The sequence below is a fragment of the Halococcus sp. PRR34 genome, from assembly GCF_028617175.1.
Taxonomy (GTDB): Archaea; Halobacteriota; Halobacteria; order Halobacteriales; family Halococcaceae; genus Halococcus; species Halococcus salifodinae.
The window spans coordinates 1-57,671 of record NZ_JAQJDA010000020.1 but is presented as its reverse complement, the minus strand read 5'-3'; the positions used below and the strand labels follow the sequence as shown (position 1 = coordinate 57,671).

Here is a 57,671-nt window from a genome sequence, read left to right as displayed (position 1 = left end):
GGAGGGTCTCGATTCCCGGTGGGTCGACGTCTACGAGAACGTGGGCAAGCAGTCGGGGGCCTACTCTGGAGGGACGTACGACTCCCAGCCGTACATCCTGATGAACTATCAGGACGACATCGACTCGATGTACACCCTGGCCCACGAGCTCGGCCACTCGTTGCACACCCAGCTCGCGAGCGAGACCCAGCCCTACGTGTATGGCGGCTACGAGATCTTCGTCGCCGAAGTCGCCTCCACAGTCAACGAGGCGCTCCTGACGAACCACCTGCTCGATACCGTCGAGGACGAACGGTTCCGCCGCCACGTGCTGAACGAGTATCTCGAACGGTTCCGATCGACGCTCTTTCGCCAGACGATGTTCGCGGAGTTCGAGAAGAAAACCCACGAGCTGGTCGAGGCGGGCGAGGCGCTCACCCCGGATCGGCTCGACGATATCTATCGCGGCCTGAAGGAGGAGTACTACGCGACGAGCGTCGTCGACGACCGGATCGCCCGCGAGTGGATGCGGATTCCCCACTTCTACCGGGCGTTCTACGTCTACCAGTACTCCACCGGGATCTCGGCGGCGGTCGCGCTCGCCGAGAGCATCCAGGAGGACGGCGAGGCTGCCGCGAAACCCTACCGGAAGTTCCTCGAATCCGGCTCACACGGATACCCCATCGATCTCCTCCGAGAGGCCGGCGTCGACATGACGACCGCCGACCCGATCGAGGCGGCGCTTGCGGCCTACGACGACGCACTCAGCGAGTTCGCGGCGCTGTCCTGAGGCCCATAATTCTCCCGAACCCAAAGGGACTTTTAACGCACGGCCCCTACCTTCGGGTATCGAATGTCACACAGCCCGTCCCTCCCGGACCGTCCCCGGCTCGATCTCGACCCCGAACTCACGGACGCCGAGCAGGTGTCGGCGCTCGACGAGCATCTCGCGGAGATCGCGCAGGTCCACGACGAGCTGGCCGAGCGACTCGACGACGCCGAGGCGCGCCGCGAGGAGCTCGAGAGCGAGGCGGGGCGGCTCCAGCGCGAGAACGAGACGCTCAAAACCTCCTCGCTGTACGTCGCCACGGTCGAGGAGCTGACCGACGAGGGTGCGATCGTGCGCCAGCACGGCAACAACCAGGAGGTGCTGACCGAGATCTCTCCGACGCTCGAAGAGGAGATCGGCAACGGTGATCGGGTTGCGGTCAACGATTCGTTCAGTGTGCAGCAGACCCTGTCGAGCGAGACCGACGCGCGCGCCCAGGCGATGCAGGTCGATACCCGCCCGCAGGTCACCTACGGCGACATCGGCGGGATCGACGACCAGATCCGCGAGGTACGCGAGGCCGTCGAACTCCCCCTGAAGAGCCCCGAACGGTTCGATACCGTGGGGATCGAGCCGCCGACCGGCGTGTTGCTCCACGGCCCGCCGGGCACGGGCAAGACGATGCTCGCGAAGGCGGTCGCGAACGGCACCGACGCCACCTTCATCAAGATGGCGGGCTCGGAGCTCGTCCGAAAGTTCATCGGCGAGGGCGCACGCCTCGTCCGGGACCTGTTCGAGCTCGCGAACGAGCACGAACCTGCCGTGATCTTCATCGACGAGCTCGACGCGGTCGCCGCCAAACGCACCGACTCGAAGACCTCTGGCGACGCCGAGGTCCAGCGCACGATGATGCAGCTGCTGAACGAGATGGACGGGTTCGACGAGCGCGGTGACGTCTCGATCATCGCCGCGACGAACCGCTTCGACATGCTCGATCCTGCGATCCTCCGGCCCGGCCGGTTCGACCGGCTCATCGAGGTTCCCGAACCCGACGCCGAGGGTCGCGAACAGATCTTCCAGATCCACACCCGCGGGACGACCCTCGACGACGACGTCGACTTCGAAGCACTCGCCGAACTGACCGCGGGACGGAGCGGCGCGGAGATCGAGAGTCTCGCGACCGAGGCCGGGATGTTCGCGATCCGCGAGGAGCGCACCGAGGTCGAGATGGACGACTTCGAGGCGGCCCTGGAGAAAGTCACGGACGACGACACCGCGGCCGAGCCGATCGCGTTCCACTGACGGCAGGCCGGGAGGCTGCCGACGGATCGATCCGAGAACCTCGTCCCGAAATCACAACCCTTCTCGCCCGCGCACCACTCCGTCAGACCATGAGCACGATCAGAATCGTCGCCGGCACGGGTCGAGGCCCGACGGCGATGGCGTCGTACGACACGGCGCTCGCCGATGCAGGAGTTCACAACTACAACCTCGTGTCTGTCTCCTCGATGATCCCCGCCGGTAGCGATATCGAACGTCACGACACTGCGCCCGATCTCGGCCCGGTGGGCGAGCGTCTCACCGTGGTCGAGGCGCGCGCCACGGTCGAAGCGCGCGCAACCGATGGGGCGGCGAGCGTGACGGGCAGCGCCGCGACCGACGACGTGGAACCGGCGGACGCGACCGCGGCCACTGCCGGACTCGGCTGGTCGGTCGCGGACGCGGGTCGCGGGATCTTCTACGAAGCGTCGGGGGCCGATCCGGAGACCGTCCGCGAGACGGTCTCAACGGGGTTGGCGGCGGGTCGGGACCTCCGCGAGTGGTCGTTCGACGACGAGGCGATCGTGATCGAAACCGTCGACAGTACGGCCGATGAGAACGATTCCGGACGGTTCGTGACGGCGATCGTGCTCGCGGTCTACGGCGAGAGCGAGCCGATCCTGTAGCGGGAGGTTTTTGACTGGGGCGCTCCTACCGTTCCTGTCCTTCTTATGAACGGAAACACGCCCTACGCGGGCCGGCCGGACGCGACCGCCGCTGGGCAGCGCGCGAGCGCCGATATTCCAGAGCTCTCGGCCGACGAGCGTCGTGAGCTCCGCGCCGGGCTCGATACGGTGGCGGCCCGGACCCGCGAGTTCCTCCCCGACGAGTACGTCGTCGGCGCACAGATCGTCGCCGGCACCAACGGTCCCGAAGGAACGATCGCGGTCCAGCCGCCCGTCGGCCCGGCCGTGAGCGCCGGATTCACTCCGGACGCCGAAGAGCTCGTCGACGGCATCCCCGACGAGGACCGCGACGAGGTCGCCCACCAGCTCGCCGCGACCGCCGCGCTCCAGGTCAAACAGGCCGTCGAGGACGCGATCGCGCCGGTCGCGCAGTAATCGTAATCGCTGCGAGTTGGGTTATACGGTCACCCTCGGAGTGATCGTTGAGAGCTGATTTATTCGACCCGCTCAGGCCACCAACACGCCGAGTCGTGGGTCGATGACGACGACTGATTGCACATCGACACCGACGAAACCCGCCTGATTATCGATCCACGGTGAGTCCTCTTGCTGACACCCTGTCAGAAACTAAGTGGTTATTGACAAAGTTATGGTATCGGGTTGTCCTTGATACTGAGAGACTGAGCTAGTAGTCTCAGATTCGTTCTGTCTTGAAGGACTACGGAGCCGTTGTTCGGTCTGCTGAAGCGTCCTCTGGCCGGTCGTTATTCCTCGGTGTTTCGTGGACGACGACTGTGTTGCCAAGACGGTCACCGATCCGCTGTCGCTTGTCCGTGGCCGACATTGCAATGAATCCGATGAGAAAGTAGAAGAGAGAGTCAATTATGTAAAGTAGATTCCGCACCACTGAGGAACTCAGAGAACACGGGCTGCCGTCTTCTTCTACGACTTTGATGCCAAACAGTTTCTTTCCGATGGTGTATCCGTCCCAGAACCCCTCCAGTAAAAACCAGTAGAAAATGATGGCGGCGGAACCGATCAAAAATATAATGGCGCTGATTACGGCCCCTGCATTGCCACCCATTGCACCGCCAAGTCCGACTATTCCAAAGAACATGATTGCAAACATGATAGCCGTGATTATCTGGTCGACTATCTGGGCTCCGATTCTGGCACCGACAACGCTAGTGTCGTCCCGTGTCGGTGGGGTTGGATATCCTGCCATATCCGGACATCTGCAATAGGCCACTTAAACCTAGTGAACATACTGCTGTGCGAACGACACGCTCGGCGTTTGCCACTCGTGTCCCCGCCGCAGGTCTATCAAAATAAGTACGAACCGCGTCCACTACCGTCGACCGACAGCAAAACTCAGTTCGCGTACGCTCCACTTGGCGGATCGTAGAACAGCGCGTAGCCGAGCGTGGCGAGTGCAGGTACCATCGCGACCGCAAGCGCCGCCGGCAGCGACGCGCTCGACACGACGCCAACGGCCCAGCCCGCGACGAGCAGCACGGGCAGAACGAGGAGCACGAGGTCCGCTGGCGCGACCGTCGGCCGGCGCTCGCGGATGAGTTCGACGACCGACTCACCGTCGTCGCGCTGGCTGGAGCGAGTCATCGTTCACGTCGCACTGACTCGTGCCGGCTAATTAAATATTATTACTGCGTGTGCAACCCGGACTACTTCCCCCAGAAGGGGTCGCGCTGGCGGTGTTTGTCGAGATAGATGTGCAGCGCTTCGAGCTCGTCGGCCGGAATGTCGTCGGTGAGCTCCTGTTCGAGCACTTTCGCGTGTTTCTCGGGGATCTCCGACCACAGCTCGTCGCCCTCCTCGATCTGGCGACCCACCGTGGGGCCGTCGATGGCGACGCTGACGCGCTCTCCCGCGCGGGCCTGATCGACGTCCTCACCCTGCTCTTGGATCCCCTTGACCTGGCCGAGGCGCTCGGGCTGGTTGCCCTCGAAGTTCACCACCCGCGAGTTCTGCTTCAGCGTGCCCGTCAGGACTTCGACGCCGACCACAGCGGGATCGTTCTGGCGGAAGGTGTGATCCGGAAGGAGCTGGAATCGGGCGGGGCGGGCGATGTTGTCGAGGATCGCGTCCTGCTGGGCGCGCTCGCGCTCCTCGATGAACTCCTCGTACTCCTCGACCAACCGATAGATCACGTCGCTTTCGAAGATCCGGACATCCTCGACATCGGCCCGGTCGGCGGCATCGTCGAGCACATCGATCCCGAAGGCCATCACGGTCTCGTGGCGTTCCTCGTCGGCGGTGCTCGCCACCGTGACATCGCGCGGCGCGACGTCGCCGACCTCCGCGCGCACGATCGGGATTTCAGCCTCGTCGAGCGCGTCCGCAACTGCTTCCAAGCTGCCGAGCGTGTCGGCCTTGACCACGACGCCCTGCTCCTCGGTGGTGACACCGAGCGCGGCGAGTTCGGCCTCGACTTCCTCCACGATGTCCTCGCGCTGGCGGTTCCTGAGCACCCGGACCGGCGCGCCCGCCATCGCGCTATCGAGATCGGGTGCGGCGATCTTCAGCCCCGCCGCCGCGGTCACCGACTCGACCTCCTCGAATCGCTTTTCGGTGCGGATCTCGGCGAGCGGCCGGGGCTGGAGCAGCGCGCGCACGTCGGTCACGATCGGATCGCCCGTCCCGCCGACCACGATCGTGTCGTCCGCCGTCACCGTGCCGTCGTAGAGCACCACGTCGATCGCCGTCCCAAACCCTTTCTGCTCTTTGACCTCCAACACTGTGCCTGCGCCCGGCCCGTCGACATCGATCGCCATCGCGTCCTTGAGATAGCGCTGGGAGAGACCCATCAGCACGGTGAGAAGGTCGGGGACGCCCTCGCCGGTTTCGGCGCTGACGGGAACGACGCCGACGTTGTTGGCGAAGTTCTGGACGCGCCAGTACATGTCCGCCGAGAAGTCGTGATCGGAGAGGTCGCCGATGAGGTCGTAGAGGCGTTCGTCGAGCGTCGAGCGCGCACGGTCGGACTGGGCGTCGTAGCTCCCCTGGATCGGGGTGTTCTCCTGTGGGTTCCAACCCGGCGTCGTGTCGACCTTGTTCGCCGCCACGACGAACGGCGTCTCGGTCCGCTGGAGGATGTCGATCGCCTCGATGGTCTGGGGCTGGAACCCGTCGTTGACGTCGATCACGAGGATCGCGATATCCGCGAGCGCCCCACCCCGAGAGCGCAGCGTCGAGAAGGAGTGGTGGCCCGGCGTGTCGATGAACAGCAGGCCGGGAAGGTCGAAGTCGGTCGGATCGACCAGCGAGCCCGCGATCTCGGAGACGGTTTCGAGCGGGACGGCGGTCGCGCCGATGTGCTGGGTGATCGCGCCCGCCTCGCCATCGATCACCGTCGAGCCCCGGATCCGATCGAGCAGGCTGGTCTTGCCGTGGTCGACGTGACCGAGCACGGCGACGATCGGTGTTCGAAGCGTCTCACCAGTAGAATCGGCCGCGTCGGCGTCCGTGTGTGTCTCAGACATCTATCTCACCCGAGAGAAACTCGTTGTGTGATACAGCCGACGGCCGTAGTTAAGTTCGTCGTCACGCGGGTCGTGCCGATCGCGGCGATCCATCGCGTTCGCGACTCGGAGCCTCCGTGGTGTTTATAATGACAGCCCCCAGTAGACCGGGTATGCCGGACGTACTCGCACGGAGCCTGCTCGACAAGGCCGTCATGGGCTCGGATGGAACCGAACTCGGCACGCTCTCGACCGTAACGCTCGACTCCGAGACGGGACAGCTCCACGACCTCGTCATCACGCCCCGAAACGAGGCCGAGGGGCAGATCGACCTCGAACGCGACGACGAGGGCCGGTACACGGTCCCGATCGGCAGCGTCCAGGCGGTCAAAGACCACATCGTCGTCGGTCGGTGATGGAACTCTTAGACGCCTCGGCGTTCATCCACGAGTACGACGCCGACGGAGACATCGCGACGATCCCCGCGGTCGAAGCCGAACTCGACGGCGAGAGCGCCTACCGCTTCGACGCGCTCGAAGGCGGCGGAATGTACATCCACGTCCCCGAGGAGGCGGTCGTCGAACGGGTCGAACGCACCGCCCGCGAGAGCGGCGACGCGGCGGAGCTCTCGACCACCGACGTCCGACTCCTCGCGGCCGCATTCGAACTCGATGCACGACTCGTGACCGACGACTACGCGATGCAGAACGTCGCCAAGCGCCTCGACGTGCGGATCGAACTCATCGCGCGCGAGGGGATCACCGAGGAACGCGACTGGGAGTTCCAGTGTGCGGGCTGTGGCCGCGAGTTCGACGAGAACAAGGATCGGTGTCCGATCTGCGGCAGCGATCTCGCCCGGAAGAACCCCTCGTAGCCGCGACGAGCTGTTTTCGACCTACAGCAGCGCGGGCGCGCTCCCGGTCGCATCCACCCACTGGATCGCGAACAGGGTAGCGTTGTAGAGCCCGTGGACGACGATCGGCACGAGGAGGTTCTGTGTGCGTTCGTAGATCCCGCCGAGAACCACGCCGAGCAGCGCCGCGACGACGACGTACGCCAGCTGTCCGGTGCCGCCGCCGATGAGTGCGATCAGGTGGACCGCCCCGAACAGCGCGCTCGCGATCCCGACCGCGACCGCCGGGCCGAACGCCCGCCGGAGCAGCCCCTGGGCGGCCCCCCGGAAGACGAGCTCCTCGAAGGGCGCGACGAACAGCAACGTGACCGGGATCATGTAGAGGAACACGACCGGGTTCTCGCGGCCCATCGCGATGACCTGGTTCGTGGCGGGCACGATCCCGAACTGCGAGAGGACGGCACTGACGCCGGTCGAGAGAGTCAAGAGAGTGACGACACCGGCGACGATCCAGCCGACGCCCCGGAGATCGATCGCACGCGCCCGCAGCACCGACCACGCGTCGGCGAGTGTGAGATACGCGGCGACCGCGATCCCGAAGCCGACGAACTGAGCGATCGAGCGGACGATGTAGTTGAGCGTGGTATCGAACCCGGCGATCCCCGTCTCGATGAGCACGGTGGACGCAAGCGACGCGGCGACGCTCCCGAGGAGAACGGCGAGCGCGATGACGGTGACCGCCGACAGAAGATCGAGGAGCGCGCTTTGTCCATCGACACCCGCAGATTCGCGGTGATCCGACGCCATACGTTGCGCAGGCTTGGAACGCCGGGCGAATACGTCCTCCGATCTTTCGTCGATCGTAGCGGTCTCCGGTCGACGTCGGTCACGCGGTCACTCGACGACGAGTTCGGTCTTCTCGTCCACGGCGTCGGCCTCCGCGAACTCGCCGCCGCCGAGCAGCCCGCGCGCCGCGCGCTTGCCCCACTCGACCGCGGGTTGGTTGAACGTCTCGATCCCGTAGAGTTCGCCCGCGAGAACGCAGGCGGCCTCCATCGTGTAGAGCAGTTCCCCAACCGCGCGCTCGTCGAGCCGGTCGAGTTCGATGCGAACGGAGGGCCGGTCGGCGGCCGCGAGGCTGGCCTCGGTGGCGTCGAACTCCGCGTCGAGTAGATCGCCCAGACCTGTTCCGCCGAGGTAGGCGAGTTCCTCGCGGTCGGTGGCCGGGATCTCCCGATCGGGTCGCTCGCGCGGGCGGACCAGCGTCACGAGCGTGTTCGCCGGGCCCGCCCGGTAGCGCTGGAGCTGTGAGTGTTGGTCGGTCGCACCGAGCGCCCGGGTGGGGAGCTGGCCGAGACCGTCCTTCCCCAGACTTTCGGCCCAGAGCTGGGCGAACCACTCCGCGAACGGCTCCAAGGACTCGGCGTAGGGCATCATCGCGTTGACCGCCGCCCCCCGCACGTCGAGCGCGTACGCGATCGCGCCGTAGGCGTAGGCGGGTGTGTCGAACAGCGACCCCGAGAGGTCGGCCGCGCGCCGGCTGCCGTCGAGCACGGCTTCGATGTCGTGGCCGCGGATCGCTGCCGGGACGAGACCCACAGCGGAGAGTGCAGAGAAGCGACCCGGCACGCCGTCAGGAACGGTGAGTGCGGGCAGGTCGTGAGTCTCGGCGAGGTCGCGGAGCGGGCCCGATTCGCCGGTGGTCACCACCGTCCGATCGGTCCAGTCGACGCCCGCCGCGTCGTACGCTGCACGGGCCACGAGGAAGTTCGCCAGCGTCTCGGCGGTCGTTCCAGAGCGCGAAACGACGTTGATGACTGTGTCGTCGAGCGGAAGCGCGTCGAGGGTGCGCGAGACGTGTTCGGGATCGACGTTGTCCAGCGTGTGAACATTGGAATCGCCGAGCGCGCCAGCGATCGTGGCTGCACCGAGCGCGCTCCCCCCGATTCCGACCACGAGGACGTGTTCGGCCCCCTGAAGGGGAGCGACCGCCTCAGTGATCGCGTCGGGATCAGTAGTGTGCGGGAGGTTCAGCGCGGCGTAGCCGAACTCGTCGGCATCGCGGCCGCGTTCGATCCGGTCGTGGCAGATCGCGACTCGGTCGTCGAGCCGGGAGAGTGCGTCCCGCGAGATGCCCGGACTGGCCTCGGCGGCGAGCGCGTTGCCGATATCGATTTGCATAGGTGGGGTGGCTCACCCCGTGGTAAAGTCGTTGTCGACCGCGGCGCTTAATCGCCCGGCCGCCCGAGTTTCGGCATGGCCGACGGCTCCGGTACGGTAGAGGGCTCCGAGAGGACCGACGGGGTCGGCGAACACGGCGACGACGAGACGACGTACTCGGGACTGCTGACCGCGATCCCCTACGCGTTTCGCACGAGTCGCTCCCGGCTGTTCAGGGGATATGCGGCCGTCGGGACGCTCGCAACCATCCTGGTGACGGTGTTGATGACGCTCGCACTCGTCACGGTGTTCGGCGCGACCGCGACCGGGACGGGCGGCGGGTCGCTGACCCTCTCGCGGGCGTTTTACGTGGTCGTCGGGCTGTTCGTGGTCGGGCCGATGCTCGCACCGATCCTCCTGGTCGCGCGACGACACCGCCGCGAGGGGTCGACGGCGCGCTACGACGCGGCGCTCGGACTCGCCGGGTTCGTCTACTTCGGCTCGCTGTATCTGGGACTGCTGATCTCGGTGCCACCGGGCCAGCAGGAGTCCGTCAACGGGGCGTTCGCACCGCTCGTGGAGTGGTTCTACACGCTCCCCCAGCTCGCCGGCCTCGCGCCCCCGGTGCTCGCCGCGGTGCTGATCTGGGTGGCCCACCGACTCACACGCTGATACCAACTGCCACCCGCAACGCGACCGGAAAGCCTCAATCCATCGGCGGCCGAAGCGTCGGTATGGCAAAGCACGGAACCTTTCTCGTCACGCACGCCGACGACGATTCGGCGGTGTTGAAGGATACTGCGGACGGCCAGGTCCACACGCTCGCCACGAACCCCGATCCGGGTGGCGACGAACTGGTAGCAGGTGAGGCGATCGAGGCCACCATCGCGCCCGAACCGCCCATGGAAGTGGCGTGGGAACTCCGCGAGATCGACGACCGACGATCGCTGACCGTCGAACGGAGCCCCGAACCGCCGACGACCCAGGAGCGAGAGATCGGTGCCGATCAGGAGGCAGGCGATCTCACCCGACGCGATCGGGCTGGTGTCGGCGAGATTCACGTGCTCACCGTACCGCCTGAACGGACCGAAGCCGCAGTTGAGGACGTGGTGGATGACGAGGCGACGCTGGTGCGGGCGGCCGATCTCGGCGTCGTGCGCGTCGAAGTCCGATCTGACGATGAGGACGGTGTGGTGAGCGTGCGCTACATGCCCTGAGTGAGTGTCACGTCAACAGAAAGCTTATTCGAAGGGGATCGAAATCAGAGATCAGTCACGCATGGATCGAAGGAAAATCGTGGCGGGACTGCTCGTCACGGCGATCTGTCTGCTCGCGGTGGGCGCGTTCTCGACGGCGGCCACCGCACAGTACGACCCGGTGAACGAAACCGAACCGAACGACGACCGGGAGAGCGCGACAGCCATCGAAGAACGACGGTTCGTCGAGGGAGTTGCGAACGAGTCGGACGAGGACTGGTTCAGCTTCGATGCCCGAGCCGGCCATGCGATCAGAGTGACTGGTGGCATGGGGATGGGATCCGCCGATCTCACGCTGTACGGCCCGAACGGCAACCAGCTCGGCAGCGGCAACACCGGCGGAACGGAGGACAACGCCGTCATCGGCGTCACAGCACCAACGGATGGCACGTACTACGTTCGGGCCAGCGGAGTGGATGAGTACAAACAGGGATATAATTTCGCCGTCGCAACCACGCCCCCGGATAGGTTCGAGCCGAACGACGACCGGCAGGGAGCACCGTCAGTCGATCCGGACACGACGGTTTCGGGGACGATCGTCAATACGACGAACGCCCGTGACGAGGACTGGTTCGCGGTCGAGGCGGACGCGGGCGAGAACGTCTTCGCAACCGTCGGTTTGAACGACACCGGCGCTGAGTTCGGGCAGAACGTCCGCGTCGGAATCTACGACGCCGAAGGGAACCGGGTCGGCGAGTTCGGCAGCTCCTCCACCACGATAGACGGGCTCGACGTACGAGGGAACACGACCGAGCAGTTCTCGTCGTCGGCCGACGCCGGGGATCGATACGCCGTCTCCGAACCCGGAACGTACTACGTCCGTGTCTCCGCCGCCGAGACCCGCCTCACCGGCTTCACCGGGTACGACCTCACGATCAACGTGGGCGAGGGACGGTTGGGGGGAGCGCCGGTTCCCCCGGAGAACGAACTCCAGCAGGCGGCCGAGAAGCTGGCCCCGAACGCACAACAGGAGAGCGAACCGAACGGCGAGGCGACGGACGCAACACAGATCGCCCGCCCCACCGTCAGGGGCGTGGCCACCCTGAACGACACCGATTACTTCACACTCGATGTCGAAGAGGGCGAAGAGATTTCGCTCGAAGCAACCCTCGCAGACGGAGCGAACTACGGTGCGCTGTCGGTGGATCTACGCACGCCCGACGGAAACACGATAGTTAGCGGGAGTACGGTCGATCCCGGCACATCCGCCACCATCGCCGACGAAGCTGCCGAACGGAGCGGAAAATATCTGGTCACAGTGCGGCCGGCCGAAGGAGTCGGTCCGTATGGATTGACACGACCGAACGCATACGCGCTGAACGTCGAGCCGAGTCCCGAGAGTGAGTCGAGCGGCCCCACGTCACTCGTCATCATCGGCGGCAGTCCGGATGACAAGGTCACGTACAGAGTGGGCTTCGATGGCAGCGTCGAACGCAGCGGCGCAAGCCACGGCGCACCGATCGACGACGATGGCGTCACCGTCGACAGGGACGTCGACGAAATCGGTAACTCGCGAATCGACGGTCGGCTCGGCGGTGGCGGCGACGCCTATCTCGTCGACGGCTCGATTACGGGCCTCGAACTCGACGGCGACGCACAGGTGTTCATCGACGGCGAGGAGGTCGATCCGGACTCGCTTGGTAGCGTTCCCGATGAGGAAACCGCAACGCCGACCCCGACACCGACAGCCACGCCAACTCCCACACCCACCGCAACCGCCACGCCGACGCCAACCGCGACTGCCACCCCGACACAGACACCGACTGCGACCGCAACAGCGACAGAGACCACAACAGCCACCGAGACCGCAACACAACGCCCGACCACGGAACCGACGACGACCGAAACCACGCGAGCGGCGACCACGACCACGAACGCCAGCGGCGAGGTCGTCGGCAGTACTGCGACTGAGACGACCACATCGACCGGCCCTGGCTTCGGCTTCGTGGGCGCACTACTCGCGGCGATCGTGGCCACCGTGCTCGCGGTCCGGAAGCGCTGACCGGACGTCGATTAGGCGGTCGACGAACACCGCGGAACAGAAAACATATATCACGTTGCCATGAAGCCGAGCGGAAGCCATGAGTCGTACAACGATGTCGAGTCGGGTCGCGATCCTCGCGGTAGCGTTCGCAATCGTATCGAGTGTGCTCGCGCCAGCGGTAGTCGCACAGTCTAGCAACCAGATAGAAAGTGAGCCGAACGACACCCGCGAGAGCGCGACGTCGATCGAAAAGGGGCAGTTCGTCGAGGGCACGGTGAGCGCCAGCGACGAGGACTGGCTCGCGTTCGACGCCGAGGCCGGCCACGCCATCAGAGTGACCGGCGGTATCGGAGCGGAGTCGCCGTCGATCACGCTGTACGGGCCGAACGGCGAGCAACTCGGCAGCGGAACGACCGGCGGGACGGCGGATGCGGTCGAGATCAGTACGACGGCTCCCGAAACGGGGACGTACTACCTCCGGACGAGTTTCGATAGCGAGTACGACGCGCGATACGGCGTCACGGTCGCAACCGGAGCGCCTGATAGTTTCGAGACGAACGACGACCGCGGGAGTGCAGCGGCGATCGAACCCGGTAGCTCACACGACGCGACGCTCTTTGCGGGCGAAGACGACTGGTTCGCGGTCGAGGCCGACGCGGGCGAGAACGTCACCGCCAGCGCCGAGCTGACGAACACCGGTGGTGAGGTCTCCCAGAACGTCCGGATGGAGCTCTACGACTCCGACGGTAACCGTGTCGGCGAGGTCGGGGAGAACCCGACCCAGGTCGACAGCGCATCGAACCGCACCTACGGATCGCCGGTCGGCTACCAGCCGGTCGCGAGCCAGTATCACGTCGCCAGCGAGTCCGGCACGTACTACGTCCGTGTCAGTCCGGCCGAATCCGGGAGCGTCGCCGGGTTCGTCGGCTACGAACTGTCCGTCGGGACGGCCGGTGGCTCCGACGACGGATCGTCGGGCGACGCCAGATCGCTGGTGATCGTCGGTGGCAGCCCGGAGGACAAGGTCTCCTACGATGTCGGCTTCGAGGGGAGCACCGAGCGGAGCGGCGAGAGCCACGGCGCGCCGATCGAGGATCGTCACGTGACCGTCGATAGGGACGTCGACGAGATCGGTGACGGCAGGATCGACGGCCGGCTCGGCGGCGGCGGCGACGCGTATCTGATCGATGGTGAAGTGACGGGACTCGAACTCGACGGCGAGGCGCGGGTCTTCATCGACGGCGAGGAGGTCGATCCGGACTCGCTTGGCGGCGTTGCCGCGGAGGACACCGCAACGCCGACACCGACGCCGACCGCGACGCCTACTCCCACGCCAACCGAGACGGCAACCGCGACACCGACGCCGACTGCAACACAGACAGCGACTCCCACGCCGACCGCAACACCAACACCCACCTCGACGCAGACCGCAACGCCAACCACGACGGCGACCTCGACGACGACTGACACCGTAACGACGACCGATACACCGACCCACACCACGACCGGAACGGCCAACGTCACGACCGAAACGGCCAACGCCACGACCGGAACGGCCAACGTCACGACCGGGACGGCCAACGCCACGACCAACGACACCGGTGGACAGGTCGTCGGCGGAGCGGACGCCCAGAACGAAACCACGTCGTCAGGTGGTCCCGGGTTCGGTCTCGTTGGCGGTGCCGTCGCGGTGTTGGCGGCGATTGCGCTCGCCGTGCGGCGAGACTGACTGGATCGTTCGGACGACCGCAGCGGGGCGATTCGAGGCGATATACGAAGGCTTATTCGGGGGCGTTCCGCACCGCAGGACATGGTTGCGTTCGACGTGCCGGACGTGGAGTACACCCGGTACTCGAACCGTCAGCTCGCGGCGATCCCGCTGGCGGTGCTCGCGCTCGCGCTGGTTGTGCTCGCCGGCTGGTACGTCGTGACCGGCGCACCGGTGACGCCGGGGATCGCGTTCACTGGCGGCAGCGAGATCCAGATCGTGACAGACGACAGCCAGGCCGCGATCGAGGACGCCTTCGCCACCGAGCCCGAGTCGGTGCGGGCGGTCCGCGGCGAAGGCAGCTACATCGTCACGTTCCAGTCGACCGACACCGACGCGATCCGGGCGAGCGCCGATCAGGCCGGCTACGAGGTCGAGTCCATCCAGGGAACCTCGGCGACCTTTGGCTCGCGGACCCAGCAGCTCGGTCTGCTCGGCCTCGGCGCGGCGTTCGTCGGGATGGCACTGTTGGTGTTCGCGATGTTCCGGACGTTCATCCCCTCGGTCGCGGTGGTGCTGTCGGCGTTTTCGGACATGGTGATCCCGCTCGCGCTGATGAACGTCTTCGGGATCAAGCTCTCGCTCGGGACCGTCGCCGCACTCCTGATGCTGATCGGGTACAGCGTCGACTCCGACATCCTGCTCAACAACCACATCCTTCGGCGGCGTGGTGACTTCTACGAGAGCACCTACCGCGCGATGCGGACCGGAGTGACGATGACGCTGACGTCGCTCTCGGCGATGGCGGTGATGGCGATCGTCTCGACGTACTTCGACATTCCGCTCCTACCCGAGATCGGGACCGTGCTGGTGTTCGGGCTCGCGGCCGATCTGATGAACACCTATCTGATGAACGTGAGTCTGCTGCGGTGGTACAAGTACGAGGGCGTGGCGCGATGATCCGGGAGAACTGGCGGCTCGTCCTGCTCGTCGTGTTCGTGATCGCTGCCGGGGTCGCGCTGTTCGCGCCCCCACTCGGCGGTGGCGGGGCGAACGCGACCGCCGCCGCGCCGACCGCCGAGGGGCCGACCAACCTCCAGTTCGGACTCGAACTCTCCGGCGGGACGCGGATCCGCGCGCCGCTCGTCGGGCTGACCGCCGAGGGCGTCGATGTCGAACGGGGCAGTCAGGCGAACGTCACTGGGGAGGTCGCGAGCGCGCTGAACGTCTCCGGGGCGGACGTCCAGACCCGGGTCGGCAACGGTTCGGCCACCGTCGAGGTGTTCCCCGATCGGGTCACGAGCGACGGAGCCGCCGGTGCGCCCGGCAACGTCTCACAAGAGGAGTTCACACGGGCGCTCCAGTCCGCAGGCCTCGACGTTTCGAGGGGCGACGTCAGCCAGGGTGTGACCGACCAGACCTACGAGACGGCGGTCAACACCCTCGACAACAAGGTCAGCGAGTCAGGACTTGCGGGCGGGTCGGTACAAACCGTCCAATCGGGGGGCGAGCAGTACATCCAGATCGAGGTACCGAACCAGAACCGCTCGGAGGTTCAGGACCTCGTCGCCGATCAGGGCCGAGTGACGACGGTGGCGTACTTCCCGGTCGAAGGGAACGAGACACCGGCCTACTGCGAGCCGGGGAGCTGGGAGAACACCACGTCGAACGGCACAGTACCGGAGGGGTACTGTAGCGTGACGGTGCTCGACAGCCAGGAGGGGTTTCAGAACATCGAACCCGTCACGCGCGATCGGGATGGACAGCCGGTCGTTCCAGTGACACTGTCTGACGAGGCTGCCGGACCGTTTGCGACGGACATGCGCCAGTACGGATTCGACAACCCGGCGAACGGGACGTGCCGGTTCGAGGAGAGCCGGACCGGTCACTGCCTGCTCACCGTGGTCGACGGACAAGTGGTCTACGCCGCAGGTGTCAATCCGAACCTCGCCCGATCGTTCGCCGGCGACGACTTCGAGAACCGGCCGGCGTATCAGACCTCCGCACCGAACATCTCGGAGGCACAAGAACTCCAGGTCGACCTCCAGGCCGGCGCGCTGCCCGCCCGACTCGACCTCGATGCGGGAACGAGTCAGTTCATCCTGCCGGATCTCGCCGAGAAGTTCAAGCGCTTCTCGCTCATCACGGGACTGATCGCGGTGCTCGCGGTGGCGGTCACGGTGTTCATCCGGTATCGTGACCCGCGGGTGGCGATTCCGATGGTGTTGACCGCGCTCGCGGAGGTGTTCATCCTGCTCGGGTTCGCGTCGGCGGTCGGGCTCGCGCTCGATCTCTCGTACATCGCCGGGTTCGTCGCGGTGATCGGCACCGGGGTCGACGACCTCGTGATCATCGCCGACGAGATCCTCCAGAGCGACGTCAAGACCGGCCGGGTGTTCCAGAGCCGGTTCCGGCGGGCGCTGTGGGTCATCGGCGCGGCCGCCGCCACCACCATCGTCGCGATGAGCCCGCTCGCCATCCTCAGCCTCGGCGATCTCCGTGGGTTCGCCATCATCACCATCGTCGGCGTGCTCATCGGGGTCCTGATCACCCGCCCGGCCTACGGTAACATCCTCCGGAACCTCGTGACCGGGGACTGACGGCGGGAGATCTGACGATCCGTCTCGATCGAGCCGGCGAAGCGTCATTGGACCATTTGTTGTCGGCGCGCGGCTGCACGGCGCTCCGACGGAGCGCCGTGCAACCCCCGTGCGAGGGATGACTGAGTGAAGCGAGCAACGCGAGCGAGCGAGGGAGTCGGCTGGGGAGGTGTGTGGGCGGTAGGTGTCTGTGATCGAACCGTGAACGAGCAACGCGAGTGAGCGGGTGTTTTTAGCCCACCGGAAGACGCTTCGCGTCTTCCGAGCCTTGCTTCGCTACGCTCAGCAAGACAGGTTTTTGCGACGAGTGGTGGGCGAGCGGTGCGAGGTGCGAACGGAGTGAGCGTGGTTCGAAAGACGCTCCGCGTCTTTCGTCATCACGAGAGAACTTCGCTCTCTCGGACGACCTCGATAGCGAACGGGGAGCGAATGCGACCCGTGAGCGACCACAGGGAGCGAGCGCACCCGAGGAGTGAAAAAGTGGGTGCGGGAGGCGTGTGGGCTGTGCGGGGCGGTGCGAACGGTTCGGTCGAAAAGGGATCAGGTTCGTGTTCGACACCGCTGCCGTGCTTCACTCGGGGCCACAGTCCGTATCGCCGGATTCACAGACAAGGTCGGGATCGACCGCATAGATCGTCACTGCCCGATTCTCGAACGCGACCGAGACGTTCGGCTGGCGCGCGTAGTTCTGGACGTCGCCGTAGCGGTCGCGCTCCGGTGGCCCGACGTAGATGTAACGGACGTCGTATCTGTCGAGCACCGGCGCGCCCGCCGACCAGGGTTCGGTATAGATCGTGTTCACGGCCGCGACGCGCTCCTCGAACGCCGCCGCGCCGCGGTAGCCGCGCTCGTGTCGCCACCCGATCACGGTCGGGACGCCGGTGAGGGTCGCGGGCGCGCTCGTCCACGTGTACATCTGGGTTCCCGGCTCGGTAACGATGTTCGGCTGGCCGGAGCGGTTGTCGAGCCACGCGATCGATTCAGCCTGGGCCGGCCAGGATTGTTCGACGAACCGCGTTCCGTCGAGGGTCGGATCGAGACCGGCAGACTCGGCGGGCGGGTCGTCGAAGTGTGCCGATAGCGCGAGGCCGGCGAACGTGCCGGTGGCCGGCACCACGAGCGCCGTGACGGCGAGGACGGCGAGCCCGGCAGCGAGCGCAGTGCGGGGGACCGATCGACCGGCGAGTGCGCGACCGAACGCGTCGCGGGCGGCCGCGAGCAGCCACGCGAGTGCGACGCCGGCGGCGGTGCCCCAGAGCACCCAGACCTGGAGGTACACCTTGAAGACGGTCTTCCAGCGCACGTTCTGGGTGATCGAGCCCGCGCTCACGTACGCGAACTCCACCGCGAGCACGAGCCCCGCGCCCGCGACGATCAACACCGTCTCGTAGCCGATGGGCGATCCAGCATCGAACAGCGTTGCCGCCGCGTCGGACGAACGGCGACGCTCCGGAGGGCGACTTCCGTCCACCGGTTCCTCCGTCGGCTCCCGTGAGGTGTCGGCACGTGTGCGACACAGCACCCAGCCGACGACGACGAACGGGCCGGCGAGCGCGACCGCCGCGAGGTCGACGGCCAATCCGAGCACGGCGAGCACCGCGACGCTTGCGACGCCCGCGACGGCGAGCGCTCTCGGCGGCGCGCGCGCGAGTCGAGCTCGCAGCCATCGCGGCCGGCGCGCGACGAGGTAGAGCGCGAAGAGCGTGAGGAAGGCTCCATGGACGAGAAACAGCTCGCCGAGGCCGCTGCGCGGTGGGAGGAACCTGACCCCGCGGACTTCCGGGCTGTGAAAGAGGAGGAACGGCGACGCGAGTACCGCACCCGCGAGGCCGCCGGCGCACGCGACCCCGGTCGCGACGAGCGTTCGCGAGAGTTCGTGTCGGAGCCGGGCGAGACTGGCCGTGGCGTCCGGCGGGGCGGGGAGACGCCGGGCGATCGCATCGGGCAGCAGCGTCGCCGGTCGAGCGTCACCAAGGGCGAGCGAGAGCCAGAGCACGCCGACCGCGCTCGGCACGCTCCACGTGCTGATCAGCGCACACAGGCCCACTGCCGGCGGGAACGCGACGAAGACGAGCGCGCGCCGGCGGGTGAGAGCGGTCCCGGGGGTTCGGTAGTACGCAAAAGAGAGCGCCACGCAGCCGAGCAGGAACGTCATCGCGATCATGAACGCGCTCAGGTCGCCGTTGAGGAACGACCAGAGCGGGAAGACGTTGAGCGTCCCGTCGATCACGTACCGGCCGTACCAGTACGAGAAGTTTTTCGGGACAGTGAGGTTCGCGAGCGCCTCCTCGTAGGGGACGCCGCGGACGCCCGCGAACAGGACACGGCCGTACTGTGCGGCGAGATCGTCGGGGAGCAAACCGAGGAGCATTCTTCCGGGCGTCGCGAGATTACCCCCAACTCCGACGAAGAGGGCCGCGAGCGCGCCCGCGAGACGGTGCGAGCGGCCGTGAGAGTCCGCGATCGCACCCGCGAGCCCGTAGGCGGCGGTCACGAGCGAGGCAAAGAATCCCGCGAGCGCGAGGTTGTACGCGTAGCGCGCGGGCGTGTCGGTGAGCATCGAGAGCAGCGCGGTCATCACGAACCCACCGTAGTAGTACCGGAGACGCTCGCCCGCGAACCAGAAGTCCTCCGGCGGTAGTCGATCCGCGCGCAGCACCGTCTGAATCAGCCCGAAATCGAGAAACTTCTCGCCGCCACCGGGATGCACCGCCGGATCGATCGCTCGGATCGCGAGCATGAACCCGAAGGCGAGCCCGAACACCGCCATCGCGGCAGCGAGGCCTCGAAGGTGGATCGACCCGCCGGCGCGGATCGCGAGACCCGACGCGACGAGGAGGACCACGACGGCGATCCCGACCGCGACCGGCCCGAACGTGACGTGGCCGACCCAGTAGGCGACCAGCGTGAGGACCGTGAGCGAGATCGGGAGCGCGAACGTCGCGCCGCGGTCGGGGAAGCGCTCGAACAGCAGGGACGCGATCGGGAGTCCGGCGAGCGCGAGGAGGGCGTAGGCCACGAACCACAGGGCGACGAGACCGTACTCCATTCGACCGACCAACCGGCGCGGGACGCCAAAGGGATTCCGTTCGTAGCGTCGCTATCGGTCCGCGAACAACCGCCGGACAGCCGGTGTGTGGTGGGATGCAGTCAACAGCGGTCGGCGCGCGGCTGCGCCGAGCGGGACGGCACTGCCGTCCCGCTGGCCGTGCGAACGGCGCGAAGCGCCGTGAGCAGACGCCGTTTATCGGCGCGCAACTCCCGCGCGAGAGGTGAGCGGCGCGAGCGAAGCGAGGGCCGCCAAGCGAACGGGGAGCAAAGCGACCCGTGAGCGAAACGAGCGGAGCGAATCGGTTGGGGAGGCGTGTGGACGGTTGTAGTGCTGTGCGGTGGGACCAGTAGTCGGGCCGCGAGTGACCGAAGGGAGCGAGCGGGTGTTTTTAGTCCAGGTTTTTGCGAGGAGTGGTTGGCGAACGAAGTGAGCCAACCCGACGACAGCGTGTCATAGAAAGAGTCGCATGGTGTTCGGTCATGGTCCGAGAAGCCTGCTACCGCTGGTTCTGAATAGCGGAAATATTGTTCCCGCATCAGACACTGATTCTCGGCCTGCTGTTGACGTGTGTGACGAATTCTATGACACGCTGCGACGAAGTAAAAAAGTGGATGCGGGAGGCGTGTGGGCGTTGCGGTGCTGTGCGGACAATCATTTGTATCGGCACTCACGGTTCGTGTTCTCGCACTCACTGACGATTCATAATCGCTCAGAACTCCGCGAGCGCCGACTGTTCGGCGGCCGCGAGCGCCTCACGACTCGTCTTCCACGACCGGCGCGCGAACGGCGGGAGGTCGCCGTGTTCGCGAACGTACTCGGCGAGGAACTCGCGAGTGGTCGGGTCGCTCGGGTAGCCGCTGCCGATGGGGCCGTGTTCGTCCGCGAGGTCGGCGATATGCGCGTCGCGGGCGACCTTGGCGACGACGCTTGCCGCACCGACGAGGGCGTGCTCCTCGTCAGCACCGTGCTCGGCCGTGATTTCGACGTCGGCGGTCGCGGCCTCGTGGACGCGCCGCCCAAACCGCTCGGTGTCGGTGTCACAGGCGTCGACCACACCGGCTAGCCCGTCGGCTGTCGCTTTGGCGTCGGCTCCAATGCTCGCCACGCTGTCGATCGTGGCTCCGGCCGCTTCGATCGTGAGTGCGTTCAGGTCGGTGTCGGGTGCGTCGATCGTAGACGGCGTGACCTCGCGAGTCGCGACCGCGATCCGGTCGTCGGCGCGGAGTTCGTCAGCAAGGGTCTCTCGGCGGGCGGGCGAGAGCCGCTTCGAGTCGTCGATACCCGCGGGGAGCACGGCGGGATCGGCGCGGACGCACGCCACGAACAGCGAGCCGAGCACAGGGCCGCGGCCGGCCTCGTCGACGCCGAACGAACGCTCCATGCACCCGTCCCGAGCGGCGACGAAAAGCGTCTTTCGTCCGGGCGATCAGGCCCGTTCGAGGAGTTCGATCCGGTTACCGAACGGATCGCGAAACGTGAACCGGTCGCGGCCGGGGATCGGCGGTTCGTCGATCGTCTCGACGCCGTGGGCTTCGAGCCGTTCGCGCGCGGCGGCGACATCCTCTACCTCGAAGGCGGGATGTCGTCGGGACTGCTCGTCGGAATCCTCGACCCCGAGATGGATCTCGACGTCGCCCGCGCGATACCACATGGTGTCGGTGTCGCCGAACGAGTCGGGCTGGTCGATCGGGGTCAACCCGAGCACGTCGCCGTAGAACTCGCGGGCCGCGTCGACTTCCTCAGGAGGGATCGTGATCTGGACGTGGTCGATCCGTCGCCACTGAATCATGGCCGAGCGAGGCGAGCCAGGGTGATAAACGTCGGCCATCCCCGATCGTCAGCGCCTATCGAACGCTCGACGGCCGAAAAATGCGGAGTGTCGGTGTGGTGGGTTCAGTCGGCTGCGCCCGGCGCGAGCGGCTCGTCCTCGATCTCTTCGTCGGGTTCGTCGGCCCACTCGGGCGTCGTCTCGTCCTCGCGTTCTTCGGTGTCCTCGTACAGCCGTACGTACTCCGTACTCCTGTGATGACACATAGGTTGACACCCCACACGCGCCACGGTACGAGCGCGCTTAACCTTAACGCGGGCGCTAATTCCTCTTCCTCATGAGCACCGCAGTCCGCCGTTCGGTGGACAAAGAGCGGAAGAGGGGGGGGGGATACAGCGTCATCAGAACGCTTCGCGTTCTGATTAACAGTCAGAAATCTTTGATTTCTGACGACGCCCGTCATCATCTGTTCTTTCGTTCTATTCGTGTTCTGTCGGAATATTCATGTGGTGGGGTGACGTACATATGAACGAACCCAATGGCTTCCGACCTCGATTCAGGTTCACACTCGGTCTATTCGCTTCATTATCACCTGATACTCGTCACGAAGTATCAGCATGGAGTGCTCACCGAGGAACGAACCAACTTCATTCACGGGGTCATCGACGGGTTCGCGGAGAAATACGACGTCGAGGTCTCGCACCTCGACGGCGAAGACGACCACATACACATCCTGTTCAAAACGAAACCCACCACGAACCTCGTGAAGTTCGTCAATACACTCAAAGGCGCAACTGCGCGGAGGGTTCGCAATGAGTTCCCCGAACTCAAGGACGAACAGGTAGATTCGTTCTGGAACGACTCATACTGTCTCATCTCGACGGGACAGGTCTCACTCGACGTGCTCACCGAGTACGTCGAGAACCAACGCCGGTGAACTGCACCTATCGGTTCCGGCTCAATCCCACGCCCGAGCAACGAGAGCGGTTGGCGTGGACGCTGGATACCTGCCGACAGGTTCGCAACCACTTCCTGCACCGGATGAATCAGTTGGAAGACTCGTCGTACACACCAGAACAGAACCGTCTCCCGAAGCTCAAAGAGTGGTGGACCGACCTGAAGTCGGTCCATTCGAAGGTGCTTCAGATGGTCGTTCGTCGTCTCTACAAAGACCGTTCGAATCTTTCGAAGAAGGCGAAGAAGGGCTACAACGTCGGCAAACTCAAGTGGAAAGGTGTGGGCGACTACTTTTCGTTCACCTACAACCAGACCGGTTTCGAACTCAAGAAAACGAGTGGCCGCGACAGGTTGCACCTTTCGAAGATTGGCGACGTTCCCGTAGTAGCTCACAGAGATCTTCCCGACGACGCCACCGTGACCGGTGTCGTCGTGAAACGCGAAGCCACCGGACGCTGGTACGCTTCGCTCCAACTCGACACCGATACCGAAGCACCTCCGAAGCCGGACGAACCGGAACGGTGCGTCGGTATCGACGTGGGGATACTAAAATACACCCACGACACCGACGGCACCGCCGTCGGGTCATTGGACCTCTCCGACGAACAGGAGCGACTGAAACACGAACAGCGTGTTCTCTCCCGCAAAGAGCATGGGTCGAACAACTACCGCGAACAGCAACGGAAGGTCGCCCGTCGTCACGCCGACATCAAGCGAAAGCGCCGCGACTTCCTCCACAAACTCTCGACGTGGTACGCCGAAAGCTACGACCTCGTGGCGGTCGAAAAGTTGGATACAAAGGGGTTGCTGGAACTACCGTCGAACTCACACAGCCGTGCGAGTGCGGCATGGGCCACGTTCCGAAAACTCATGAAATGGAAGTGCAAACGCGAAGGAACGCACTTCGCGGAAGTGCGTCCCGAAGGCACTACCAAAGAGTGTGCTCGGTGTGGTGTCGAGACCGACAAGCCACTCTGGATACGCGAACATTCCTGTCCCGCCTGCGGGTTCGAAGCGGATAGGGACGAAAACGCCGCATGGAACGTCCTTCAGCGCGGTCTCGACAAACTAGGCATGGGCTGTGCCGAATCAACGCCCCCGGAGACTGCGGTACCTACGGATACCTCCTTTCAGCAGGTGTCTGCAAACCGCGTCGTGGAACGGGGAAGCCCCACCCTCAACGAGCGCGTCAGCGCGAAGTAGGTTGGGGAGCAGTCACCCGTTCCGCCGAGCCTCGTTTTCGCCGTCGTTCGTGTGTTCGTGTTCGCCGTCCGTGTCGTCCCCACCGCCGCCATCGACCACGTACTCGGCCGTCACGAACGGGTCGTCCTCGCCCTCGACCGCGAGGACGTCGAGCGCCGTGACCGTGGCGTCGATCCCGAGTAGCCCCGCGAGGCTCGGGTCCGTCCGGTCGCCATCGCCGCTCACGAGCTCCTTGACGTAGAGGCCGCCCTCGCCCCGGAGTTCGACCGTCGCGTGGCGCGCGCCGTCCTCGCCATCCGTGTTGGCGTCGGTGGGTTCGGCGTCGCGGTCGGCGTCGGTTCCGGCGTCGCCGTCGCGGTCGGGTTCGAGTTCGCCGTCGATTTCGTACACCGTACGCTCGCGGGTGCGACTCGCGCGGCGGTGGTCGACACGTTCGGGAGTGTCCTGGGCGATCGTCGTTCCGTCGAGGGTGGCGAGTGCGTCCGCGAACGCCCGTTTCTCGATGGGGTCGGCGAACTCCACACTCATGGAATAGGTCTTGTGGGCGTCGAGCTCCTTCACGCGCTCGACCATCTCATGGGTCGCGCGGCGGAGTCCCTCGACTTCGACCGTTCCGTCGGCGAAGTCGTTGACCGCGGCTTCGAGATCGGCTGCGTCGATTTCTCGGTGATATGGCTCCTTGACCTCGATGACGAACGGTCGGCCGGTGCCGAGCATACGGGCGTCGACGTCCTCGCGGCCAGCACCGTGGAACACCGCGTCCGCGCCGTCCATCACGTCCTCGACGACCGGCGCGGTCAGCTCCTCGACGCTCTCGTCGTAGAGATAGCCGCTGCCGCCGCAGTAATCGCAGGGTTCGGTGCCGCCGTCGGCGGCGAGCTGGGTGCCGCCACCGCCGCACTCCCGGCAGGGCCACTCGGTCTGGGGAATGTCGCGGTCGAGCTTGCGATACCGACCGTAGACGAACGCGGGATTGATCTGTGCGTCCACGTCGCCGCGTTCGAGATTGACGAGCGCGAGCACGTCCGGCCGCTCGAAATCGACCTCGGTGTCCGTGCGTTCGCCCAGCCGTTTGCCGACCTCGCGATTGAGGGCGGACTTGAACGACTCGCCGGCGTCAGGTGGGAGGTCGCTGTCCTCGCGGAGCAGCCGATCGTTCTCCTCGATCAGCGGCGGAACGCGGGTGCCGACCTGGTAGGTCGCGAACGCGATCCCGTCGAGCGCGTCGACCGCGCGCTCGGCCCACGCATCGTAGCGGCCACACTCACCCTCGCAGACCCAGCACGCATCCGGCCCTTCGGAGGACTCGAACGGTTCATCGGCATCGAGCGCGCTCGCGACCCGGAGGGCGTGACCGCGCTCGTCGTTCGTGAGGCCGAAACTCCGATCGGCGAAGACGCGACCGAGACAGGGATCGCAGACGGGACCGTTGGCGATGACGGCCCGAGCGTCGTCGAGGATGGACATGAAGCTTCGAGGAGCGGGCAACACTCACGTGTTGTGGTTCGAAACGGACACTTCGAAGGGTCAGGAAACGACGGTTTCGACCATCCGACGGCAGAGGCTGACGCTGTCGTAGCCCGAGTAGCGTTCGAGGCCGAGCACGAGTGCGGCGTAGACCGCGACGCCCGCGACGACCAGGACAACGAGTTCGAGCACGGCCGACCCAACGACGAGAGATTCACGGAGGGCAAGGACCGCGCCGCCCATGACGGCGCTCGCGAGCGCGGGGTACGCGAGCAACCGGAGGAGTTCGGCGTAGCTCCCGTCGACTACCTGAACTGCGAGATACGACGACACCGGCTCGGAGAACAGCAGCGAGTTACCGACGATCACGAGCGCGGTCCCGACCGCGCCGTAGGCCGCGGTCGCGGGGTAGATGAACACCGCGATCACGACGAGCTTCCCGAACTGGATCTTGGTGGCGAAATCGGGTCGGCCCACGGCCTGAAACAGCGGGCCGGTGGTCGCGCCGAGCGAGCGGAGGAGTCCCCACGCCGCGAGCAGCTGGATCATCGGCACCATCGGCCCCCACTCCTCGGTGAGAAAGGCGTCGACGAACGTGGGCGCGATCGCGGCGATCCCCACTGCGACAGGAAAGGAGACGAACGTGGTGAGCTGCACGGTTTTATAGAACCCATCGCGGAGGCGTCGGTCCTCGCTCTGGAGCTTCGCGTAGGTCGGGAAGACCACGCTCGAAATCGTCTGGGTGACCTCGGTCGCGGGCGCGTTCGAGACCCGGTAGGCGAGCTGGTAGAGGCCAACGACCGCCGTCCCGAGATACCAGCCCACGAACGCGTCGTCGCCCTCCATGATGAGAAAGAGGACGATCCCCGAAGCGAAGATCCACTTGCCGTAGCCGAACAGTTCGCGCGCGTGATCGAGGTCGAACCGGGGCCACGGCCGGTAGTCGACGATCAGATACGAGACGACGAGCCGCGCGGCGTCGCTCGCGACCAGGCCGAACACGAGCGCCCACACCGATCGGGTGGCGAACGCGTAGCCGACCGCCACCGTGACGTAGAAGACGGTGCCCGAGAGGGTGTAGACGAACTGCTTGTCGAACCGGAGGTCCTTCTTGAGATACAGCAGCGCGGGGTTCTGGAGGCCCGAGAGCACCGGTGAGAGCGCGAGCACCCGGAGGACACCCGTGAGCTGTGGCTCGTCGAAGACGAGCGGAGACGCAACTATCGGCGCGAGCGCGAACAGCACGGCAGCGATGAGGAGGCTCCGGGCGTTCTGCATCACCCACGCCGTGTCGAGATAGGCGTCGACATCGGCTTCTTCGCGCTGGATCAGCGCGGCGTCGATTCCGAGTCGTGAGAGCTTGGTCAGCGCGCTCATCACCACCAGCGCGAGCGCCATCACGCCGTAGGAATCGGGGCCGATCAGCCGCGCGACCAGCAGCACCATTCCGAGCTGGAGCGCGCGGTCGATAATGTTCGTGAGCGCGACCCAGACTCCGCCCGTGACAGCGCGCTCCGCGAGACTGCCGCCCGGCCGGAGTGCACTCCGGAGGCGCTGCACGACGCTTTGGAGGGACACGTGTCGACGGGAGTTTCCGGGCGGTACGTAAAAACGTCGCCGTCGAGTCGTAGCATCATTGAATCACGGCGAGAAGCTCCGTTGACGTTTATCGGGGGTGAGGACACATCCAGAACGATAAACAACCCTCTCTCGCTCAGGCACGCCCTCGTGCTTGAGAATGGGGGCTTTTCAGCGTGGTCACGGATCGTCTCATGCGACCACAACCGTGGTTGATCCTTCGACCGTCAGTGACCCGCTGTTCAAGGGTATGTCTACGGATACCCCTCCATCGGACGGCATGTGCGACCGACGGAGTTTCTTCGCGTACTTCACGGCGATGTTCTTGGCGGCATTGTAGTCGGCGTCGATGGCGTAGCCGCATTTCAGGCACTCGAACGAATCCCCGTCGCGGTTGTCCACGTGAGTGAACCCACAGTCGGTGTACGAACACTTCCGTGAGGTGTACTGTGGGTTCACCTGCCGAACCGTGATACCGTCCTCAACGGCCTTGTATGAGACGAACGCGAACAGCTTGCGAAACGCCCAGCGGTGGTGCCACGTCGCGTGTGGCAGGCGCTCTCGAATGTCGGTCAGATCCTCGAACGCGATGTGTGTGCAGTCGTTCTCGCGGGCTTCTTCGAGGATGACATTCGATGCTTCGTGCAGGAGGATCATGCATCGTCCGTTCTCTTTTCGCCCGACCGACTGGATGTTCTCATGTGCCCAGCGAGTTCCCGTCCGTTGGAGTGACCCGCGCCGTTTTTCGTACTCGTTCTGCCAGTGAGTGAGTTCGCCGCCCGAAACGAACAACCCTGTCGATGTGACAGCGAGGTTGTTCACACCCACATCGACCCCGAGAACCGTTCCGTCCTCGGCGGTCTCTTGGTTGGCTTCGCGCTCCCGTTCGGTACGGAACCGACGAAAGCCCATGTGGAGGTAGTACGCGCCGTCGCGGGCAGTGAGCGTGCTTTCGGTCATCTCCCACCGCTCGTTCTCGATGAACTGCCACTGGTAGCCGTCGTCGTCCTCTGGGAGAACGAGTGGACAGCGGATACGACCGCCGACCGTCGAGAGCGACACGGTGTCGTCCTCGAACAGCGTCATGGTCCGCGTGTCGTAGGTGACGGTCGGGGCCGTGAACACAGGTTTCGACGTTTTCAGCCCCTTCGATCGTCGCTCGTGACAGCTCGCAATGGCTTCGGCGGCTTGGTGTGTGGCGAGAATCGCGTGCTGGCTCGTCAGCTCAGTATCGTTGCGGATGCTGTCATAGGCGAGCGGCTGTATGTCGCGTTTGGATTTCTTTTCGGGCCACGCTATGTCCGCCGCTATCTGACAGCCGTCGCGGTAGGCGTCAATGGTCGCTTCGAGCAACTCGCGTTGCTCGTCCCTCACAGAGAGGCGCGTGACGGCGGTGCGACGAACGTACTCATCAACCACATGAATTCAATGTATTCCATTTTATTAAATCATTCGTTGGCATCATATAAGGGTAGTATACATACCTCTTCTTACCCAATTCGAATTGCGGGGAAAGAGATCCCGCGCTACCGCTAGGTTGAAATCGCTCGGCGTAGATGGGCGAGTAATGAGCCTTCGTACAGCCGCCGTCCTCGCGGCCGGTGAGGGAAACCGACTGCGCCCCCTGACGCACAACCGCCCCAAGCCGATGCTCCCCGCGGCGAACAGACCGGTGTTGGAGTACGTCTTCGACGCGCTGATCGACGCCGGGATCGAGGAGATCGTGGTCGTGATCGGGTACAAGCGCGACCGCGTTCAGGAACACTTCGGTCCGACGTACGACGACGTCCCGCTCCAGTACGTCACCCAGGAGAAACAGCTCGGCAGCGGCCACGCGCTGCTCGAAGCCCAGTCGGTCATCGACGAGCCGTTTCTCGTGGTCAACGGCGATCGCGTGATCGAGTCCGGGCTCGTCAGAGACGTGATCGGCGAGTTCGAGGCCCACCCCGACGCCGCAGCGACACTCGGGGTGCTCGAACATCGCGACGCCCGCCAGTACGGTGCGGTCGCGCTCCACGAAGGCCGGATCGAGGAGATCGTCGAGAAACCCGATTCGGACGACTACCGCCTGATCAACTCTGGCGTCTACGCGTTCCGGACCTCGATCTTCGAGTCGATCAAGGGCACCGAACGTCGGGACGGCGAACTCCAACTGCCCGACACGCTCGCGGGGCTGATCGACGCGGGTGAGGCCGTCCGCGGCGTTCAGGTCGACGGCCTCTCGCCACACGCCACGTATCCGTGGGACCTGCTGACCGTGACCCGAGAGATCCTCGCACGCGGCCGGGTCGACGAACCCGCACGCGAGCAGGGCGTCTGGGTCGACGACACATCGCTCGTCCACGACGATGCGACGCTTCAGGCCCCCGTAGTAGTAGGGCCGGACTGCGAGGTAGGCCCCGGCGCGGTCGTGGGGCCGGACGTCGCGCTCGGACGTAACGTAACGGTGGAGGCGAACGCTACCGTCGAACGGAGCGTGCTCGACACCGACACCCGGATCGGTCCCGGAAGCACGATCCTGGACTGCGTGACGGGCCAGGACGTCACGTTGGGTGCGGCGAACACGATCCCCGGTGGACCGGCCGACGTGCGGATCGACACCCAGGTGTACGAGGAGCAGCCGCTCGGGGCGGTGGTCGCCGACCGGGTCCACGCGGGCGGGGCGGTCACGCTCGCGCCGGGGACGCTCGTCGGTCCAGGTGTACGGCTCCATACCGGGGTCCGTGCGCGCGGTCGGATCGAGGCGGACGCGGAGGTGCTCGGCTGATGTGCGGGATCGTCGGCTGCGTCGGTCGCCCCGACGAGACGCTCGACGTGCTGATGCACGGCCTCTCGAAGCTCGAGTATCGAGGGTACGATTCGGCGGGCGTCGCGCTCGCGAACGGGCAGGTCGACATCGAGAAGCGCGAAGGCGAGCTCGAAAACCTCGAAACGGCGCTCGAAGGCATCGATCTCGGTGGGTCGGTCGGGATCGGTCACACTCGGTGGTCGACCCACGGCCCGCCGAACGACCGCAACTCCCACCCACACGCCGACTGTGAGGGCCAGGTCGCGGTGATCCACAACGGGATCATCGAGAACTTTCAAACGGTGAAGGACGAGCTGGTCGCGGCGGGCCACGAGTTCGTGAGCGACACCGACACCGAGGTCGTCCCGCACCTGATCGAGTCGGCGCTCGCCGACGGGGCCAGTCCCGAGAACGCGTTCCGTGCGGCGATGGAGCGCATCGAGGGGAGCTACGCGATCGCCGCGGTGTTCGCCGGCGTCGACGCGGTCTACTGTGCGCGCGAGGACTCGCCGCTCGTGCTCGGCGTCGACGACGGCGCGACCTACCTCGCGAGCGACGTGCCCGCCTTCCGGGAGTTCACCGACCGCGTGATCTACCTCGACGACGGCGAAGTCGCCCGGATCGACGACGACGGCTGGACGGTGACGACGCTCGCGGGCGAGCCGGTCGACAAATCGGTCCACACCGTCGAGTGGGACGCCGAGGAAACAGGAAAAAGCGGCTACGACCACTACATGCTGAAGGAGATCCACGAACAGCCCCGGGCGCTCAGGCAGTGTCTTCGGGGCCGGGTCGACGAGCTCGGCGGCACCGTCGAACTCGACGAACTCGACGAGCCACCTCGGCCGACCGCGGTGCAGTTCGTGGCGTGTGGCACCTCCTATCACGCCGCGCTCTACGGCGCGCAGCTGTTCCAGGACGCCGGAATTCCCGCACAGGCGTTCCTCGCGAGCGAGTACGTCACCTCGCCGCCACCGGCGGGCGACGCGCTCGTCGTCGGGGTGACCCAGAGCGGCGAGACCGCCGACACCCTGAGTGCGCTCCGGGAGGCGAAAGGCCGGGGTGCGCGCACGCTCGCACTCACCAACGTCGTGGGATCGACGGTCTCGCGGGAGTGCGATCACGTCATCTACATCCGTGCCGGTCCGGAGATCGGCGTCGCGGCCTCGAAGACGTTTGCGAGTCAGTTGGCGGCACTCAACCTGTTCGCGCTCGCCACCACGAACGGCGGCGATCGGGACGGGCTCGGCGCGCTCCGTGACCTCCCGAGCGAGGTCCAGGCGATCATCGACGACTCGACTGCCGCCGAGGTCGCGGCGGAGTACCTCGACGCGGACGGGTACTTCTTCATCGGCCGGGGGCTCAACTACCCGGTGGCGCTCGAAGGCGCGCTCAAGCTGAAGGAGATCACCTACCGCCACGCAGAAGGGTTCGCGGCGGGCGAGCTCAAACACGGCCCGCTCGCGCTAGTCACCGAGAACACCCCCGTGATCGCGATCGCGACCGGCGACGGTGAGCTCGCCCGGAAGACGGTGGGCAACGTCAAGGAGGTCGAGGCCCGGAACGCCCCCGTGATCGCGGTGAGCGACGGCCAGTCAGACATCGAACGCTACGCCGATCACGTCCTCCCGATCCCCGAGACCCATCCCCGGACCGCCGCGGTGCTCGCCAACGTCCAGCTCCAGCTGTTCGCCTACCACACCGCCGCCCGTCTCGGCCGCTCGATCGACAAACCTCGCAATCTCGCGAAAAGCGTCACGGTCGAGTAGGGCGGTCGGGCACTCTCAGTCGTCACGACGAACACAACCGTTCGTCTGATATTTTAATTATCGAACAGCGTCTCGGCAGTAAGTCGAGCGAGTGGCTCTTCGCTCACGATGTTTGCGTAGAACCATGCTCCGGCAGGGATTCGAACCCTGGTCATTGCCGTGAGAGGGCAATATGATTGGCCGGACTACACCACCGGAGCGCGGGTCGCCAACCGCTCGTCGGCAGGCGGACTGACGTAACGCAGAATCGTGTTTAACAGTTCCGTTTTCGCGCGCTCACTCGTCGTCGAACGGCGATCCAGCGACCTCCGGTTCGTGGCCGTCGAGACTCACGATGTTCTCGCGACCGACCCGGAGCTTGCTGATGTCGCCCTCGTCGGCCATCTCCGAGAGCAGCATACTGACTTTCGACTTCGACCACCCGGTTTCGGTGACGATCTCGCTCTGGTGCATCCGGCCGTCGTTTTCGTCGAGCAGCAAGCGCACGACCTCCTCGTCGCTCCTGAGTTCCTCTTCGGGGACGGTGGGTTCGGCGACTGCGGCCGCAGTGGAGTCAGCGGGTGTGTCGGCCGGCTCATCCGAGTCAGTCACGTCCTCCGGGGCGGTCTCGGCGTCCCGTTCGTCGGCGGTCGCCGCTACCGAGCCACCGAACGGGGATCGGTCGGACCGTCGGACGACCACTGCACCGAGAACGACGGCGACCGCGACCGCGAGCGCCGCCACGAGCCACACGATCGACCCATCGAACACCGACGAACCGTTCATTCCCATCCCCGACGGTTCGACGAACACGACCTGTGGCTGCCCGGAGGCGAACTGTCGGTCGCCGAACCACGTCACCGAGTCGTTCTCACCGGTCGAGCCGTTTGTCGAGGCGTCCGGCGATGGTTCGACCTGCTGCCAGGCGATCGCCAGGTTCGGGCCAGCCCTGACCTCGAATGACATCCCCGACGAGAGGTAGAACCCACTGATGGCGTCGCCGACGGTGATCTCACCGCCCGTCGTGGCCGAGAAGTTGGTCCAGAGGAACGACATCTCGACGACCCCCGTCGATTCCGGTTGGGAGGTGACCCGTGTCTGCCGAGAGAACCCACGGGCGCTCATCTCGCGTCCGGTCGCGTTCGTTCCTTCGCTCGCCAACGCCGTCGCCGTTCGTCGGAATTCGGTGTACAGCGGTGTCTCTTCGGCGGTGAACCGATCGCCGTAGGCACGGAACTGCTCGACTTCGGATTGGTTGGCGAGACGCTGGTTGTAGTGCTGGGTCCACCGCGCCGAGCCGTTCTCGTACACCGTGACCACCCACTGTGAGTCGTTGAACGCGCTCTCGCCGTCGGCCGCTCCGGTCCCGTTGGTCGTCTGTGCGCTGGCCATCGCTGACAGGGGGGTGGCCACCACCCCCAGCACCAGCAGCGCCACCACGGCGAGACCGATCGCCGACAGCCACCTCATCTATGCTACGTGACCGCAGGGACGTATAAAAAGACTGTGACCGGCACCGACGCCCAGTGAAAACTGGCCCTCATCGGGCGTATCGGTCGCTGTCGTCAGATGGGGCCACAAGGCGCATATGTCGTATCAAACCGATCACGGCGCGAGCCGGTTCTTCCGGCCCTTCAGATGCTCGTCGTAGTACGCGAACGTGATTGGACACCACTCCGCGGCGAGATCGAGTACGTCCTCGGTGAGATGGCGGATCTCCCACTGGCTGTCCGCCGCCGCGCGCATGTCGGCCACATGCATCAACATTCTGACGTTCATCGACATCACGATGTTGACCTCGGTACCAATGGGGAGGACGAACCGGGCGTCCTCGGGAGCCATCCCGAGATCGAGGAGTTCCTGATAGGACTCGACCGAGTTCGTGACCGACTCTCGGAACACCGCCTCGCGCTTTTCGATGGTCTCCTCGTCGACACCCCCGCCGCGCTGGTTGCGACCCACCCAGTCGGGGTCGGTCGCCGACGGCGGCGTTACGACCATCGCGCCATCGCGGACGTCTTCGGGATCGACCTCGTCGAAAGCGACGTACCGCATCGACTGGACGTCGAAGGAGACGTGGCGATGGCGGGTGAGCTGGGCCATACACGACCGACTCACGCCCTCGATCGCGAACGTGGCTTGTGGATGTTCGAACGGGCCGAAATGGCCGTGGTCGAGGAGGCGACCGATCAGGGTGCGCTTTTTGTCCTCGATCGTCTCGCCGTCGATCGTCGCCATCGTCTCGGCGAAGGACTGATCGCCGACGAACGGTGCGGAGTAGTCGTTTCGCGCCCCTGTACAAATCACGCGCTCGGGGTCGTCGGTGGCTTCGAGCAGGCGTACGTCCATGCTGAAAGCGACACGACCGGGCGATAAATATGTGTCAGTCAGCGCTTCGCTCGTCATCGAGCGCGGTGGCGCGCGGGAGCGAAGCGCGGCGCGACCGAAAGGAGGGCCGCGGACGCGAACGGGGAGGCACGACCCGTGAGCACGCCAGCGGCGTGCGACTCGTTTCGGATGAGCAGACCCTCGCCACGGAATCCAACGGTGGGTTCCAGACGGAGACTATTCGAGCAGTTTCTTGGTCTCGCGGTGGCGATACCGGAACATCGGTTCGAAGCCGACGACCGCGAACGGCCCGGCGAGTCGGCCGAGATCGCCGAGCGGAAGCTGATACTCCACCCGATCACGGACGTACGTCCCGCCGCCGTCGGCGTAGAAGCTATGGGTGTGAACCCACCGCCGGAACGGCCCGCCGATCATCTCGTCGCGGAACAGGCCGGCCCCGTCCTCGCGGTCGCGTTCGATGATCCGCGTCGTCCAGCCCTGTCGAGGGCCGACGCCGCACGGTCGCATCGAGAGGTCAGCTTCCGCACCGGCTTCAAGCACGTCGGGATCGGGCTCGCCGTCCGGCCCGCGTGAGGACTCCACCCGGAGATTCATGAACTCGGGCGTCAGCGCCTCCAGTCCGTCGAGCGTCGAGTGAAACCGCCAGACATCCTCGAACGGTGCGCGCACGTACGTCTCGCGCTCGTACGTCGACATGGTCACGCTCCGGGTCGAAGGGCCAAAACCTCGTGGTTGGCAGTCGCTGTTTCGAGCGGGTTTCGTGTCGCTCAGCCGTCGAAAAGCGGTGCTGATATATCGCTGGAGAATGATTCGGCAAGTATGACCTACACCTGCCGAAACTGCAAGCAGACGTTCACGAGCGAGCTCGAACTCGAACTCCATCGCGACGGCTGCTCCGACGAGCAGCTGTTCTGTGAGGTCTGTGGCGAGCGGTTTCCGGAACGAACGGCGACCACCGACGGCTGGCGATTCTCGTGTCCGAGCGACGACTGTGACGGCGACGGACTCGAAGAAGACCTCCACTCGGTAAGCGACGTTCTTCTGGTCGAGCAGTAAGCCACTAGCCACACACGGCCACCGTAGCCGTCGGGGGGACGCGACTCACGCATCCTGCGCGAGTCGATCGATGTTCGCGAGCGCACGCCAACAGACGAGTGTGTACGGGGCTGCGAGCGGCGGCACCTCGAACGCGACGCGACAGTTCTCTTCGAGCAGTTCGACCCGATGGCCAGTCGCCGGAACGCCAGCGACCCGCCACGTCCACCGGCGATCAGTGCACTCGGTTACTTGGAAGGGGAGTTCGAGTCCGCCGATCGATCGAATGTGACCACGCGTTCCTGCCTGGATGAACCGATCCTCGCATGCAACGCCGACGAGCGACGGCCCCCACTCCGGCCACCGGTGGGTGTCGGTGAGCAGGTTCCAGACGACAGCGGGAGCCGCGTCGATCTCACGCGAGACGACGAACCGGCGACCGTTGGGTGTGCGCTCGAACGACAGGTCACCGATCCGCTTTTTGGATGTGTTCGGAGGCACGATGACGTTTCAGATCTCTAGGATTTCTCGGGCTTGTGCGGGCGTGGCGACCTCGCGGCCGAGTTCTTCGGCGACACGGACGACGCGCTCGACCAGTTGGGCGTTGCTCTCGGCGAGTTCGCCCCGCCGGTAGTAGACGTTGTCCTCCAAGCCAACGCGGACGTGACCGCCGAAGAGGATCCCCATCGTCGCGAACGGGAGCTGGTGGCGGCCGAACCCGAGCGTGTTGAACAGCGCGCCGTCCGGGAGGTCGTCGATGGCGCTCAAGAAGTTTCGTGGGCGCGGTCGGGTGAGCGTTCCTGGGCCGAAGATGAGCGTGGCGTACACCGGTGCCGCGAGGTCGCGGCGCTCCAGCAGCGAGTGGACCTCGTTGCGGTGACCATCGTTGAACACTTCCAGTTCGGGTTTGATCCCGCGTTCGACCATCTCCGCGTGGAGCGCGTCGATCGTCCCGCGGGTGTTCTCGCTCGTCAGGTGGTCGTACCGATTGAGCGGCCCCATATCGAGGGAGGCCATCTCGGGCGGCGGGTCGGTCCGAAGCGGTTGGTGACGGTCGTCGGCCGGCGCGGCGGTTCCACCGGTCGAGTGTTGGATGACGACGTTCTCGGCATGCTCCCGAACGGCGTCGTCGATTTCCTGAAACCGATCGGTCGCAAAGGAGCGCTCACCGTTGTCCTGACGAGCGTGGAGGTGGACCACCGACGCGCCGGCTGCCTCCACCGCGGCCGCCGCACGACCGATCTCCGCGGGCGTCTCGGGTAGGTTCGGGTTGGCCTCCTTGCCGTGGACCCCACCCGTCAGCGCGGCGGTGACGATGACCGGCTCGCCGGCAAGAAACTCCTCGTAGCTCATGGCGCGTCGCTCGCGGCGTGTTCGCGGTAGATCTCACAGTGCTGCTCGTGATCGAGATCGTAGCGGTCGTTGCAGATGTCCGCACGCATCGGCTGGACGAACCGCTCGGCGACAGTGCAGTAGGCCCGTGGCTCGGCGAACCGCTCGTCGTCGGACTGGCTGTCATCGCTTTCCGTTCGATACGACAGATGCGGACAGGTCATGGCTCTCGTTGCTGCCGTGGCCGGTTATACTGTCGGTCGGATTCACCGGAAGCCGCTCGGAGAGTCGATTGCTGCCAGCACTGGACTTTTACTGGACGGGTGTGTGTCGTTCGCATGGAGTGAACGAACCCCGACCTCAAGGGTCGGGGCTTCCCGCTTCGACGACGCGCTTTGCATCCACGCGGTGGGAATGGCGGCGAACGCCGCTTCCACCGTCGGTGAACGGAGGGAGCGCAGTCTGCACGGGCGTTGATTCGGACCGTCCCGGCCCTACATGAAGTGAGTTGGTTGTTCGGACGAACGGCACGCCGCTTTCGGCTAACGCTTTGTCAAGCACGTTCTTCGCGGCGTTCAAGTCCCGGTCCTCTTCGTGACCGCACGCTGGACACGAGTGTTCGCGGACCCACAACGGCTTCGAGGTCTTGACGCCACACTGATTGCATTCCTTCGTTGTGTTCCGTGGTTCGACCGAGATCACGTGAACGCCGTGCAACTTCGCCTTGTAGTCGAGTAGGCGAATGAACCGACTCCACGCTGCGTCCTGTTTGTTCTTCGCCGACTGTGACGTTTCGAGCATCGGCTTCACGTCGAGGTCCTCGACGGCAATGAAGTCGTATTCCGTGACGAGCCATGTCGAAAGTTTGTGCTGGAAGTCGAGCACCTTCCGTTTGATGTGCCGTTTCGCTCGGGCGACCTTCTGCCGTTGTTTCTCCCAGTTCGCCGATCCGTGTCCCCTCCGATCCAACGACCGTTGTGCTCGTGCGTAGCGGTCGTAGCTGTCGGTCAAGTCGAGACAGCCTACCGCCAGATCGTCCGAGGTGTGGATGTACGAGAGAATCCCGAGGTCGATGCCCACACACTCGTCGGCCGTGAGGTTCGACAGGTCGGGTTTCTCTGGTTCGTCGGCCTCCACGACGAAGGTCACGAACCATTCGCCGGTTCGTTCCTTTTTGAGTACGACCCGTTTCACGTCGTCGGTCTCGGGAACCTCGCGGTGAGCACGAACCTGTATCCAGCCGATTTTTTCGAGCCGGAGTCGGAGCCAGCCATCCTCGCCCGTGTTGTGATCCACGTCGTAGCGGGATGGTTGGTTGTACGACACCGACCGAAACTCACCGCGACCCTGCCACTTGAGCCGCCCAGTCTTGTAGCCACTCTCTCGTCGGCCCTTCTGCGTTTCGTGATCCTTGTGGATCTGTGAGACGGCCTGTTGAGCCGAATGAGCGGACGGTTTCTTGAACACCGGCCATCGCCGTTTCCACTCGGGAAGTTTGGCGTGTTGGTCATACTCGGTCGGCCTGTCGTCGTGTGGCGAGCGGTAGTAGTGGCGGACCGCTTGGTTGCGAATCTGCCGAAGTATATCGATGTGTTCCCACGCTACGCTGGCGGTCTCCTCGTCGGGATACGCGCGACAGCGGAGCGTGAGATCCATCGATCAGCTCTCCGGACTGGCGTCGAGACCGGCACGGATGAGTTCGGCGTACGCTCGGGGCATCCGTAGCCCGTTCGCTTCGGCGTACGTCTTTTCGCGATCCATATCCTCGGCAGAGAGGTGGACTCTGAGGTTTCTTTCTACCATATTCTGTGCAACTCATGTTAGTGCTTGGGATAACATAAACGGGTCGCTGACCATTCGGTGGCCGATCCAGCGTACGCGATTCATCCCCGAGGTCAAGCCTCGGAGCAGTCTCGCTGTCTTTTCTGTACACGACGCCACAAACCGGACACGTTTCCGGGTCGGCAGTTTCGGCGGCCCGTGCCATCCGCTCCGAATCGTCACCGGAGACGACGACCGGATCGTCACCCGTCACGTCGCAACGTCCCCATGAACCACGGTGAACTCCATATTCTTCCGCGGAGCGCTACGGGCAAAAGCGCCATTCCGGGCAGCATCGTTCCGGCCGGCCTCACTCCGGACTCGGCGACGTCGTTCGTCGTCGATACGCGAGATAGCCGAGTACGAGAGGCACGCCGAAAACGAGGAGGTACGGCGTGAGGTACGCGAGCCCGACGATCGCCGCCCGGAGCGTCGTCACGACGCCGCCGATCGAGGACAGGAACGCATCGAGCACACCGCTGTCGTACCACGCCCCGGCGACGACCGGATCGTCGGCGGGTTCGGTGAGTTCGACCGTGATCGTCGAGAGCGAGACCCGGCCCCTCAGCGACTGTAGCTGAGCTTCGAGGCGCTCGATCTCGGATTGGGTGTTCGAGAGTTTCTCCTGAACCTTGAGGACGGCCTCGGTGTCGCTCGCGTTCTCGTAGAGATTGCGAAGGCGCTGACGCTGCGCCCGGAGGTTTTCGAGGCGGGCTTCGAGGTCGACCAGCTTCTCGGTGACGTCGCTCGAATTCGTGCGCGCACTCTGTACCGTGCCGGTGGCCTGGATCCGGTCGTAGAGTGCGGAGAAGTTCCGGCTCGGCACGCGGACGACGAGCTGTCCGGCGGTCCGGTTGCCGTTCTCGCCACGCGTCGACTGGCTCGACGCGCTGACGTAGCCGCCCAGCCGCTGTGTCGCACTCGTGACGTTCCGTCGTGCCGTACTGAAGTTCTCGACATCGAGGCGGACGTGGCCCGTCCTGATGATCGCGCGGTTCGCTTGGAGGGCCTGCTGGTTGCCACCTCCCGCATCATTGGCCGCCGAGCCGCCCGCCGAGGCCGCAGCGGTTTCGGCCCCGCTGCCACCGCCCTCAACACTACTGGCGGTCGCCCCACCACCGCTGGCGTTCGCGCCATCCCCGCCGCCGGCCGCGCCACCGCCACCCATCCCGCCACAGCCGGCGAGGACCACCAAAAGCGCGAGGGCGACGACAGCCGCTGAGCGCGTGTGTGAAGTCATACCAATCCATGATCCGACAGATGGCATATGTTTTGTGGGGGTCGACGAGGAACGAACCCGCGAGAGCGCCGCCAGCGGGGGCGGCATCCGTACGATCGGGGCGCTCAACTGTCGGCGGAAAATGGTCGAATATCAATGTTGGTTTTCTAACCATCACACTTATGCTGTTGGTGACGTAACCAACGATGGAGGATGGCACTGACGCCGACCGACCTCGATGGGTACGCTCGAACCGACATTTACGAGGACGACACCCTCGTCCGCGTATCGGTCCAACGCACCACGGATACTGCGTATCCCTCGGGGTGGCGGTACACGCTCCACTACGGCACGCTGATGCCCGACCCGCCCAACACGCTGGCCGACGGCACCATTCGGCGCTACGACAACGCTCACGAGGAGACGAGAGGCCACGATCTCCACGTTGCGCCGGATGCTGACCCGCAGACCATCCAATTTCCGGGGATGGTTGATCACTACGAGCGGTTCTGGCGCGAGATACCGAAGCCGAGGTTCGGGCCATCCGACGATGGAGATTCACCACCATGACCGATTCCACCACCGCAGACGGCCACGAGAACGTGCTGTTGATCACCGTCCGCGAGGACGGCGAGAGTGGATACGAGGACGGACGCGAGGCGATCGAGGCGCTCGATCGCGGCGAGACGGTCGAGCAACCCGACCGCGTTACCTTCCCTAGTGAGGCAATGCTCGCACGGACGTTCAACGAGCGAACGCTCCGCCTCTTGCGTGTCATCACCGACACCGAACCGGAGAGCATCCGCGAGACCGCTCGCCTCGTTGAGCGCGATGTGAAGAATGTTCATGAAGAGTTGACGCGTCTCGAAGCGATGGGCGTCATCCATTTCGCGGAGCAGGGCCGGTCGAAGCAGCCCATCTTCGCCTACGACGAACTCGTTATCACCGTCCCGTTTGACCACCGCTCGGATGAAGCGGCCGCGGCTCCATCCTGAGTCTGAAGTCAGGCCGGTAGTTCGCTCAGGCATGATGTGACTCGAAATCTACATCGGTAGTCCAAATTTCGCAGATGGCTGTGCATGATGAATCGACCTAACCGACCTCTGGATCGATCGGATGCAGGAACGTTTGAAATTCGAGCGTGCGGCCCTCCGGATCGTCGGCGAAAAACTGGTAGATGTCGTACGCTTCGTTCACCTCTGGGCGACCACGTGCGCGCTTCTCGATCCGGTCGTACATCTCGTCGACCCCGGATCGGTCGTCGTAAAAGAGCGTGATCGTTCCCTCGGTCTCGGGTGTGTCGCCCGCACAGAACCCGACCAGGAAGTTTTCGTGGCGGAGGATCGTACAGCCGGACTGTTCCAGCCACACCGACGCGTCCAGCCGTTCGGTGTAGAACTCGACCACCCGATCGAGCGCCGCAGTGTCGAAGAAGACGATCCCGGCCATATCGCTTCCTCGCTCGCGAGCGACAAGCACGTTTCGGCGGACGCCACGTCGAACCGCACGGTCCGTCGACTGCTCGAACAGTAGTTGACGGATCGAGGACACGCGCTCGTCACGGTTCGCCTCACTCGAAGCGCGTGGCGAACTGGTTGATGGCCGCGTCGGTCCCGACCAGCACGAGGTCGTCGTCGGGCCGGAGTTCGAACGCGGGCCCGATCTCGGTCCGGACGTCGCCGTTGCGCTCGACCGCGATCACGGTACAGCCGGTCCGTGCCCGGACGTCGGCCTCGCGGAGTGTGTGGCCACCGAGTGCGGGACACTGCGTCCGGACGACCTCGATCTGTTTGTCGAAGCTCATCACGTCCTCGTCGAGGATCGTGGAGGCGAGCATCCGGCCGCTGACGGTGGCGAGCGCGAGCACGTAGTCCGCACCCGCCCGGTAGAGCTTCCGGATGCCCGCGGTCTCCTCCGCGCGAGCGATGATCTCGACATCGGGCGCGAGCTCGCGGATGACCAGTGTGGCGAACACGGTGAGGGTGTCGTCGGGCAGCGCGAGCACCACCGCGTTCGCGCCGTCGATCCCCGCCTCCCGGAACGTGGCCTTATCGGCGGCATCGCCGAGGACGTCGACGGCTGGATCGTCCTCGTGGTCGACGACGACGGTCTCGATCCCCGCCCGCGAGACCGACTCGTACACCGTGGTTCCGACCTCGCCGAACCCGACGATGATGACCCGACCGTGCCGGCGCGATCGGGTGTCCGAGAGGGTCAGTTCCTTGAGTCGTTCGAGCTCTGCTTCGCGGCCCGCGACCAGCAGGATCGAGTGTTCGTCGATCCGGTCGGTCGGGGCTGGCGGGCTGACGAACTCGCCGCGGAGCCACGCCCCGACCACGTTCGCGCCGGTGCGCTCGGTGATCGCGCTCTCTTCGATCCGGACTCCATCGAGATCGCTGCCCGTCTGGATCGGGAGCTCGGCGATCTCGAAGTCGCCGGCGATCTCGATCACGTCGCCCAGTTCGGTGGAGATCGCTGTCGTGACCGTGTCCGCGAGGCTCTCGCCGACGAGTCGGCGCGGTGAGAATACCTCGTCCGCACCCGCATAGCGGTGGTAGTCGGCGACCGTGGCGTCCTCGACGAACGTGATGATCCTGGTGTCGGCGGTGTCGGCGGCCGCGAGCGCGATCGAGGCGTTCTGCTCGTCGCTCGCGTCCGCGACCAGCGCTCGCGCCGCCCCGAGATCGACCCGTTCGAGCGTTTCGGGGGCTTCGGGATCGCCATGGACCACCCGAACACCCTCCTCGTGGAGTTCGTCCGCCCGGTCACGGTCGGGTTCGATCACGACGTATGAAACGTCCCGGCTGTCGAGTTCCTCGATCAGGGTCCGCCCGCGCGGGGTGTACGCACAGATGACGACGTGATCGGCGTCCTCGATCGTCGTTGGAGCGCTCCGCGAGAGGGTCTCGTCGAGCAGCGGGAACACGACCACCGGCAGCGCGAGGAAGATGAGCGCCACCCCGGTGAGATCCATCACGATCACGAGCACGTTCATCACCGGGCTCTGCCACGGCGAGTCGGAGCCAAAGCCGGTCGTGGTGAACGCCTCGACAACGACCTGGAGCGAGTGGAGAAACGTCTCGGGTTCGTTCTCGAAGGCCCCCATCGCGTAGTCGTAAACGACCGCGTAGACAAGCATCAACACCGCAAGTCCGAGAAGGGAGTGCGCGGTCCGACGCTGCCAGGTGTTCATCGAAGAGGACTCTCGCGTCCTTCCGTTCGATCACGCAAAGAACGTTCGGGTCGGTGGGTCGAACCAACCGCAACGGAGTCCCGAACCGACCTCCGTTTTCGAGCACACAGATACACCTGTATTTCCGGAAAAACCACCGAATCGTCTCAGTCACCCGTCGAAGCTACCCGACGGTGATCACCGCAACGCCACCGCAGACGACGCTTTCCCGGCGACGCTCTTGCGGCCATCAACTAATTAAATATCCCCGACCGCCCACAGACCATGACAACGAAGCCCCTCCTTGCGATCGCCGTCGCGATGTTGGTAGCGCTTGCGGGGTGTGCAACCCTCGCGGGCGACCGAGATGGGCAAACTGAGACCGCATCCACAAGCACCGAGGCTGTGACACCGATCGTCGAGGACGACACCACTCCCACCTCGACCCCAGCTCCGACTTCGACGATGACCACCACTCCAGTTTCGACCACGACCGAAGTGAACGACACGCCTGACAACTCGGCCGCATCGCGCAATGTCAGTGCGAACGGCACGACCACCAACACGAACACGGTGACACCGACATCGACTGTTACACCAACACCCATTCCAGCTCCGACTACAACCGCGACGCCGACGCCAACCCCACCCCCAACCGCCACCGGCACACCAAACGTCACAGAGACGAGAACGAATGGTTCCGCATCCTCGGGCAGCTCCAACCGTACAATGACGATACAGGCAGTTGGAGGAGGGACGTCAAGTTATCGGGTATACGTCCCTGGCCCTATCCAGCTCGGCCCGGATACCGAGAACACCGACCGAGTCGTTAGCAACGCATCGACCTACGCTCAGGGAATCATTGGTGATGGTGCGAAGGATGTCTACCGGCTTAGCGCAAACGCCAGTCCCAGACGAGTAGTGAACGATGGCAATGCGACGCTTGAGATATACGTCGACGGCGAGTTAATCCAAACCGCCGAACCGGGGCGCAACGCAGAGGACACTCCGCTCAACTCCACTGGGTAGCAGTCGAAGCCGTCATCGCTACTGTCTGAAGCTTGCAAGATCCGCATGCTTGGCGCAGTCGGGTTCGCCGTGGCCAGATGCCTGTTGACATCCTCCCCGCCCTGCTCGTGCCAAAGGCGCTCGCGGAGGACGGGGATTCCCCATCCGCACGCTCGGGGCCGAGACAGCCATACCACCCCGCAAAACGGTGGCTGGAACCCATCTCGTCCGACGGTGACAACTTCCACCCGACGCCTTCCGGCGTCGGGATGTCTCGGTTCGTGCGTTCGACTTCGGCCCTCGGAAGAGGGTTGTGGCGTTGTTCGGCGTCCCGAAGGACGCGGTATCCGCTCGCCACGTGCGTCTCCCCCTCCCCGAAGGGAGTGCGAGAGAGACGCCATTCGAAATCATGTCCTGTCCGTGAACGCTCAAGAGTGAACGGACCGCGAGAGCACGGTGCTGTAGGGCAATTTCCGAAAGCGATGACAGTCGTGAGGCGGTATCCGACTACACTGGTCCAGATGAGGCCGGTATCGCTGACGTGATCAACGGCCAGGAGACGCCCGTTTTCGCTGCGTGGACGTTACGATGCTGCCGCCGGTCGGTGTGCACCGCGTTGTTCTCGGTGGCGCGGAGAAAATCCCAATTAGCGGACAACAAACTCCAGAAACAACTCCCTCAGGCGTCGCCAGACCAATGTCGCTCTGCACCATCATTGCGGAGACATGTAGATAGAAGGTTTCGTTTATGCACCGATTTTGTTGGTGATTAGATCGGATTTCAATCTCCCGTGCTTTCGTAGTCATGGAATAGTCTTATATCCCCATATCCAAAACAAACGTTCAATCAATGTCGGCGTCAATGAACGATCCAGAAGAGTTCTGCATAGAGTGTGAGTGTATCCAATCCATCGTCGAAGACGTACCGTGGCGTCCAAATATCTGCAGAGAGTGTGGCCGAAACATTCCTGGAACGTAACGTCGTCGAAACCGTCTTCGAAGCGACGAAGAGATGGCGAAACAAGAATAGTCGCTCTTCTGTAGCGTAGCGGAACCAGAGGAATGAGTGACTGGTCAACCCCTGATTCGTCTGGTTTCTCGCCATACAGACCACCTCTCTGCATTCATCGCTCATTGTTAACATACTATTCCGCCAGTCTACACAAGAGCGAGAATAGTTGAGTGGCTGACGGCCGCTGTAGCGAGGGTTCAACTAAACATCTTCCTCGATAGAGAGTTGCGGCATACCTTCCGCTCGATTAAATGAGACGACGATCGCTCTCGAGAGACACGACTCCCGATACACATCGAGCATGTATGTTTATGTGGGTTTGAGCCGTCGTTGTCTACGGGGAAGCACTATGTTGGGTGACACCACATTACAGGAAATGTACGAGTGGATGGTAACGGCTCGGTACTACGAGGAACGCCTCCAAGAGGAGTACCTCGAAGGAAAACAGCCGGCGTTCGACATCTCGGCCGGACCGATTCCGGGAGAGTTGCATCTCGCGGCCGGTCAGGAGGCCGCGGCCGCAGGCGTCTGTTCCCACCTGCGAGATGCCGACACCGTGACCGCGCCGCATCGACCACACCACGTCGCGATCGCCAAGGGCGTGGATCTCAAGCGGATGACCGCTGAGATTTTTGGCCGCCAAACAGGACTCTCGAAAGGGAAGGGCGGCCACATGCATCTGTTCGACCCGGACGTGAACTTCGCGTGCAGCGGCATCATCGCCGAAGGCTGTCCGCCCGCTGTCGGGGCTGCACTCGCTGCGAAAAAACGCGGCGAAGATTCCGTCGCGGTCGCCTATCTCGGCGAGGGTGCGATCAGTCAGGGCGGATTCCTCGAATCGCTCAATCTCGCCAGCGTCCACGATCTGCCGGTAGTGTTCGTCATCGAGGATAACGACTGGGCGATCAGTATGCCCAAAGACCGCGTTACCGATGTCGAAAACGGTGCCCAACGCGCCGGTGGATTCGATCTCCCCGGCAGGCGAGTCGATCGGGACGACGCTGTTGCCGTCTACGAGGCCGCAGATGAGGCGGTCGGCCGCGCGCGTGACGGCAACGGCCCGACGCTGCTCGAAGTCCAGGTCCACCGTCGCATGGGCCATTTCATGGGCGACGCCCAGGGCTACCGTCCCGAAGCGGATGAAGAACAAGCGAAGCAGCGCGATTCGATCGCGCGAATGGAGACCACCCTCGAGAACGCGGGAATCGATGAGAGCACCATCGAGGAGCTCCGCGACCGGAGTCACGACCGGGTCGAGGAAGCCATCGAGTGGGCCAAAGATCAACCCGAACCCGATCCCGACGACGCCTACGAAGACGTCTTCGTCGATCCGCCAGCGGGATGGACACCCGCCTCAGAGTCGACGACGGCCGAGCAGACGGGAGGTGACGACTGATGGCCGAAAGCGAAAGCGAAGGAGCCACCGACAGCGAGCTGACGATGAGCCGCGCGATGGTGGATGCCATCGCCACGGAGCTGCGCGAGAACGACGACGTATTCGTAATGGGCGAAGATGTCGCGGATTACGGCGGTATCTTCGACAGTACCGAGGGTCTGCTCAAGGAATTCGGCCGTGAGAAGATCATGGACGTCCCGATCAGCGAGACGGGATTTATCGGTGCGGCCGTGGGGGCCGCACAGGCCGGAATGCGCCCCATCGCGGAGCTGATGTTTGCGGATTTCTTCGGGGTCGGGATGGATCAGATCTACAACCAGATGGCGAAGAACACCTACATGAGCGGGGCCGCGGTGGACGTGCCGATGGTGTTGATGACTGCCGTCGGCGGAACCTACAACGACGCCGCCCAACACTCCCAGACACTGTACGGAACGTTCGCTCATCTGCCGGGTATGAAGGTCGTGGTCCCGAGCACCGCCGCCGACGCGAAGGGACTGATGCATACCGCGATCCGTGATGATGATCCCGTGGTGTATATGTTCCACAAACGCTTGATGGGCATCGGTTGGATGCCGGCACCGGAGGGACCGAAAACGCCGGTCCCCGAGGACGATTACACCATCGAATTCGGTGAAGCCGACCGAAAGCGTGAGGGCGAGGACGTAACGGTGGTAACGCTCGGTCTTCACGTCCACCGAGCGCTCGAAGCAGCCGACGAGCTGGCGGGAGAGAGCGACCTCGAAGTGATCGACCTCCGGACGCTCGTTCCGCTCGATACCGAGACAGTCTTAGAATCCGTCCGCAAGACCGGACGGCTGGTCGTCGTCGATGAAGACTACCACTCGTTCGGTGTCTCGGGTGAGATTATCGCCCGGGCGACAGAGGGCGCACTTGACGACTTGTCGGCCGTCCGGCGAGTGACGATGCCGGACGCCCCCATCCCATACGCTCGCCCACTCGAACAGGAAGTCAATCCGGGTACAGAAGACATCATCAAGGCCGTACGAGACATCCACGACTGAGAACCATGGGGGACGATACCGTTGCAGTCGAAACAGAGGGGGTGTGGCCCGACGATTCCGAGGACATCGAGGAGGCGATCGTCGCGAATTGGTTCGTTCGAGAAGGGAGTGTTGTGACTGCAGGCGACCCCATCGCCGAGATCCAAATCGAGAAGGTAAGCATCGATGTGCCGGCTCCAGTCGGTGGGGAAATCGTCGCCGTTCTGGTCGAAGAGCAGGATGAATTTCGGCGCGGAGACGTGCTGGCGAGGATTTTGCCGTCGTGATTGATAGCGTGGCGGTGTTCGACTACTCGACGCGTCGGTGATGGAATGTAGCTGGCGCGACATCAGACGTGCCGATCGGTGGACCAACAGCTGTCGGCAAAGCCGCCGTCGCCAACACCGATGGAAGGCACAGGATAGGGTGTTGTTCGAGTGGAAAAGTACCGGATCGAACAAGACGGACTGAAATCGGCAGCAGCTCTCGTGGGTGATGAAATGACCAACCTCGGAGGCAGGTGATGCGAGACGGTTCACGCCTCGTCAGCCCGGGAACCGACGAGTTCCGGCCGATCCCAAGATATTGGCTTGGGACGTTTGTAGCGTAACCTCAAAGAGTGCGATCGAAGGGAACGTGTCAATCAACCAGGACAAGCATTTTATTTTGGACAAGTCTGGTGTTGCTTATGATCGTCTTGCAGGCGACGATTCCGATCGCAATGGACCACCGCGAGGAGATGATCGAGGCAGCGATCAAGCTGGCCGAACAGTCGCGCGCCGAGGCGGGGACAATCGACTATCGTGTCACGACCGACATCGAGGAGCCGTCGGTGTTCCGCGTCTTCGAGCAGTACGAGGACGAGGCCGCAATGGAGGCCCACCTGGAGAGCGAACACTACCAACGATTTCAAGAGAAGGTCGGCGAGTGGATCGCTGGCGAGGTCGAGTTGATCCGGTACGATGTGGATTCGACGTCGGAGATGATGTAATGTGCTGTGACGTGATCAGGTAGCGTCGAGTGCTCGATCGTGCGGCAGTCGAAGCGTGAGCAGCGTCACAAGTCCCATCAAGACCGCCAACAGCAGATAGCCCGTATCGAAGAGGCCACGTTCGGCGACTGCACCGAACAGTACCGGGCCCATCGACCCAAGCAGCGAGGCCCCCGAGCGTATCGCCCCCAACCCCGTGCCCTCAATCTCTGGCGGGATCGTCTCGGAGAGATACGACTGGGTAATCGCGCCCGAGCCGAGCATCGTGCTGATGAGGATCGTGTCGAGGGCAAGCGGCCAGAACCCGCTGAGGACGGGCAGCAGCGCGAACCCGACGACGGCTCCGCCCAGCACGATCGGCAGCGAGCGACGGATGCCGATCGCATCGTAGGCCACGCCAGCAAGGGGCTTGGCGACGATACCGACCGCAAAGAACACGCTGAACAGGGCGCTCGCCGCTGCCGGCGAGAAGCCCTTGACGTTGATCAGGTATGTGGGATAGAACGCCGAGAACGTCTGCAACACACCGATGTACACGAACAGGAGCACGCCCACCGTCAGGAGCGTTGGGTGACGGAGCTCTCCGAGAACGTACGTGAGCCGTTGGAGCGAGAGATCATCGTTTGAACGCTGTGTCTGGGTTGTCGCCGGTAGCGACATCCGAGCGAGCAGGAGTCCGACCACACCAAGCAGTGGGATGATGAAGGCGAGGCCGATCTGCCACGCACCCACAACCAAGACGCCCGCAGCCAGCGGAAGAAGCGTCTGGCCGGTATCGCCCGTCGCCATGGTGACACCAAGGGCACGCCCGATCCGGTCGGGGTAGAGCTCCGAGAGGACGGTGATCCGTGCCACCGGGTAGAGCGAGAGCCCGAGCCCGACGAGTGCCGTGCCGACGAAGAGGAGGCTGGCCGTCGGCGCGAGCACGACCACGAGCAGCGCAAACGTGACGATCGCCACGCTCGCCAACAACACTGTTCGTTCGCCGTACCGATCGGCGAGAACGCCACCAGGAACCTGTCCGATCGCGTAGCTGACCCAGATCAGCGTCACCAGGAATCCGGCGGCAGTGAGTGTGAGATCGTATTCGGTGCTGATCGCGGGCAACAGTACGGGATAGATCATCCGCGTCCCGTTCAACAGCCCCCAGCCGAGCGCGATCGTGATGAGCGCTTTGCCCTTGCCATCGGCCCACAACGCGCTCGCTTCGTGTCGAATCGTCCCAGAGACATTCATCAGGTGGTCGTTACCGGAAGAAGGGAGAGTCGTCGGATAAGAGTTGGAGAGTCCGCATGTCTTTCCGGGTCGCCTATGGAAATCGGCGTAGACGAACGACTACAGTAATGAAAATATCGACAACATCTAGTTGTGAAAATGAAGACAATATGTCGTTCATCGGCCACAAGTTTTATGATTTTTAGGTTAATGGAATACATCGATGCAGCGCAACGAGGGGACGGGTTCCAGTAACAACACACAGAGCACGGGTTCATTTTTGGTGGACCGGCGATCGTATCTCAAACTCGCCGGTACCGCCGCAGGGTCAGCGGGATTACTTTCGGGGACGGCAGCAGGATTCACGCGGCGCGGGATCCAGTTCGACAATACAGTAGATATGGTTGCGGATGCAGGCTGTGATCCGAACGGGAACGAGCCATGTGACGCGGAGATTCGGGACGCAGCAGACGATTATACACTACTGAAGTTCCCAGCCGGAGAGTACAAACTCACAGAGAAGAACTATATTGGCGATAAAACCAACGTTGGCTTTGTCGGCGAGGGTGATGTCCGATTCACAGTTCCATCAGATCTCAACAAAAAGGTGCTGGTGGTCGATGGCGGCACCGGACTCCTGTTCGAGAACATCGATCTCGACTTGCGGGCGTCGGGTGCAACGCCGGGCCTCCATTTCGGTGCGAGCGACGATCTGGAGATCCACGACGTCGAGTATATCGGCCAGGGGATCCATCCGAACAGCGATCCGCGAGGAGAGGGTGATGGAAACCCGCAAGTCACCAACGCCTTCAGCCCGATCGTCCGCTCGGAGGATGGGAACGGGACGATCACAAACGTCGTAGCGAAAAACGACGGGCGGATGGGCGCGTATAATTCGGGAGATGGCCGCGTCGGTGTCTGGATTGGTATCAGTCATAAGGGGACTATCAGACTCAGAAACTGCCAGTTCGAAGGGTTTCCTAACAATGGGCTGTACTGCAGTCGAACCGGCGGTGTCGTTCAGGTCGAAGGTGGTGTGTTCCGAAACAATGACATCACCCAAGTCCGCCTCAGTAGCGACGGTAGCTATGTAGAGAACGCGATTATCAATGCGGATCTCGACAACAGCGACAGTCCGAACCCCGAAGACACGCTCAACACGCGAGGTGTGCGCTTCGAAGCCGGCCGATTCGGGTTTGGTGGGGCGCAAGTTCGAGACTGCGATATATCCATTGTCTCGACCACGAACTCCAATGGAGCCGTCGTCGTCGGGAGCGATGGTGCAGACCATACGGTGAAAAACAGCCGTATTAGCGTCGAAGAAGATGGTATTCGAGGGTTCTACGCAGCCGCACCGACAGGCTATGGGAGTCGTGATCCGCCGCCGGAGCCACACACCGCGACCGTCGTCGACACCAGTATCACTGGCGGATCGAACGGTGTAGAAGCGATCCGAATCGACCAACGTGATGACTCTGTAGTGGCTGACTGCTGTATCAATCAGACAGGTACAGATCGCGATGGGGTCAAAATGTATAATTCTCCAAGCAATGTGGTGAAAAACAGTACAATCGACGTGCCCGGCCAGCAGGTGCTTTCGCCAGGGTGTCGGGTGACGACGCGAAATCTCTCAGCAAGTGGTTCTTGTCCAGTACCGAACAAGGCTACAGGCGATAGCTTGCCCCGAGAGCTATCGATTGTGAGCAATAGCGGACGATTTAGATACCAGTTAACTGTGAGTGGGGACCTAGGTAAAAGTACCGCAAGAGGTGCGACTATTGACCCCAACGACACGATTTCCGGGAGTACAGCGACAGGTCAGGGAGGTGACGGTGGTGTTGATAGTTATGGCTTCTCTGGAGAGATCACTCAGATGGATGTGGACGGCGATGTCACGGTATATCTCGATGACGAAGTGATACCACAGGATAAATATTTAGGTAACGTCCTTTCGTTCTATGGCACAGGCTCAAGCGCTGAGTACACCTTCTCCGTCAGTGGCGAACTCTCTGGATACGAGGGTCTCAATGGACCGGACACGATTAGTGGATCAAGTGCAACCGGAAGTGTGAGCAGTGGTCGTGATCGCTATGCTTTCGCTGGTGAAGTTACTGATATAAGCGCAGATGGAGATATCGATATATACCTTAATGGTAATGAGGTGACCAGCGCAGAATTGCTACCGAACGTACTGGAATTCGATGGACAAGGGCAGTACACGTCCTACGAATTCTCAGTCAGTGGAAGTCTCACCGGCTACCGTGGTATCAACGGTCCGGATCGTATCAACGGACTGAGCGCCAGCGGTGGCGTTGGAAGCGGACGGGATATCTATGCCTTTTCCGGTGAGATAACAAATATTGAACTAAGCGGTGCTATTAACGTGTATCTCAACGACGAGCTAATCCGAACAGGCTCTGACCACACCCTAAAAATCGACGGAAAAGGCTCGTATACCACCTATGAGTTTTCGGTCAGTGGTGAGCTCGATGGCTACAAAGCCATCAACGGTGCGGACGACATCGATGGGTCGAGTGCTACTGGCAACGTCGGGACCGGCCGGGATATCTATACTATGGGAGGGAATATCGAACGCGCATCACTCAACAACCGTGCCCAAATTGATATCGACCGCTCTGCAGGGACGATTTCCGTCAGAGGTACTGGGGAGTACGTGAGCTATCGAGTCGTTGTGACCGGTGACATCTCTTCAGAGAGGGGAATCGGGTACGGCGACGAGATCTCCGGCAACAGAGCCTCCGGTGTCGTGACGACCGGAGTCGACACATACCGATATACGGGCGATATTGTTGAGGCGACGATGGATGAGGACGTATCGCTAACCGTCTCCCGATAGTCTGCGGTCGGCGTTCGCAGCCGTCACAACGAGCGCCATGCAAGTCGAGGCGGCGAGTGTTTGCTCGTGAGTCGCCCGCGCACCGACTCCGACGTGTCATGGGACTCCCACAGCCAGAGTGCTCCACGCCGTACACCACGCAAACACCACTACCACTCCAAGCGCCGAGTTCGCACATCGGTATTCCTTTCCCACTCCGTCGGGCATCGAACGACAATGGCGAGCCAGATCATCAAGGGATTTCTGTCGATTCTTGGCGGCCGGGCGGTGACGTTGCTAGTTGGCGCAGCGACAACGCCAATCCTAGCCCGCCTGCTGGGAAGCGCTGGCTACGGAGATTATGGATACGTCATGTCCGCTCTCGGCCTGATTACGACCATGGTGGGAATGGGCGGACTGTCGAGCAGCATTCGGAAGTTCCTCGTCGAAGACCGCGACATCGCAGACTGGGCGGCACAGACGTTCGGATTCTACGTTCGTATCGGAATGTTGTTGGCGGTCTCGGCAGGTGTGGCGGTTGTTATTTTCGCCAGCAGCGAGCTGAGCGGTGAGTATCTCGGCGAGAAGTTTTCGCTCTACCTGTTCGTCCTCGCCGTCCTCATCGTCCTCGAGCAGTTATTTTCGATACTGCGCTCGACGCTCATGGCGCTCTCGTTAGAACAGTACTCGGAGTTCTTCCAAGCGTCCAAGAAACCCGTCTTTGCTCTCGTCGCCATCGCATTGGTGTCCCTCGGATGGGGCGTCGTCGGTGCGCTTGTCGGGCAGATCGTCGGCGGTGTCATCGCGGTCGCCGGCTGTCTGTACTACCTGCGCGGAGAGCTGTCACTCAAGAGCGTGATGAGGCCAACCTCGAAGTCGTTTCCGCGACGAGAGCTCCTGACGTTCAATTTCGGGAGCATCGTGTTTCTGTTCAGCCTCACGTCGTTGTATCACATAGATATACTGATGTTGAATCCACTCGTCGGGTCGGAACAGACCGGCTACTACAAGGCTGCACTTACTGCTGCTGAGTTCCTATGGTTCGTTCCGTACGCTGCTCAACTAGTCTTGGTTCACTCGATGTCCAAACTGTGGTCACGAGAGGAATACGACACCATTTCGGCGACGGCGTCGAAGGTGACGCGATACACGCTCCTGTTTACGCTGTTGCTCATCATTGGTTTGAGTGCTCTCGCCGAACCGTTCGTACTGGTGTACTATGGCCAGGAGTTCACACCGACAGTCGGCCCGCTGTTGTTGTTGTTGCCCGGGGCTCTCGGGTTCGCCGTGGCCCGTCCGATACTGGCAACGAGCCATGGGAGCGGAAAGATACGCATACTGATATACGCAACGGGTAGTACTGCCGCCCTCAATGCAGTTCTGAACGCCGTTCTCATCCCTCGCTACGGGATGCATGGGGCCGCTGTTGCGACGAGCGTTGGATACGGGACGATGTTCGTTGCCCACGTCTGGAGTGCACGAAAGATCGGGTTCGATCCGCTCGCGGGTATCCATCCGGGTCGAATACTGCTGACTGGCGCAGTGGCTGCTGCGGTCATCTTTCCCCTCTCGAGACTCCTCCAACCGCAGTTGGTAGCGCTTCTCGTCGTACCGCCTGTCGGGTTCGTTGTGTTCCTCGCCGCTGCAATCACGTTCGGGGCAATCGCCGAGGAGGACCTCGACAGAGCCACCACTGCACTCTCTCGGTCGGTCCGTCAGCTCTCGATCTTCAAATAGAGTTCGAGGGAGACGAGCTGGTGAATCTCGTCGCCGCGGGTGCCGCCACTTTGGCTATCGTTCCATATTCCCTCGATGTCCACCCACGGCACCACGTTGCGGTCCGCCAGGTCCAAGAGGTGTCGCTTGGCCAAACTTCTCAGCCTCTCCGAGTGTTTGAGTTCGGCGTTCCAGTCGAAGTGGTTGGTGCTGTGTCGAGATGTTCGGAGCCCCAGTGCGCGTTTCACTCGGTTTTCGACCATTGACTTGCCGATGTTCATCCAGCGCCTGTATTTCGGTGCGTCGATGGGAAGTCCCCCATTCGACTCGGTCGGGAGCGAAAACAGCGCCGGGTACTGTTCCCGGACGACTGTTTTGAAGAGCGCTCTGTCGAGCCGAAGCTCGCGTGGGGCATTCAACATGAACTCGAGCCACGGTTCGGAACAAAACGGCGTCTCGAAACCGTCCCGGAACACCGCTGCGGGTCGGATGTAGTACGGCTGTCTGATGCCGTAATCCAACTGTTCGTCGAAGCTCAACACGGACCGCTCGGCAAACGGCTCGTCTGGGAGGACTTCTCGGGGGCCGAAATCGTCGGCGGTAAGCTGCGGGACGCCGAAATTGGCATCAACAAAATGGGATAGCGCGGCGGACCAGCTCTCCGACTCGCTTGCGGGTAAGTGCGCTCCGGCAGACGCCTCGCCCATGAATCCCGACCAGTACACGCAGTTTTCGGCGTTCAACTCGTCGAACGCATAGTTGAGGGCGCTTCGAGCCCGAAACAGTTTGGTTGGTCGCGCGTACTCGGCCGCGTTCTTCAACAACAGTTTGTCGGTCCACGGGAACGACCGTGGAGAGAGGTCGTACGCGCGGTTTTCGACCCCGGCTTCGGTGGCCACCGCCTTGCCAATGTCATAGTCAAGCGTTCCAGGAGTGCCGAAGGTGACGGTCACGATCCGCTCTCTGTCGACGTTGGCGAGCAGTCCGCCGAGGATCGTCCGCGAGTCCAGTCCACCGCTCAGGGGCAGAACGTGGGTGACGCGATCGTCGTCTTCAGCTGTCAGCTCGCGGAACGTCGTTTCGAGAGCGCTCTGCCCGGCCGCCACCAGCCCCCGTTTGGAGGAGAACTCCGTCGTCGCCTCTGTGGCGGCCAGCACCTCGGGTGGAACGTCCCACCTTCGGTCGGGGAGATAGCGATACCCAAGAAACGAGTTGATGTTTTGGGTGTTTCCAAACCAGGCCCCACTCATGGATAGAACAACACATCCGGGACAGCACTTAGGACTGTGAGGACGTCCTTCCGAGCACGATCCCTCTTCATCCGAACTCGGCTCAGGGCTGCTTTATCGGCAGTCCCGCAGATGAGATGTCGGCTCATGCGGGGGGAAACGTTCTCCGGAAAACGTCGCCCTCGACTATATCGGACCGCAGTCGGTCGATTTTCTCGCTTTCCTCGGCGTTGGTGGCCGCGAGAGTCGACACCGCGCGAACGAGCCGCTCTCGCTGGATTGGTTCCCGCGCGTCGAAGAAGAACTCCGACTGGCCGAACTCCTCGAGAAGGTCCCCGTACTTGTCGGCCCAGCCGATCGCTATCGCCGGAACGCCGTTCTTGTAGGCGTGAACAATCGAGTGGTACCGAGATCCGATCATGAAGTCGAACTGCTCGATGACCCGCTCGAGCTCGATGGCGTTCAGGTCCTGCTTCAGGAGACAGACACGCGGCTCGTCGGCGAATCGGGCGCTGATCTGCTCACAGATGCGGCGGTCCTCCGTGGAGTGACGGAGAACGTACACAGTATAGCCGTCGCGCAATGCGGCCTCGATGGCCGCATCGTAGTGAGCATAGAAGCGGTCGTGGTCGACTCGCTCCATCACCCTCGAGTTGGGGACCACGCCCATCGCGTCGTTCTCGACAGCAATCGTCTCGAATTCCGGCACGTCGGTGAAGACGTTCTCGAGGTCGTAGCCCTCGTTCTGGAGGACGATGTCGAGTTCGTGTTCGACGTTGTGCGTGGTGTACGACGACAGCGCGTCCACTCCTCGTCGCTCTCTGGAGTAGATGACCTCCGGATACGAAAGATACAGGTTCATCAGCGGATTCAGGACCCCCGCCTCGAGTGGTGGATACTCGAACGGGCCGATTGACTGGGGCAGAACATACACCGGCACGGAGTAGCTGCTGGCCATGGCGAGGTTGACGAGATACATGAACGACACGTTGAACCCCCATTGAGACGACAGCGCATATCCACTGATGTCGACAACGCAGGCGCAGTCGTTCATCACCTCTCGGATAGTCGCGGTTGCGTTCTCGTCGTCGCTCAGGAAATCCGCTCGCTCGGTGAATGCCCCCAGCCTGGCCTCGGTGCCCCAGGGCAGTATTTCGAAGCTGTACTGCTCTTTCTCCGCATCGGGTCGCTCGTAGTCGGCGTACGAAAGCAGATACAGGTCCTGGTCCGGATAGCGCCGTCGAAGGTTGTCGACCACTGTGAACGTCATGGCCTGAGCACCCTTGTTGAACAGCTCACCGCCGACGATGACGATGTTCTGCCCAGCAAGCTTCTCCGTTGAGGGGTGCGGCCTCCTCCCTCCAAACAAATCACGCAAGAACCGCGTCTCGGCGGCCGCAGCAAGCGAGAGCTTCTGTGCAGCCGACTGTAGGGCCTCTCTTGGGTCGCGCATGGTGTTCGGACTGTCCGGGCTAGCGTTCAACTGTCTTTCCCTTCGCTCTCGCCGACGGTTTTCGGGAGCGGTCGTCCGAGGGGAGCGACACAAGTTATCCTGCGTTGGGAACTTTGAGCCGAGTGATGGACACGCTTTAGTCGCTGTACGAGCTCTTCCCTGATGTGTCTCTCCTCCAGAGGGCCCGTTCGATATACGAGAACCGCGGAGCAAAGCAGCTGGCTCGAAAGGGGGTGTCATTCGTCGTGTTCCGGCTGTTCTTCGAGAACATCGTCTGGAGGGCGTTGCCAAAGGCAGCTGTACTGCGGGCGGTTGCCGACTCGAAACTCCTCACGACGGCGTATTTTTCCCTTCGGGGAAGTTTCTATCACGAACAGCGCTCCATTCTTAACGGGCAGGCAAAGTACTACGAGCTGGAAGAAAAGCGCGAGAACCCACGACACCGAGTCATCCGCAACGTCCACCGTATCGAGAAGGGACTCTCGATGCGAAATCGCCGGCCGGTGTTTGCGGAGGGCTACATCGAGAACCTCGTTGACGACCTCATTACTGCGTGGAACAACAGGGATGGCGAGAGTGACGAACAGCTCTACTGGGCGGTCGACGTGCTGACGGAGTACTTCGGGACCGTCGATTCCACCGAGACGATTGCCGCGTCCCAGCGGCGCTTTGAAGACTTTTTCGGTACCATTGACTACACAGCCGGGAACCGAACCCCCAAGCCACGGCGTGAGCTCGAATCCGAGGCTGTCTCGTACGACCAGCTCAAGCGGCTCGCAAAGCAGCGGACGAGCACTCGGTGGTTCGAGCAACGTGCGGTGCCTCGCGACCTGATCGACGACGCCCTCGAAATCGCCGCCGAATCCCCGAGCGCGTGTAACCGACAGTCCTACGAGTTTCGCTTTTATGACGACGACGCGCTGATAGAGAAGGTTTCGGAGCTGCCGATCGGCGTCTCGGGATATCGCGAAAACATTCCCTGTCTCGCGGTTCTCGTGGGGAAACAGCGGGCCTACTTCGACGAGCGGGACAAACACGTCGTCTACATCGACGCGAGTTTGGCGGCGATGGCATTCCAGTACGGGCTCGAGACGCTCGGACTCGCCTCGTGTTGTATCAACTGGCCGTCCATCCCCGAGAAGGATCGGAAGATGGCTCAGTTGCTGGACTTCGACGGCGACGAGGAGGTCATCATGCTCATGGCTATTGGCTACCCCGACCCGGACGGCATGATACCGTACTCCGAGAAGAAGGACCTCGGACAGCTGCGTTCGTTCAACGTTGTTGGCTAGCCGTCGGATTCCGTGCGCTGCTCTGTCGTGCGGGTACGGAACCGTCGTGTCGACGGCAACCACGGGGCGAGCGCTCACGAAAATCGCTAGTTGTCCACTCTATCGGTCACGGTACGAGCAGATACGTTGAAAGAGACCAGACGTGAGGCGGGATCAGAGTGTAACCCGCTTGGAAGGCAGTTCCCTGAGAGAATCTGTCGAGTTGCGTACTTCTCGTCGGTCATTCCTGGATCTACGTGAGCGTAGAACGTGGCTGTCGCTCCTCGCCAGCCTCGCTTCGGTCGAAGCGAGGCGGCT

The 57,671-nt window shown here is 63.4% G+C and carries 52 protein-coding genes and 1 tRNA gene (1 of these 53 running past the window's edge); 26 read left to right on the top strand and 27 right to left on the bottom strand.

The features are described from left to right. From pepF to PHA81_RS17420, 4 genes are all read left to right on the top strand, one after another. Positions 1–769, top strand: the final stretch of a protein-coding gene (pepF, locus tag PHA81_RS17435) for an oligoendopeptidase F (protein ID WP_005043485.1). It extends 1,022 nt beyond the left edge of the window; 769 of the gene's 1,791 nt are visible here — the last part of the coding sequence; the start codon falls outside the window, past its left edge; its stop codon occupies positions 767–769. A gap of 63 nt (positions 770–832) precedes the next feature. Next, positions 833–2,050, top strand: a complete 1,218-nt coding sequence (locus tag PHA81_RS17430) for a proteasome-activating nucleotidase (protein ID WP_005043486.1) — start codon at positions 833–835, stop codon at positions 2,048–2,050. A gap of 89 nt (positions 2,051–2,139) precedes the next feature. Continuing rightward, the gene (locus PHA81_RS17425) at positions 2,140–2,694 is read left to right on the top strand and encodes a pyruvoyl-dependent arginine decarboxylase (RefSeq protein WP_005043487.1); all 555 of its coding nucleotides are present in this window, start codon (positions 2,140–2,142) and stop codon (positions 2,692–2,694) included. Positions 2,695–2,739: 45 nt separating this feature from the next. Continuing rightward, positions 2,740–3,129: a DUF5811 family protein gene (locus PHA81_RS17420; protein ID WP_005043488.1), complete on the top strand. Its 390-nt coding sequence runs from the start codon at positions 2,740–2,742 to the stop codon at positions 3,127–3,129. A 283-nt stretch (positions 3,130–3,412) separates the two neighbouring features. On the opposite strand, the gene PHA81_RS17415 is transcribed toward PHA81_RS17420, so the two are convergent. The 3 genes from PHA81_RS17415 to infB form a co-directional block, all read right to left on the bottom strand. Then, positions 3,413–3,919, bottom strand: coding sequence for an RDD family protein (locus PHA81_RS17415; protein WP_005043489.1), 507 nt, complete (start codon positions 3,917–3,919; stop codon positions 3,413–3,415). A gap of 146 nt (positions 3,920–4,065) precedes the next feature. Then, on the bottom strand, positions 4,066–4,314 hold the full coding sequence (locus tag PHA81_RS17410) for a hypothetical protein (RefSeq protein ID WP_005043490.1): 249 nt from the start codon (positions 4,312–4,314) through the stop codon (positions 4,066–4,068). A 62-nt stretch (positions 4,315–4,376) separates the two neighbouring features. After that, a complete protein-coding gene (gene infB / locus PHA81_RS17405; protein ID WP_005043492.1) occupies positions 4,377–6,194 on the bottom strand; it encodes a translation initiation factor IF-2 in 1,818 nt (605 codons plus the stop codon). Positions 6,195–6,346: 152 nt separating this feature from the next. On the opposite strand from infB, the gene PHA81_RS17400 reads away from it, so the two are divergent. Next, the gene (locus tag PHA81_RS17400) at positions 6,347–6,589 is read left to right on the top strand and encodes a PRC-barrel domain-containing protein (RefSeq protein ID WP_005043494.1); all 243 of its coding nucleotides are present in this window, start codon (positions 6,347–6,349) and stop codon (positions 6,587–6,589) included. Continuing rightward, the gene (locus tag PHA81_RS17395; protein WP_005043495.1) at positions 6,589–7,047 is read left to right on the top strand and encodes an NOB1 family endonuclease; all 459 of its coding nucleotides are present in this window, start codon (positions 6,589–6,591) and stop codon (positions 7,045–7,047) included. The genes PHA81_RS17400 and PHA81_RS17395 overlap by 1 nt, the downstream gene beginning before the upstream one ends. 21 nt (positions 7,048–7,068) lie before the next feature. On the opposite strand, the gene PHA81_RS17390 is transcribed toward PHA81_RS17395, so the two are convergent. Beyond that, entirely contained in the window at positions 7,069–7,833 is a 765-nt protein-coding gene (locus PHA81_RS17390; protein WP_005043496.1) for a type II CAAX endopeptidase family protein, read from the bottom strand. An 87-nt stretch (positions 7,834–7,920) separates the two neighbouring features. Beyond that, complete coding sequence (locus PHA81_RS17385; RefSeq protein ID WP_005043497.1) at positions 7,921–9,207, bottom strand: hypothetical protein; 1,287 nt, start codon at positions 9,205–9,207, stop codon at positions 7,921–7,923. A gap of 75 nt (positions 9,208–9,282) precedes the next feature. On the opposite strand from PHA81_RS17385, the gene PHA81_RS17380 reads away from it, so the two are divergent. The 6 genes from PHA81_RS17380 (at position 9,283) to PHA81_RS17355 (ending at position 16,734) form a co-directional block, all read left to right on the top strand. Then, complete coding sequence (locus PHA81_RS17380; RefSeq protein WP_005043498.1) at positions 9,283–9,858, top strand: hypothetical protein; 576 nt, start codon at positions 9,283–9,285, stop codon at positions 9,856–9,858. Positions 9,859–9,920: 62 nt separating this feature from the next. Further along, positions 9,921–10,403, top strand: coding sequence for a DUF5812 family protein (locus tag PHA81_RS17375; RefSeq protein ID WP_005043499.1), 483 nt, complete (start codon positions 9,921–9,923; stop codon positions 10,401–10,403). A 61-nt stretch (positions 10,404–10,464) separates the two neighbouring features. After that, complete coding sequence (locus PHA81_RS17370) at positions 10,465–12,444, top strand: PPC domain-containing protein (protein ID WP_005043500.1); 1,980 nt, start codon at positions 10,465–10,467, stop codon at positions 12,442–12,444. Positions 12,445–12,523: 79 nt separating this feature from the next. Next, complete coding sequence (locus PHA81_RS17365) at positions 12,524–14,155, top strand: PPC domain-containing protein (protein ID WP_241430369.1); 1,632 nt, start codon at positions 12,524–12,526, stop codon at positions 14,153–14,155. A gap of 81 nt (positions 14,156–14,236) precedes the next feature. Beyond that, entirely contained in the window at positions 14,237–15,094 is an 858-nt protein-coding gene (gene secF, locus PHA81_RS17360; RefSeq protein ID WP_005043503.1) for a protein translocase subunit SecF, read from the top strand. Continuing rightward, positions 15,091–16,734, top strand: coding sequence for an MMPL family transporter (locus PHA81_RS17355; protein ID WP_005043505.1), 1,644 nt, complete (start codon positions 15,091–15,093; stop codon positions 16,732–16,734). The genes secF and PHA81_RS17355 overlap by 4 nt, the downstream gene beginning before the upstream one ends. Before the next feature lie 571 nt (positions 16,735–17,305). Here PHA81_RS17355 and PHA81_RS17350 read toward each other — a convergent pair. The 4 genes from PHA81_RS17350 to PHA81_RS17335 all read right to left on the bottom strand — a co-directional run bounded on the left by PHA81_RS17350 (position 17,306) and on the right by PHA81_RS17335 (position 21,820). Then, positions 17,306–19,783, bottom strand: a complete 2,478-nt coding sequence (locus PHA81_RS17350) for a DUF2298 domain-containing protein (protein WP_273837752.1) — start codon at positions 19,781–19,783, stop codon at positions 17,306–17,308. A 712-nt stretch (positions 19,784–20,495) separates the two neighbouring features. After that, positions 20,496–21,167 carry a ribonuclease HII gene (rnhB, locus tag PHA81_RS17345; protein WP_273837749.1) on the bottom strand — a complete coding sequence of 224 codons (672 nt, stop codon included), beginning with the start codon at positions 21,165–21,167 and terminating at the stop codon, positions 20,496–20,498. A 45-nt stretch (positions 21,168–21,212) separates the two neighbouring features. Then, entirely contained in the window at positions 21,213–21,575 is a 363-nt protein-coding gene (locus PHA81_RS17340) for a VOC family protein (RefSeq protein ID WP_049910132.1), read from the bottom strand. 104 nt (positions 21,576–21,679) lie between these two features. Then, positions 21,680–21,820 carry a hypothetical protein gene (locus tag PHA81_RS17335; protein ID WP_273837746.1) on the bottom strand — a complete coding sequence of 47 codons (141 nt, stop codon included), beginning with the start codon at positions 21,818–21,820 and terminating at the stop codon, positions 21,680–21,682. A gap of 272 nt (positions 21,821–22,092) precedes the next feature. Here PHA81_RS17335 and tnpA point away from each other — a divergent pair, with 272 nt between their 5' ends. Next, a complete protein-coding gene (tnpA, locus tag PHA81_RS17330) occupies positions 22,093–22,491 on the top strand; it encodes an IS200/IS605 family transposase (RefSeq protein WP_273837743.1) in 399 nt (132 codons plus the stop codon). Further along, positions 22,488–23,714: a transposase gene (locus tag PHA81_RS17325; RefSeq protein ID WP_273837741.1), complete on the top strand. Its 1,227-nt coding sequence runs from the start codon at positions 22,488–22,490 to the stop codon at positions 23,712–23,714. The genes tnpA and PHA81_RS17325 overlap by 4 nt, the downstream gene beginning before the upstream one ends. A 12-nt stretch (positions 23,715–23,726) precedes the next feature. Here the strand turns inward: PHA81_RS17325 and PHA81_RS17320 are convergent, their stop codons facing one another. The 3 genes from PHA81_RS17320 to PHA81_RS17310 form a co-directional block, all read right to left on the bottom strand. Continuing rightward, entirely contained in the window at positions 23,727–25,181 is a 1,455-nt protein-coding gene (locus PHA81_RS17320) for a tRNA pseudouridine(54/55) synthase Pus10 (protein WP_273837739.1), read from the bottom strand. 60 nt (positions 25,182–25,241) lie between these two features. After that, positions 25,242–26,759, bottom strand: coding sequence for a lipopolysaccharide biosynthesis protein (locus PHA81_RS17315; protein WP_273837738.1), 1,518 nt, complete (start codon positions 26,757–26,759; stop codon positions 25,242–25,244). A 192-nt stretch (positions 26,760–26,951) separates the two neighbouring features. Then, a complete protein-coding gene (locus PHA81_RS17310) occupies positions 26,952–28,178 on the bottom strand; it encodes a transposase (RefSeq protein WP_273837736.1) in 1,227 nt (408 codons plus the stop codon). A 148-nt stretch (positions 28,179–28,326) separates the two neighbouring features. Here PHA81_RS17310 and PHA81_RS17305 point away from each other — a divergent pair, with 148 nt between their 5' ends. After that, positions 28,327–29,526, top strand: coding sequence for a sugar phosphate nucleotidyltransferase (locus PHA81_RS17305; RefSeq protein WP_273837734.1), 1,200 nt, complete (start codon positions 28,327–28,329; stop codon positions 29,524–29,526). Beyond that, positions 29,526–31,316, top strand: coding sequence for a glutamine--fructose-6-phosphate transaminase (isomerizing) (gene glmS / locus PHA81_RS17300; protein ID WP_273837732.1), 1,791 nt, complete (start codon positions 29,526–29,528; stop codon positions 31,314–31,316). Before PHA81_RS17305 ends, glmS begins: the two co-directional genes overlap by 1 nt. A gap of 125 nt (positions 31,317–31,441) precedes the next feature. Here glmS and PHA81_RS17295 read toward each other — a convergent pair. The 4 genes from PHA81_RS17295 to PHA81_RS17280 form a co-directional block, all read right to left on the bottom strand. Then, positions 31,442–31,516, bottom strand: a tRNA-Glu gene (locus PHA81_RS17295). A gap of 76 nt (positions 31,517–31,592) precedes the next feature. Then, complete coding sequence (locus tag PHA81_RS17290) at positions 31,593–32,765, bottom strand: hypothetical protein (protein WP_273837730.1); 1,173 nt, start codon at positions 32,763–32,765, stop codon at positions 31,593–31,595. 135 nt (positions 32,766–32,900) lie between these two features. Continuing rightward, positions 32,901–33,644 carry an FAD-dependent thymidylate synthase gene (gene thyX / locus PHA81_RS17285; RefSeq protein WP_273837728.1) on the bottom strand — a complete coding sequence of 248 codons (744 nt, stop codon included), beginning with the start codon at positions 33,642–33,644 and terminating at the stop codon, positions 32,901–32,903. Positions 33,645–33,860: 216 nt separating this feature from the next. After that, positions 33,861–34,340: an SRPBCC family protein gene (locus PHA81_RS17280; RefSeq protein WP_273837726.1), complete on the bottom strand. Its 480-nt coding sequence runs from the start codon at positions 34,338–34,340 to the stop codon at positions 33,861–33,863. A 123-nt stretch (positions 34,341–34,463) separates the two neighbouring features. Between PHA81_RS17280 and PHA81_RS17275 the strand changes: the two genes are divergently transcribed. After that, on the top strand, positions 34,464–34,700 hold the full coding sequence (locus PHA81_RS17275) for a transcriptional regulator (protein ID WP_273837724.1): 237 nt from the start codon (positions 34,464–34,466) through the stop codon (positions 34,698–34,700). Positions 34,701–34,745: 45 nt separating this feature from the next. Here PHA81_RS17275 and PHA81_RS17270 read toward each other — a convergent pair whose 3' ends face one another. The 5 genes from PHA81_RS17270 to PHA81_RS17250 all read right to left on the bottom strand — a co-directional run bounded on the left by PHA81_RS17270 (position 34,746) and on the right by PHA81_RS17250 (position 39,072). Continuing rightward, entirely contained in the window at positions 34,746–35,180 is a 435-nt protein-coding gene (locus PHA81_RS17270) for an SRPBCC family protein (RefSeq protein WP_273837722.1), read from the bottom strand. A 9-nt stretch (positions 35,181–35,189) separates the two neighbouring features. Beyond that, positions 35,190–36,032, bottom strand: coding sequence for a 3-keto-5-aminohexanoate cleavage protein (locus PHA81_RS17265; protein ID WP_273837720.1), 843 nt, complete (start codon positions 36,030–36,032; stop codon positions 35,190–35,192). Continuing rightward, positions 36,029–36,235, bottom strand: a complete 207-nt coding sequence (locus PHA81_RS17260) for a hypothetical protein (protein ID WP_273837716.1) — start codon at positions 36,233–36,235, stop codon at positions 36,029–36,031. The genes PHA81_RS17265 and PHA81_RS17260 overlap by 4 nt, the downstream gene beginning before the upstream one ends. 136 nt (positions 36,236–36,371) lie before the next feature. Next, the gene (locus PHA81_RS17255; protein WP_273837714.1) at positions 36,372–37,667 is read right to left on the bottom strand and encodes a transposase; all 1,296 of its coding nucleotides are present in this window, start codon (positions 37,665–37,667) and stop codon (positions 36,372–36,374) included. Positions 37,668–38,142: 475 nt separating this feature from the next. After that, positions 38,143–39,072 (bottom strand): DUF4349 domain-containing protein, encoded by a 930-nt coding sequence (locus tag PHA81_RS17250; protein WP_273837712.1) that lies wholly within the window; start codon positions 39,070–39,072, stop codon positions 38,143–38,145. Between the two features lie 192 nt (positions 39,073–39,264). On the opposite strand from PHA81_RS17250, the gene PHA81_RS17245 reads away from it, so the two are divergent. Continuing rightward, positions 39,265–39,621 carry a DUF6516 family protein gene (locus tag PHA81_RS17245; protein WP_273837708.1) on the top strand — a complete coding sequence of 119 codons (357 nt, stop codon included), beginning with the start codon at positions 39,265–39,267 and terminating at the stop codon, positions 39,619–39,621. Beyond that, positions 39,618–40,046, top strand: coding sequence for a hypothetical protein (locus PHA81_RS17240; protein ID WP_273837706.1), 429 nt, complete (start codon positions 39,618–39,620; stop codon positions 40,044–40,046). Before PHA81_RS17245 ends, PHA81_RS17240 begins: the two co-directional genes overlap by 4 nt. Positions 40,047–40,143: 97 nt before the next feature. On the opposite strand, the gene PHA81_RS17235 is transcribed toward PHA81_RS17240, so the two are convergent. The 3 genes from PHA81_RS17235 to PHA81_RS17225 form a co-directional block, all read right to left on the bottom strand. Further along, a complete protein-coding gene (locus PHA81_RS17235) occupies positions 40,144–40,500 on the bottom strand; it encodes a VOC family protein (protein WP_273837704.1) in 357 nt (118 codons plus the stop codon). Positions 40,501–40,621: 121 nt separating this feature from the next. Continuing rightward, entirely contained in the window at positions 40,622–42,244 is a 1,623-nt protein-coding gene (locus PHA81_RS17230; RefSeq protein WP_273837703.1) for an NAD-binding protein, read from the bottom strand. Positions 42,245–42,477: 233 nt separating this feature from the next. Then, positions 42,478–42,945 (bottom strand): hypothetical protein, encoded by a 468-nt coding sequence (locus tag PHA81_RS17225; RefSeq protein ID WP_273837701.1) that lies wholly within the window; start codon positions 42,943–42,945, stop codon positions 42,478–42,480. A 1,673-nt stretch (positions 42,946–44,618) separates the two neighbouring features. Between PHA81_RS17225 and PHA81_RS17220 the strand changes: the two genes are divergently transcribed. The 4 genes from PHA81_RS17220 (at position 44,619) to PHA81_RS17205 (ending at position 47,633) form a co-directional block, all read left to right on the top strand. Beyond that, positions 44,619–45,638: a thiamine pyrophosphate-dependent dehydrogenase E1 component subunit alpha gene (locus PHA81_RS17220; RefSeq protein WP_273837699.1), complete on the top strand. Its 1,020-nt coding sequence runs from the start codon at positions 44,619–44,621 to the stop codon at positions 45,636–45,638. Then, entirely contained in the window at positions 45,638–46,663 is a 1,026-nt protein-coding gene (locus tag PHA81_RS17215) for an alpha-ketoacid dehydrogenase subunit beta (RefSeq protein ID WP_273837697.1), read from the top strand. The genes PHA81_RS17220 and PHA81_RS17215 overlap by 1 nt, the downstream gene beginning before the upstream one ends. 5 nt (positions 46,664–46,668) lie before the next feature. Next, complete coding sequence (locus PHA81_RS17210) at positions 46,669–46,929, top strand: lipoyl domain-containing protein (RefSeq protein ID WP_273837694.1); 261 nt, start codon at positions 46,669–46,671, stop codon at positions 46,927–46,929. A 401-nt stretch (positions 46,930–47,330) separates the two neighbouring features. Then, positions 47,331–47,633, top strand: coding sequence for a putative quinol monooxygenase (locus tag PHA81_RS17205; protein ID WP_273837691.1), 303 nt, complete (start codon positions 47,331–47,333; stop codon positions 47,631–47,633). 15 nt (positions 47,634–47,648) lie between these two features. On the opposite strand, the gene PHA81_RS17200 is transcribed toward PHA81_RS17205, so the two are convergent. After that, positions 47,649–48,869 (bottom strand): MFS transporter, encoded by a 1,221-nt coding sequence (locus PHA81_RS17200; protein WP_273837689.1) that lies wholly within the window; start codon positions 48,867–48,869, stop codon positions 47,649–47,651. A gap of 202 nt (positions 48,870–49,071) precedes the next feature. Between PHA81_RS17200 and PHA81_RS17195 the strand changes: the two genes are divergently transcribed. Together PHA81_RS17195 and PHA81_RS17190 are read left to right on the top strand one after the other, a co-directional pair. Beyond that, positions 49,072–51,705 carry a hypothetical protein gene (locus PHA81_RS17195; RefSeq protein ID WP_273837687.1) on the top strand — a complete coding sequence of 878 codons (2,634 nt, stop codon included), beginning with the start codon at positions 49,072–49,074 and terminating at the stop codon, positions 51,703–51,705. Positions 51,706–51,921: 216 nt separating this feature from the next. After that, complete coding sequence (locus tag PHA81_RS17190) at positions 51,922–53,421, top strand: oligosaccharide flippase family protein (protein WP_273837685.1); 1,500 nt, start codon at positions 51,922–51,924, stop codon at positions 53,419–53,421. On the opposite strand, the gene PHA81_RS17185 is transcribed toward PHA81_RS17190, so the two are convergent. Both PHA81_RS17185 and PHA81_RS17180 read right to left on the bottom strand, forming a co-directional pair. Beyond that, complete coding sequence (locus PHA81_RS17185; RefSeq protein ID WP_273837683.1) at positions 53,400–54,353, bottom strand: hypothetical protein; 954 nt, start codon at positions 54,351–54,353, stop codon at positions 53,400–53,402. The two genes, PHA81_RS17190 and PHA81_RS17185, sit on opposite strands and share 22 nt — an antisense overlap. Positions 54,354–54,774: 421 nt before the next feature. Further along, positions 54,775–56,322 (bottom strand): polysaccharide pyruvyl transferase family protein, encoded by a 1,548-nt coding sequence (locus PHA81_RS17180; RefSeq protein ID WP_273837681.1) that lies wholly within the window; start codon positions 56,320–56,322, stop codon positions 54,775–54,777. Here PHA81_RS17180 and PHA81_RS17175 point away from each other — a divergent pair. Then, positions 56,316–57,374 carry a nitroreductase family protein gene (locus PHA81_RS17175; RefSeq protein ID WP_273837678.1) on the top strand — a complete coding sequence of 353 codons (1,059 nt, stop codon included), beginning with the start codon at positions 56,316–56,318 and terminating at the stop codon, positions 57,372–57,374. The genes PHA81_RS17180 and PHA81_RS17175 overlap by 7 nt on opposite strands. Positions 57,375–57,671 lie beyond the last annotated feature (297 nt).

Coding starts and splice junctions, on each gene's coding strand:
- PHA81_RS17240 (WP_273837706.1), top strand. CDS start 39,618: ATGACCGATTCCACCACCGCAGACGGCCACGAGAACGTGCTGTTGATC.
- PHA81_RS17275 (WP_273837724.1), top strand. CDS start 34,464: ATGACCTACACCTGCCGAAACTGCAAGCAGACGTTCACGAGCGAGCTC.
- PHA81_RS17195 (WP_273837687.1), top strand. CDS start 49,072: ATGCAGCGCAACGAGGGGACGGGTTCCAGTAACAACACACAGAGCACG.
- secF (WP_005043503.1), top strand. CDS start 14,237: ATGGTTGCGTTCGACGTGCCGGACGTGGAGTACACCCGGTACTCGAAC.
- PHA81_RS17180 (WP_273837681.1), bottom strand. CDS start 56,322: ATGACACCCCCTTTCGAGCCAGCTGCTTTGCTCCGCGGTTCTCGTATA.
- PHA81_RS17190 (WP_273837685.1), top strand. CDS start 51,922: ATGGCGAGCCAGATCATCAAGGGATTTCTGTCGATTCTTGGCGGCCGG.
- PHA81_RS17395 (WP_005043495.1), top strand. CDS start 6,589: ATGGAACTCTTAGACGCCTCGGCGTTCATCCACGAGTACGACGCCGAC.
- PHA81_RS17355 (WP_005043505.1), top strand. CDS start 15,091: ATGATCCGGGAGAACTGGCGGCTCGTCCTGCTCGTCGTGTTCGTGATC.
- PHA81_RS17380 (WP_005043498.1), top strand. CDS start 9,283: ATGGCCGACGGCTCCGGTACGGTAGAGGGCTCCGAGAGGACCGACGGG.
- PHA81_RS17245 (WP_273837708.1), top strand. CDS start 39,265: ATGGCACTGACGCCGACCGACCTCGATGGGTACGCTCGAACCGACATT.
- PHA81_RS17230 (WP_273837703.1), bottom strand. CDS start 42,244: ATGAACACCTGGCAGCGTCGGACCGCGCACTCCCTTCTCGGACTTGCG.
- PHA81_RS17205 (WP_273837691.1), top strand. CDS start 47,331: ATGATCGTCTTGCAGGCGACGATTCCGATCGCAATGGACCACCGCGAG.
- PHA81_RS17365 (WP_241430369.1), top strand. CDS start 12,524: ATGAGTCGTACAACGATGTCGAGTCGGGTCGCGATCCTCGCGGTAGCG.
- PHA81_RS17340 (WP_049910132.1), bottom strand. CDS start 21,575: ATGATTCAGTGGCGACGGATCGACCACGTCCAGATCACGATCCCTCCT.
- PHA81_RS17220 (WP_273837699.1), top strand. CDS start 44,619: ATGTACGAGTGGATGGTAACGGCTCGGTACTACGAGGAACGCCTCCAA.
- PHA81_RS17290 (WP_273837730.1), bottom strand. CDS start 32,765: ATGAGGTGGCTGTCGGCGATCGGTCTCGCCGTGGTGGCGCTGCTGGTG.
- PHA81_RS17320 (WP_273837739.1), bottom strand. CDS start 25,181: ATGTCCATCCTCGACGACGCTCGGGCCGTCATCGCCAACGGTCCCGTC.
- PHA81_RS17335 (WP_273837746.1), bottom strand. CDS start 21,820: ATGTGTCATCACAGGAGTACGGAGTACGTACGGCTGTACGAGGACACC.
- PHA81_RS17370 (WP_005043500.1), top strand. CDS start 10,465: ATGGATCGAAGGAAAATCGTGGCGGGACTGCTCGTCACGGCGATCTGT.
- PHA81_RS17430 (WP_005043486.1), top strand. CDS start 833: ATGTCACACAGCCCGTCCCTCCCGGACCGTCCCCGGCTCGATCTCGAC.
- PHA81_RS17410 (WP_005043490.1), bottom strand. CDS start 4,314: ATGACTCGCTCCAGCCAGCGCGACGACGGTGAGTCGGTCGTCGAACTC.
- PHA81_RS17375 (WP_005043499.1), top strand. CDS start 9,921: ATGGCAAAGCACGGAACCTTTCTCGTCACGCACGCCGACGACGATTCG.
- PHA81_RS17260 (WP_273837716.1), bottom strand. CDS start 36,235: ATGACCTGTCCGCATCTGTCGTATCGAACGGAAAGCGATGACAGCCAG.
- PHA81_RS17215 (WP_273837697.1), top strand. CDS start 45,638: ATGGCCGAAAGCGAAAGCGAAGGAGCCACCGACAGCGAGCTGACGATG.
- PHA81_RS17210 (WP_273837694.1), top strand. CDS start 46,669: ATGGGGGACGATACCGTTGCAGTCGAAACAGAGGGGGTGTGGCCCGAC.
- PHA81_RS17265 (WP_273837720.1), bottom strand. CDS start 36,032: ATGAGCTACGAGGAGTTTCTTGCCGGCGAGCCGGTCATCGTCACCGCC.
- PHA81_RS17255 (WP_273837714.1), bottom strand. CDS start 37,667: ATGGATCTCACGCTCCGCTGTCGCGCGTATCCCGACGAGGAGACCGCC.
- rnhB (WP_273837749.1), bottom strand. CDS start 21,167: ATGGAGCGTTCGTTCGGCGTCGACGAGGCCGGCCGCGGCCCTGTGCTC.
- PHA81_RS17415 (WP_005043489.1), bottom strand. CDS start 3,919: ATGGCAGGATATCCAACCCCACCGACACGGGACGACACTAGCGTTGTC.
- PHA81_RS17390 (WP_005043496.1), bottom strand. CDS start 7,833: ATGGCGTCGGATCACCGCGAATCTGCGGGTGTCGATGGACAAAGCGCG.
- PHA81_RS17235 (WP_273837704.1), bottom strand. CDS start 40,500: ATGGCCGGGATCGTCTTCTTCGACACTGCGGCGCTCGATCGGGTGGTC.
- PHA81_RS17200 (WP_273837689.1), bottom strand. CDS start 48,869: ATGAATGTCTCTGGGACGATTCGACACGAAGCGAGCGCGTTGTGGGCC.
- PHA81_RS17400 (WP_005043494.1), top strand. CDS start 6,347: ATGCCGGACGTACTCGCACGGAGCCTGCTCGACAAGGCCGTCATGGGC.
- PHA81_RS17350 (WP_273837752.1), bottom strand. CDS start 19,783: ATGGAGTACGGTCTCGTCGCCCTGTGGTTCGTGGCCTACGCCCTCCTC.
- PHA81_RS17305 (WP_273837734.1), top strand. CDS start 28,327: ATGAGCCTTCGTACAGCCGCCGTCCTCGCGGCCGGTGAGGGAAACCGA.
- glmS (WP_273837732.1), top strand. CDS start 29,526: ATGTGCGGGATCGTCGGCTGCGTCGGTCGCCCCGACGAGACGCTCGAC.
- PHA81_RS17250 (WP_273837712.1), bottom strand. CDS start 39,072: ATGACTTCACACACGCGCTCAGCGGCTGTCGTCGCCCTCGCGCTTTTG.
- tnpA (WP_273837743.1), top strand. CDS start 22,093: ATGGCTTCCGACCTCGATTCAGGTTCACACTCGGTCTATTCGCTTCAT.
- infB (WP_005043492.1), bottom strand. CDS start 6,194: ATGTCTGAGACACACACGGACGCCGACGCGGCCGATTCTACTGGTGAG.
- PHA81_RS17280 (WP_273837726.1), bottom strand. CDS start 34,340: ATGTCGACGTACGAGCGCGAGACGTACGTGCGCGCACCGTTCGAGGAT.
- PHA81_RS17420 (WP_005043488.1), top strand. CDS start 2,740: ATGAACGGAAACACGCCCTACGCGGGCCGGCCGGACGCGACCGCCGCT.
- PHA81_RS17385 (WP_005043497.1), bottom strand. CDS start 9,207: ATGCAAATCGATATCGGCAACGCGCTCGCCGCCGAGGCCAGTCCGGGC.
- thyX (WP_273837728.1), bottom strand. CDS start 33,644: ATGGACGTACGCCTGCTCGAAGCCACCGACGACCCCGAGCGCGTGATT.
- PHA81_RS17425 (WP_005043487.1), top strand. CDS start 2,140: ATGAGCACGATCAGAATCGTCGCCGGCACGGGTCGAGGCCCGACGGCG.